We start from the raw sequence: 57671 nt of genomic DNA, 5'->3' as shown, positions 1-57671 counted from the left end.
TAATGGTGCAGTATATCCGATAAAGGGGAAAGTAACACAGGCAGATCGAGGCTTGTCTAACAATAGCGGAACGCTGACGTTAAAAGCTTCCTTCGCGAATCCTGATGGGATATTAATCCCAGGGATGTTTGCTAGAATTAAAATCCCTGGCATACCAGAGAAAAATGCAATACTGGTTCCTCAAAGGGCTGTGCAGCAGATTTTGGATAAATCCCTCGTCACGATCGTCAATGCCGAAAATATAGCAGAGCCGCGGTCGGTGATTCTGGGAGAAAAAGTGGGCAGTTATTACCTTGTAAAAGAAGGGTTAACCGCAAATGACACAGTTGTTGTCGAAGGACTGACAAAGGTTCAGGAGGGAATGGCACTTGACGTGACTATTGTCACTCCCGATGAATTGGAGCTATCAATTAACTCCTAGGAGGTGTACATAATCGTGGCAAGATTTTTTATTGAGCGTCCAATTTTTGCAATTGTTCTTTCCATTATGATTGTGGTAGCAGGAATGATTGCCGGGCTGAATCTTCCCATCGCTCAGTACCCGCAAATTCAGCCGCCGACAGTATCCGTGTCGGCAGCCTATATTGGTGCAAACGCTGAGGTCGTGAATCAGACGGTAGCCCAAGTGCTGGAAGAGCAGGTGAATGGTGTTCAGGGCATGAACTACATGAGCTCAAATTCCGATGATTCGGGTGCCTATAGTCTGGAAGTTGTATTTGATCTAGGTATCGATGGAGACATCGCTGCCGTAAAGGTACAGAACAGTGTCGCCCAGGCCAATGCCAATTTGCCGGCAGAAGTAACCGCGGCTGGCATTACCACCAGAAAAGCATCTTCTGACATGGCTATGATGCTGAGTTTTTATTCTCCCAAGGGAACCTATGACAGTGTATTTTTAACTAATTATTTTAATGTCTACTTAAAAGATGCTGTTAAACGGGTCAATGGTGTAGGCGATGTGATGATTCTAGGAGCAGATTTTTCCCGGCGTATCTGGATTAACCCGGATCGCATGGCGGAACTGGAGTTAACAGTCTCTGATGTGATTGAGGCTATCAAGGAACAGAATGTCCAGGCGCCAGCCGGTACAATTGGTGCCATGCCTGTACCGAAAAAGCAGGAATTTCAATATACAGCGAAAGTGCAAGGGCGCTTGGCAAGTATTGCTGATTTTGAAAATATTATCGTGAAGGCTCAGCCGAATGGCTCCTTTGTGTATCTGAAGGATATTGCACGAGTCGAGAATGCCGGAAAAGAATTGAATTACTCCTCAAAACAGGATGGGACCAATGCGGTTGCCGTGGGCATTCAGCTTACCAGCGATGCGAATGCAATGAATACCATTGCAGGAGTAAAAAAAGCTGTGGCAGCAGCAGCAGAAAGTTTTCCGCCGGATATGAAATATAAACCTGTCTTTGATAATACGAATTTTATCTCTGAATCTATGCACGAAGTAGTTAAAACCTTCTTGGAAGCGATGACTCTCGTAATGATTATAGTATTTCTTTTTCTGCAAAGCTGGCGGGCAACGCTCATTCCTATGCTGGCAGTTCCTGTATCTTTGATTGGTACATTTGGTGCCTTTGTGCTCCTTGGATTTTCGATTAATACCTTGACGCTGTTTGCTATGGTATTAGCGATAGGACTGGTTGTCGACGATGCTATTGTCGTTATTGAAGCCGTGGAGCATCACATCCGCTATAATAGGCTGACACCAGTGGAGGCCACAAAACGAGCAATGGACGAAGTGTCCGGACCCGTTATTGCCATTGCGTTTGTATTGGCGGCCGTATTTGTTCCGGTTGCCTTCATCGGCGGCATGGTGGGGATTCTCTATCGCCAGTTTGCCTTGACGATCGCGGTGTCGATGGCTTTGTCTGCTCTAGTCGCTTTATCCTTGACCCCGGCACTGTGTGCGCTTTTATTAAAACCTTACAAAGAACAGGCAAAGGATAATGCTCTCGGCAAATTTTTTGGAAAATTTAACGACTGGTTTGACCGAACCACCAGTGCGTATAGTGAGACGGTGAAATCATTAATTTCCAAGGCGAAATATTGTTGTATCTTCTTGTTAATCATTGTAGTGGGGACGGTATACCTATATAAAATTGTCCCGACGACGTTTGTACCGGATGAAGATCAAGGTTTTTTTGCGGTATCAGTCAATTTGCCGGAAGGTGCGAGTATGAATAGGACACAGGTCATAACCGATCAGGTGGCTAAAGAAATTAGAGAACAAGCAGGTGTAGAACAGGTCATTGCGATTGTGGGTTTTGATCTTTTGTCAAATGCTGCTAAATCAAATACGGCAGTCCTATTTGTTGGGCTCGAACCGTGGAGTAGCCGAAAAAGCCCTGAAACCCAGATTGATTCTATCATTGGTCAGGTTCAGAGCAAAGCGGACCTGTTCCCGGAAGCTTCAATTATGGCCTTTAATATGCCTTCCTTGCCAGGGCTGGGTATGGTCGGCGGTTTCACTATGGTATTGCAGGATATGACTGGTCACAGCAAAGAAGAATTGGATGGGATTACGAAAGAATTTGTGCTTGCAGCCAATCAAATTCCGGAAGTGAGTGCAGTATACTCTACTTATAAAAGCGATTCTCCCGGATATGAATTTGAAGTTGACCGTGAAAAGATTAAAACTCTAGGAATTGCATTAAATGAGGTATTTACGGCGCTGCAGGTTAATTTTGGCGGTACCCAGGTGAATGATTTCAACCAATTTAACCGTACCTATAAAGTGGTTATGCAGGCCGATACAATGTTCCGCAATGAAGCGGACATGACGCGCTTTATTTATGTCCGATCTTCGAATGGCTCTATGATTCCGTTAAATACCTTGATAAAGCCGAAGCTAACTACCGGACCATCCATTATTTCCCGTTTCAATGCTGCCCGCAGCATTCAGATTAATGGCTCGGTAGGAGAAAACTATAGTTCAGGGCAAGCCCTTGCTGTCATGGAGAAACTGGCCAAAGAAAAACTGCCTTCCGGTTTTAGCGTGGAATGGTCAGGGCAAAGCCGGGAAGAAAAGAAAGCCGGCAGCACAACGATGCAGATTCTGGCATTGGCTTTAGTATTTGTCTTTTTATGCCTGGCAGCGCTGTATGAGAGCTGGAGCATTCCGTATGCTGTCATGCTTTCTGTGCCAACCGGAATTTTTGGGGCATTATTATCTCAATATGCTATGAATCTGCAAAACAGCGTGTATATGCAGATCGGAGTGATTATGCTAATTGGTTTAGCCGCTAAGAATGCGATTTTGATCGTTGAATTTGCGAAAGTCAGGGTAGATAAGGGGATGGACCCAGTGCAAGCTGCTATTGAAGCTGCGGCATTACGTCTCCGCCCGATCCTCATGACGTCTTTTGCCTTTATTATCGGGTGCCTGCCGCTGGCGGTGGCAAGTGGTGCCGGTGCCGGCGCGAGAAAGGCGATGGGAACTGCAGTTGTTGGCGGTATGACCGTTGCCACGGCTCTTGGTATTTTCCTTATTCCAGTCTTGTTTGTTGCTGTGGAATGGATTGTGGCTAAACTCCATGGGAAGAAAAAGCAAGTCTGTTAAGACATATATACTGTTTAAAGAGCAATGTCCTTGATCCTTCTTGTGAGGTATCAAGGACATTGCTTTGTATACAGTTCCAATACGTAGACACGGAAAAAATATGTTTTACCTAAAGGCACTGCATCACTGGTAGCTTTTATGCATCGCTTTGTGCCATGTTATAGCAAAATATATCAATTAGCAATGCAAATGTTACTAATAACTGATATATCTTATGTCTCTTTTCATTTTGTCGGCAAAACTGTTAGCTTCAACGTAGCAAAATCAAGAGATTGAAAAAAATTAAATAAAAGCCTAATCTTGGCATAAGATATGCATGTTTAATTGATATACACAACTTGTTGTGCTATAGAGGGACTTTTGCTAGAAAGGATGATGATTGCCAATGAGCTTGAGCACGACAAACAAAGCACCTATAGTAAATGACAGCGAAACAACCATCAAAAGCCTGTTATCTGGAGCTATCGAATTTCATGTTCATCCTGGTCCAGATGGAAAAACACTAAGAAAAATGGATATGTTTGAAGTGGTGCGAGCAGCAAGAATGGTAGGAATGCGCGCTGTAGTACTAAAAGATAAAAGCTGTGGTACAGGTGCGATTGCTCAATTAGTCAACAAATATGCAGGAGGTTGCTTGGCGATTGGCGCGATCACTTTGGATGTAAGTATAGGAGGGATAAATCCGGCGGCAGTAGAAATAGAGGCAGCGTTGGGATCTAAAGTTGTTTGGATGCCCACCTATTCTGCGAGAAACGATCCAAGTAAGAAGAAAACAGACAAAGATAGAAGACAGAATGATTTAGTAATTTTAAGGGATAATGGAGAATTACTACCTGAAGTAATTGAAATTATTGAAATCATAAAGCAGCATGAAATGGTTTTGGCAACGGGACATCTTTCTAGACAAGAGATTTTTACCTTAATTGGAATGGCGGCAGAAAAAGGTGTTAAGAAGATGGTAATAACACATCCTCTTAGTGAAAATGTAGGTACACGACTTAGTGTAAAAGACCAAATACAGTTAGCACAAATGGGGGCATATATAGAACATACATGGGTTGCTTCTTTACCTCGGCACGCAAATATTCCTATTAGTGATTTTGTAGAAGCGATACGAGCAGTTGGTGTTAAAAAATGCATTATGGCAACTGACTTTGGTCAGATGCACAATCCTGCTCCGATTGAAGGGTTTCGTATGATGCTAAAGGCATTATTAGCAGAAGGCTTTTCAGAAGAAGAGCTTGCCTATATGGTAAGAAAAAATCAAGTAGAGTTATTAGGTTTGGCATTATAAATTTAAATACATGGAGGAAATTGTCATGAAAAAAATTGCACTGATTGGACCCTATGATCCACAAATTAAAGAGTTACTATATAAAGGAATTCCAAATGATTTTACGATCAAGGAGATTACTGCAGAGAGCGAATACTCTGCACTACACGATGTCAATTATATTATTTTAAGAACCCTTACAATGAAAGACGCGATCATTAATTCGATCCCCAATTTAAAATTAATCCAACGCTGGGGCGTTGGATTTGATACCGTAGATATTGAAGCAGCAGCAAAAAGAAAGATTCCGGTAGCCATTACCTCGGGTATGAATGCCCCGTCCGTGTCGGAAATGGCTGTGTTGCTTATGCTGGCTGTTTATCGTAAACTACCACGCTTGCATAATAATGTTCTTGCGGGGAAGTGGCGGGGAGAAGCAGGGATTGCGAGTACATCGTATGTTATTGATGGCAAAACGGTTGGACTTATTGGCTTTGGTAGTATAGGCAAGCTGGTAGCTAAGAAAGTACAAGCTTTTGGGGCTAACGTACAGTATTATGATGCGTTTAGGCAACCTCTTGAAGAAGAAGAAAAATGGGGAGTAAACTATGTTGAATTGGAAGAATTATTAAAGACATCCGATATAATAAGTTTACATGTGCCTTTGATGGAAAATACCCGACATTTGATTTGTAAAGACACCATTGAGTTAATGAAACCAAATGCTATTATTATTAACACCGCGAGAGGTGCGATCATTAAAGAAGAGGATCTTGTAGAAGCACTGCAAAATAAGCAGATTTTAGGTGCTGGACTGGATGTGGTTGAGCATGAGCCACCTGATGCAAACGGTCCTTTGCTTGCACTCGATAATATTGTGCTAACTCCTCATATGGGAGGTAGTACGATGGATGTAAATTTCAGCATGGCTAAGCGTTGTATCGAAAATATCATAAAGATCAGTAAGGAAGAACCTCTTCTAAAAACAGATTTTGTTAACGCTAAGTATTTTTAAAAAAGGATAATATGGTGTTTGCTGCAATGCACAAAGGATCTAAAGCCTTGAGGGGCTTTAGATCCTTTGTGCATTCGCAACGTAAAGGATATTAGCGAATTGTAGCTATTTGCATCATCCTATAACAAAAAGATGTAGCAATTCAAAGTCGTTTTGCTTAAGTATTTTTTTTCTAATGAATGTATCTATGCTTAAAGTCAATGAATTTGCGCAATTCTACCGTTTTACATTTTTCTTGCAACAAGCTTCAGGGTTGGCATAGTTCGTGCAATATATGAAGGAATCACAATAATAGTGAGTAGGAAATATAAAAATAGGAGGAAGAAATATGTCAATCAAAGCAGATGCTCCGACAACAAATGATTGGGGAGCACGGATTGAAGAATTACGTTTAACTTGGGGAGTGCCATTAGCGATTGTTTGCATGATAGTAGTCTGGCTCGCACCCAATCCGGTTGCTCTTTCACTTGTTGGAAAAAAGGCGCTCATATTATTTTCTGGAATATTTGCTTTGTATTTAACGGAGGCTATGCCGCTGGCAATTACTAGTCTGGCAGTTGTACCTTTAGCAGTATTGTTAGGAGTAGTCAATTTAAAAGGTGCACTTGAGGGTTTTGCTTCTTCATCGGTCTATTTACTTGTAGGGGCTTTTATATTAGCGACAGCTATGGTTAAGACCAAATTGGCAGAGCGGATTACCTACGTTATTCTTTCGAAAATTGGCAGCAGTACTCGTAATATTACATTGGGAATTGTGTTAGTCAATATTTGCCTTGCTTTCTTAGTCCCATCAGCTACTGCGCGAACAGCTATTATGCTTCCCGTATGTTTAGGAATTATTGATTTGTTTCAGGTTCAGGGACGCTCTAATTTTGGTGTAGCACTGCTCTTAACATTAGCCTTTACCAATGCTACCATTAGTGCGGGAATTCTTACATCCACAGTTCCTAATCCTGTAACTGTAGATTTCATTATCAAGTCAGGCGGTCCTGCAATATCCTATACAAAATGGTTAATATATGGTCTGCCGCCAGCCTTTTTGATGACACTCTTCACTTGGTGGTACGTTTTTAGAACCTATAAGCCAGAACATCCTGAAATTCCTGGAGGTACGGAGTATATCCAGAAACGATTGCAAGAAGCTGGTCCAATGAGCGCAGAAGAGAAGCGTACTTTGGCTGTTTTTATTGGTGTTATCGTTTTTTGGATGACTGGAGAGTGGACAAAGATCGACGTTCTTGTGACCTGTTTAGTTGGGGTTGTTATGCTATTTTTACCGAGGTTTGGTGTTCTAAAATGGTCGGATGCACAAAAAGGAGTATCTTGGCAAATTGTTCTGGTTGCAGGCGGCGGCATAGCCATGGGAGATATTCTAATGAAGACTGGTGCTGCGAAGTGGTTGGCCGTAACCATATTTAGTGCATTAGGTCTGCATTCATTTTCTGTACTATTATTGTTAATTGTTGTTATGTTCGTCGTGCAATATTTGCATATTTTCTTTGTCGGCACTACAGCGATGGCTACGGCTCTTCTGCCTATCGTTTTAGCTTTAGCGGTCGAGGCAAATATTCCGCCAGTTGTTCTGGCATTGCCAGCGGGTATGATTATTGGCGGCTATCCAGTGCTGATGTTTTATAGCACGTTACCTAATATTTTGGTATATGGAACAGGTAAGCTGCGTATGGAAGATTACCCAAGGGTCGGTATTGTTATTTCAGCCATGGCTTGCCTCGTTTATGCTCTATGCGCAGCAACGTATTGGCGTTGGCTGGGACTATTTTGATTATTTGATTTTTTACACATAAGGAGGATTTTATGCAAGAAAAACAACAAGACTTACTGACCATTTGGGGCGATACGGTAGCGTTTAAAGACCTTTTAGTTGGTTTGTTGTTAGGCGGGGTACTAGGCTTTATAAGTTTAAAAGGTGGTTTATGGTATCTCCAGACTTTTCATGGGAGTCTAGAAAAGGGATTAGTGATGGGGTATGGATTAATTTTTGGTATTGCAGGGTGTATTGCTGCTGGAGCTATCGTTGCCAAAAGGAGTAAAGCAAAGCGCATTTTAATGGAAGAAGAGGGCGGTATTGATTTAGATTCTGTATTGGAAAGCTTTCAGATCAATCTTCAGAAAGAGGCAGAATATTTAAAAGAAGTGCCGTCCGATGTAATTGCGGAAATGCATCAGTTGAAACTATATGAATTATTTGCTGGTAATTTGCAGCACTCAAAAAAAGGAGGGGAGTAAATGGAAGCTGATATTTTATTTCAAATTGCATGGGGACTGGGTGGTGCCCTTTTGGGTGCCATAATATTTGTTGGGGTTGGTCTGATTGCTGGTACAACAGAGACTGCTACAATTGCACCAGCTACCTTGCTCCTTGTTTTTATCGGAGTTCCTCCAGTGGCTGTATTTACCTTTTGTATGGCAGCTGTGGTAGCCAAGCATTTGATTCACACGATACCGACGGCATTGTTAGGTGTCCCCGGTGATACACTGGCTGTGCCTATGATTGAGCCATGTTCTATATTACGGCGCTTAGGACTTCCCCACATTGCGCTGCAAAAAATGATTTCAGCTGGTGTGCTGGGAGCATTCATCTCGGTGCCCATTTCCATTGGGTTTGCCTTGGTTCTGGCACCCTTTGGAGATGTTGTCAAGGTATGGGCTGGTGCAATTTTCACGATAGTCGCTGTTGGTGTGGGATATACTTCCCCTGGCAAATGGGCTAGTATTGCTTTAATCATACCATTTACATTTTTTGTTCAAGGTTTAAATAAAATGGCGATTGCTGCCACGGGGGGAAGTGTTGTCATCTGCGTTTTCCTGGGTATTGCTATGGGACCATTATTTGCAGACTTGTTGGCAGCATTATCTCCTATTTCTCGCTCTCGGGTAGCAGTGGACTCACCTAAGACATTTTGGCTGGCACCTGACTTGAAAACGTGGTCTGGTTATTTTCCTAACCCTTTGAAAATATTATCAAGAAAACAAAAGTTATATACCTTTTATGCTGCGATTTTTTCAGCGATAACATTTACGGCCAGTGCCGTTGGCATGACGATTATTGTAGGAGAAGTTGTGCGTTCCAAGATAAAGAGCTTCTACGAAAAAGTGATAACAAGTGTTTCAGTCATGAATAGTGCTACAGAAAGTACTTATATGGCAGAAATTTTAATTCCTCTCGTTGCTTTTGGCCTGCCATTGAGCTCGGTGGCTATGGGAGCCGCATTTCCTTTATTCAATGCACCGCCAATGATGACCCCTCAACACAATTTGCATCACATGATGACAACAGCACAGTTCTTTTGGTATGCATTACTTGCCGTTGCCATTGCTTCTATCATTGCTTATCCTCTTGCAATGAATTATGCACGTCCTGCCAGTGTATGGGTCATGCGCAATATCAGCCAGGAAGCAGTTTTAACAATGTTTGCAGGGCTTACCGTTGTTTTATCTTATTTTGAAGCGCAAGGAGCAGGAATTGTAATTACTATTTTAATGGGAATTTTCAGTGGTGTACTCAATAAATATTTCGGATTTAATGTGGGTGTGCAATTTATGTCTTATTTTGCTGCTCCTTGGATCATCATGCAAGTATTTGCTTTTAAATAAATCTGGAAAAAGTAAGGGAACTGGATAGTAAAAAGAGTTGCAGGTTTAAAGGGCATTAATGAATAGCATGGAGGAGCTAACGTGGATGCTGAAAGAATAGTAAGAAAGGATTGCTTGCCTGTGAATACCTGTGTAACAGCACAATCGTCAGACGTTTTTAATGCGCCTAACTTTGCCTATGTGGGATGCTATACTTCTAGTGATCGTGACGGTCGCGGGGAAGGAATTGGCGTTTATCAAATTGAAGAATCGGGAGTTTGGCATCAGGTTCAACTTTATAAAAGTATAAATCCTTCCTGGCTGCTATTAGACCGTTATCAGCAATTTCTTTATGCTGCCCATGGCGATGGTGAGTTAATATCTTCTTTTGCCCTAGATAAAACCTCTGGGAAACTTACTTTGCTCAATGAACAGCCAACACACGGGAAAAATGGGGTTGCAAGCACGGTAGATCCAGATAACCGTTACATTATTGTGGCAAATTATTCTTCGGGTAATTTAGCCGTGCTTCCCAGGCAGGAGGATGGGTCGCTGGGGTCAGTGTGTACTTTAGTTCAATTGCCGGATGGACGAGGACCACATCCTATTCAGCAGACCTCTTCGCATCCTCATCATGTTCATTTTGATAGTACGGGAGAATTTATTATCGTGCCGGATAAAGGTCTAGACCGAATATTTGTTTATCGATTTGACAAAGAAAACGGCAGATTAATCGAAAATCATCCTTTTTTTGTAGCAGCACATCCAGGAGCAGGTCCGCGTCATTTGGCTTTTTATCCTTATAGACCGTATGTATATGTTGCTAATGAACTTGATTCTACTGTCTCTACGTATCAGTTTGATGCAGCAAGCGGTGAATTAAAGCCGATTCAGATCATAACTACATTGCCAGTAAATTTGAAAGATGCTAATGTTAGTGCTGAAATTGTGGTAGTCCCTTCTGGCAACTATGTATATGTTTCCAATCGCGGTCACGATAGTATTAGTATGTTCCATGTGAATCAAGACACTGGTATGTTAACTGCAATTGGCTGGCAGTCTACTCATGGGAAAACACCGAGATTTTTTACCATTGATCCTTTCTGTAATATGCTTTATGTAGCCAATCAAGATAGTGATTCCATTGTGGTATTTCATATTAAAAAGGATGGCATGCTTGAACCAACAGGGCAAGTAATAAAAAGTGCAAGCCCATCGAATATTGTATTTACTAGGGGGCGCTAAATGATATAATACCTACGGTCATTAAAAAATGTAGCAAGATATAGCTATTTGCGACTATAAGTTACATTGACTGCAACAACAGCGGAGAACTGAGTAGTGGTCTCGGTCTTTGACTGTATCATTGTGGTGTATAAAGTCAGTAAATTTGCGGAATTACAGCCTGTTATATATTTTTGTATAGTTTATATAAAAGTTGGCATGATTTGTGCAACACATAATAAAAGTTGATCTAATAATGATCAGTGCAACAACGATTCATGGTAGTAAACTAAAACCAATAAATAAGGAGTGAATGATTATGTCAAATGCAGGATTTCGAATTTATACCAAAGTAAATCGTCCAAGTAAGGAAGTAGTAGAGTTATTCAGAGGGCTTCCAGCTGCAAATATTGCTGATGTGATGAATCGGTTCTTTTGCGTAGATGCACGTATTAAGCCTTTAAATGATACACCACTATTAGGCACAGCCTTTACGGTGAGAGCGCGAATTGGTGATAATAGAATGTTTCATAAGGCAATTGATTTAGCACAGCCAGGAGATGTCATTGTTGTGGATGTGCAAGGAGATATAACAAATTCGGTAACAGGCGAAATTATGATGAGACAGGTCTTGAAAAAAGGACTTGCTGGCGTAGTCATTGATGGAGCAGTACGGGATGCTGATGCATTGAAGAAAATGGACTTGGCGATTTATGCAGCAGGGATTACACCGAAGGGACCTTATAAAGATGGTCCAGGGGAAATCAATGTTCCAGTAAGCTGTGGAGGAATGGTTGTAAACCCTGGTGATATTCTGGTCGGTGATGGAGACGGTATTGTTGTTATTTCTCCTAGAGATGCAGAGGTAATTGCGGCAAAGGCAAAAGCTAAGTCTGATGCAGAGCATAAAACATTTAAGGCTATTGAGGCAGGTACATTAGATCGGTCGGCTTATTCCGATGAAGCCTTTACAAAAAGCGGATGCGAAATTATTGATGATTGTTATTAATACAAAGAGTTAGTATAATTTAATAATAGCTATAATAAAGAAATGAGCCTTACTCTAAAGAGTAGGTCTCATTCTTTGTTATAGTAGCAATTGAAGGATATCAGTTTTGAGGTCATAGTCATATCGTTTAGTGGATTACATTGTAATTCAAAAAGAAGATACTATGAATTTAATATATTTAATTTACTGACTTTATGAATCTGAAGAATTATTTTTGGGGAAAACTAGATCAAGAAAATTCAAGCTGCTATAATTAGTGTGCTATTATGATATAAGTTGCTACAAAATTATGCGGAGTGATTTATTGTGTCTAAAATACTATTTCTAGTTTCGGATGAAGCCATGATTGCCCAAGCCAGAGATGTTTTGGGAGAAAGTCATATTGATATTGAGTTAAGTACAGCATTTTCCAATCAAGCTGTGAAAGTAGTTCAGGATTATATTGCCCAGGGTGTGGATGTGGTAGCTGCGCGGGCAGGAACAGCACTAACGATTAAGCAGGCAGAAGTAAATATTACGGTTGTAGAGATCCCAATTACAAGTATTGATATTATTCGTGCCATATGTGAAGAAGATCTTCGTGGCCAAACAATCGCTTTTATTACCTACTCAACAACCGTGTTTGGTTTAGATACGTTGGCCGATGTTTTAGGTGTAACCCTTTTTCAGCATGTCGTGCATTATGGAGATAACATAGAACAAGCTGTGAAAGAGGCAGCTTCTCGTGGTGCTAATGTGATGTTGGGGGGAGCTAGGGTTGTAGCAGCAGCTAAACATCATGGCATTCCTTATATTTTATTAAAACTCGGAAGGGAAAGTTTGCTGCAAGCTGCACGTGAAGCGGTACAAATTCAAAAAGCGTTAGAAATTGAAGCCGCTAAAAGTGGATTTTTTAGTACGATTATTGATTATGCTTATGATGGAATTGTCACGATTGATCAAGAACATAACATTACTGCGCTTAATCCTAAAGCGCAGCAGCTTGTAAGAATTGACAAGGTAAGTGCCTTTGGGCAAAATGCTGCTTCTGTTTTACCGCAATTTCACTTGAGTGAAACGGTGGATAGTGGTATAGAAAGCTTACATAATATTATTGATGTGAATGGTACAAAAGTTATCTGCAATAAAATACCGATTACTGTAAACGGCAGGCCTTATGGTGCTGTAGCAACTTTTCAAGATATCAGCAAAATTCAGCAGATGGAAGAAGTAATCCGTCGGAAAATATATGCGCGTGGACATGTGGCGAAAATTGGATTTTCAGATATTGTTGGGAAGAGTCCTATTATGATTGAGGCCATTGAAATGGCAAAAGATTTTGCAGTGACTAATTCTAATATATTAGTTCTAGGTGAGACTGGAACAGGCAAAGAGTATTTTGCTCAGAGTATTCACAATGCTAGTAAGCGGGCTGATGGTCCTTTTATTGCCATAAATTGCGCAGCATTGCCTGCACAGATCCTTGAAAGTGAACTATTTGGCTATGTAGGCGGCGCCTTCACAGGAGCTAACAAAGAAGGCAAACAAGGCCTATTTGAAGTAGCCCATGGAGGAACAATTTTTCTTGATGAAATTGCTGAAACAGATTATGTTAATCAAGGACGTCTATTGCGAGTACTTCAAGAAAAAACTGTAGTGCGTCTAGGAAGCCATAAGGTCATTCCCGTTGATGTACGTGTCATTGCAGCAACGAATAAGAATTTAGAAGAGTTGATTGATGAAAATAAATTCCGTGATGATTTGTATTATCGTTTAAATGTATTAACTTTAGAATTACCGCCGTTAAAGGAACGTAAAGCTGATATTCATTTATATGCGGAAACTTTTTTACGTGAACTTTCTGCAGATATGGGTAGAAGATTCCGATTAACAAAAGATGCTCTACAGTTGTTGGAAGATCATGCTTGGTTAGGTAATATTCGGGAACTTAAGAATGTCATGGAAAGAGTTGTGGCAACTTGTAAAAGTGATGTTATAAATAGTAAAGTATTATCAATGAATCTAAGAAAAAGAAGAATCAGCATCAATGCTCCTTCTTCCAAAGAAGATCGTGTAACACGCGAAATTATGTCTGCTCTTAAAGACGCTAAGGGTAATTATACAGCGGCTGCTCAAATACTAGGGATTCATCGTATGACATTGCGAAGAAGAATGCAAAAGTTGAATATAGAGTATTAAATTATTCGGTATTACATTCACATTAAGGTGGTTAATTTGGGGGGCTCTTATGATCAAAAAGAGGGGCTGTATTGAAGCGATTATTTCAATACAGCCTCTCTTTTTGATCATAGTCATATATCTATCTTTACAATGGATAAGCTTATTAATATTCTATTTTAAACTTTTGCATTCGCCGCCAGAGAGTTGTGCGGTTAATTCCCAGCAACTTGGAAGCAGCAGTCGTGTTTCCATTTGTATTTTGTAATGCCTGCTGAATTTCTTGAATAAGCCGTTTTTCTTTTTGGGATAAAGCAGAAAGACTTGATTTTTTTTTGTGAAAAATGCTTTCAAGAAACGTACTGCTAATAATTGATGTTTTTGCCGTTGCAACGATTCTCTCTACGATGTTTTTAAGTTCTCGTATGTTTCCAGGCCAGGGGTATTCTTCAAGAATACGTATTGTATCTGGGGTGAATTTTGGAATAACGCCTGAATTTGCAACAATTTCCTGGGCAAAATTTTCGACGTAAAATCGAATGTCGGATTTTCTAGTTCTTAGTGATGGTAGTTCTAAGTTTAGTACATTTAAACGATAATATAAGTCATTTCGAAATTTATTTTCTTGAATCAACACCTCTAAGTCTTTATTTGTAGCTGAAATAACACGTACATCGACAGGAATGACTTTATGGCTGCCTAATCTTACGATTGTTTTCTCCTGAAGTACGCGAAGGAGTCTGCCTTGGTTTACATAGTCCATTTCAGCGATTTCATCCAATAAAATAGTGCCACCATGAGCAACTTCAAACAAGCCAGGATTTCCTTCTTTGTTAGCTCCTGTAAAGGCTCCGCCAACATAGCCGAAAAGTTCACTTTCAAGAATCTGTGCAGGCAATGCGGCACAATTTATGGCAACAAAAGGACCTTTAGCTCGTTTGCTTGCATTATGAATGCTTTGTGCAAAAACTTCTTTTCCCGTACCGGTTTCACCTAAAATTAAAATGCTAGAATTAGTAGCTGCAAAGTTTTTTGCAATCTCGACTGTGCTTAAAATACTTGAGCTTTTCCCAAGAATATCTTCGAAATGGAATTTGGCAAGATGTCCGCGCGCATAGATTTGCTGACGGATTTTGCTTTCCATTTCTTGTATTTTTCCAATCTCTTGAAAGGTAGCAACAGCGCCATACAATTTCTTATTAACAGTTATTGGCACTTTGTTGCACATGATTTTTACCTTTCCGACTTCAACAATGCTATGCAAGTCTTCTTTGCCGAGATCAGCAACTTTCTCCAAATTAAATTGTGGTAAGATCGTTTCAATTGGCTGCCCTAGAGCTGCCAATTTACTGATGCGGGTAAATTTTTGGGCAAGTGGATTAAATGCTGTAATGCGATGGCTTTTATCAATTGTAATGATACCTTCATCAGAATAATCCAAAATAGTGCCGAAAACCCCTCGCTTAGCCGCTTCGTTGTCTAATGCTTCTTGAATATGTATGGCTTCATGAGCCGCTTGCAATAAGCTTTCTTTACCGAGACGAATTAGGGCACAAGGGATCTTATGGTGTTGGGCAGTCTTTACAACGGTGAAGCCGCCCAGGATTACTTCAGCACCATCCGCACAGGCTGCCAATATCTCTTTTTCATAATCTTTCTTATAGCTAACAGTATATTGACGAATCATGACTCCCAATGCATCGGAGAAGAAGTCAATCCCCCATATTTTTTCGGAGTAAGAAATGAAGGCCAATTTTTTCCCATGCAGATTAGCTTCATCAATTGTCCTGATAATGTCAAAACTGGTTCGAGGAATTTCTACCACTGCCACATTAAGGTCTGCCCGGCGAATAGCGGCAGCGGTTACCGCGCGGGCTGCTACCACTTCTAAACCAGAGGCTAGTTTTTCCTTGACAATGTCAACTCCCTGATCGGCAATTGCTGCTACTACTTCAATATCAGGGTAGATCGTAGTCAAAGTTTCTTTGGCAAAGGGCAGTAAGTCTTTATCGGGCAAGATTAATAGTATCTTAGACAAAATTCATCACCTCGCAACGGAATGCAACAATAGTTGTACTAATTATATCAAAACTAATAAATTGGCTCAACTGATCTTCTCTTCGCATCGTATTAAAAGAACCTACAAAGCCTATAAATAAAGGATTTTCTTATGTGAAATAAAATTTTTCTGATTTTTAAAAAATCTGGCATGGTTCATGCAATTAACTATGATGTGCGGTATTGATAACGGTAATAAGAGATATAGACTGTGGGATTCAAAAAGACAGTATTTTCATGTAAAACTAGTGAAATCTTGTACGATCATTATGTGGAGGGATTATGATGTAGCTTTGCTAGGCAAAAAAAAATCAAAGGAGTTATAGTTATGTTTAAGATTGGTTTTATTGGATTTGGAGAAGCTTCTTTTAATATTGCAGCTGGTTTAGCTGGAGAAGGAATTATACACATTCATGCTTATGATAAATTTTGGAATATCGAACCACAGTCGAAGATCGTCACTCAAAGGGCAAAAGATGCTGGTGTGAATCTTGTAAAAAGCATTTCAGAATTAATTGAAATATCGGATATTGTAATTTCTTCTGTCAGCGCGAATCTTGCCGTTGCACTAGCTGAAGAAAGTGCAATATATCTTAAATCAGGGCAACTATATGTGGACATTAATTCTGCAGGTCCTGATACTAAAGTTGCTGCAAATGAAATTGTATCAAAAACAAAAGCTCTGTTTGTAGATGTTGCAGTAATGGGGACTGTTCCAGGAAATGGACATAAAGTACCAATGCTGGCATCAGGAGCTGGAGCTAAAGAGTTCGCGGAAACGATGAACCGTTATGGAATGAACATTACATTGCTAGAGGGACCTGCAGGCAAGTCATCCGCATCCAAAATGTTTCGCAGCATATTTATGAAAGGCTTTGTTACTTTATTATTAGAAACCGTAATGGCAAGCCATCAGTACGGTATTGAAGATGATGTTCTGGCCTCTATAGAAGAGACGTTAACAGATGGCCCTTTCTTACCCATTATCAATGGTCTGTTGACTAGAGGCGTAATACATTCTGAACGACGCGAACATGAGATGGATGAAGTACTTACAACATTAAATAATCTACAGGTTGACAGCACCATGTCGAAAGCAACAAAAGCTAAGCTTAAATGGTGCACGGATCAGAAGTTTAAAGAGTTTTTTAAGGGTGTTCCCCCAAATGATTTTCATGAGATTTTTACTATGTTTGATAAATGAAATAGAAAACTTTACAATAACTGAGGAGTGAAAAAAATGAGTGAAAAGATTGTAGTAGCGGCTGAAAGGCTAGAAAAATTCTGTAATGCCATATTACAAAAAGCTGGTTTAAGTGGTCAAAACGCGGAAATTGTTACTGAATCCTTGTTATATGCAGATTTACGCGGGGTTAGCTCACATGGTGTTGCCCGCTTGACGACATATTTAGATCGAGTCAAGGCGGGGGCAATGGTACTGGATCCAACTATGGAATTGGAAAAAGATCTTTTGGCATCTGCTTTGTTAAATGCTCAGAATGGTTTTGGACAAATTGCTGGGACTAAGGCTATGACGTATGCCATTGAAAAAGCAAAAACAACAGGATCCTCTGTTGTAGCAGTTAAAAACTCAAATCATTTTGGCGTAGCTGCTTTTTATGCAATGCAGGCAGTCAAGAAGAATATGATTGGTTTAGTTATTACCAATTCATCGCCTGCAATGGCTGCTTATAATACCAAAAAACCACTTGTTGGTACCAATCCTTTAGCAATAGGGATACCAACTGCCAAAGAAAGACCCATTATATTAGATATGTCAACTTCAGTTGTGGCTCGCGGTAAAATTCGACGTGCCTCTTTAGCGGGTGAGAAAATTCCTTTTGGCTGGGCAAGGGATATGGATGGTAATCCAACGGATGATCCTAAGGCGGCTCTTAAAGGTTTTATGGAGCCAGTAGGTGGACCGAAGGGCGCTGGTTTGTCCCTGGTGATTGATTTATTATGCGGAGTGTTGACTGGCAGTGGAATTACTGGTGAAGTAAAAAATATCACTGATATCTCAGGCCCATCCAAGACTGGGCATCTGTTTATTGCTATTAATATAGAAAAGTTTATCAATCTTGATTTCTTTAAAACGAATGTTGACACAGTAATTAGAGGAATAAAAGATTCACCATCGGTGGATGGCTCACCTGTGTATCTGCCGGGAGAAATCGAATTCAACCTAGCCGATAAAAGGCAAGTCGAAGGTATTCCAGTACCAGAGGATGTTATAAAGGAATTAGCTGGACTTGCTGAAAGGTTTGCTATTCCTAAATTATAAGCCGGATCGAATTATTGACCCGAATGGTAATCCCTCTGTTTATATAAGACAAGGTTTAGCCGGGTCAACCCCTCTATTGGGGAGTTAGCCCAGGGGGCAGTATATTGATGATGTTGGGAACAGATTGAATATGGAAAAAATGTCTATCGCATAAATAAAGATAGAAAACTGGGGGGAATTTTGTGAATAGTAAAACATGTAAAATTGGCCTTTGTATTGTATTGCCTCTGGTGATTTTGTTATTTCCTGCACCAGAAGGCCTGTCCATAAAAGCCTGGCAGCTATTTGCCATGTATATGGCAGCAATTATTGGATTAATTCTCCGACCATTTGATGAAGCCGTGATTTTATTTGGAGTGATTGCTGCATCAGGATTATCTTTTGGTAATATTGGCGTTTTATTAAGTGGATATGCCAGCTCAACAGCCTGGCTGGTCTTTTCTGCATTTATGATTGGCACTGCATTTATTGCCACAGGACTTGGCAAGCGAATGGCATATATTCTAATTGGGAAATTTGGAAGTACTACTCTTAGGTTAGGCTATGTTGCGGCATTAACTGACCTAGTTGTAGCCCCAGCTACTCCCTCAAACACAGCTAGAACGGGAGGAATTATATATCCAATCTTTCAAAATATTGCAGTAGTACTTGGTTCAACTCCTGGTTCAACGGCCAGGCGGGTAGGGGCTTATTTAACAATGACTCTTTATTATATAAGTTTTACAACAGGGTATACCTTTCTTACAGCCATGGCACCGAATGCGCTGATCCTATCGTTTGCAGAGAGCATTCTCCATGTTAAGGTCGATTGGATGTTGTGGGCAAAGGCAGCTGTTGTTCCTGGGTTAGTTACTCTGCTGATTATTCCCTATGCGGTGTACAAGCTGTATCCGCCAGAGCTAAAAGAAATCGATAATAAGACCGTTGCTGAAAATGGTCTAGCGGAGCTCGGCGCAGTGTCAATTCGGGAAAAGATATTAGGAGTTTTATTTGTGCTAGCTATTTTGGGCTGGGCTTTAGGACCTTTTATTGGGATTGATGCAACTTCAGTCGCTATTGGCTTTGTGGCTGCCTGTTTGTGGACAGGTGTAATGACTTGGGAGAATATTCTCGCTACAAAAGGGGCCTGGAGCACTTTCATATGGTATGGTGGTATTATTGGATTAGCTGATGCTTTAGCTAAAGCTAAGTTCTTTGAATGGCTAGCAAAGTTAATCTCAGTTAATATTAATTTTACAGGTGTTAATGAGCTGATTATTTTAATACTGTTGGTTTTGTTTAGTGTGGTAGTCAGATATGTATTTGCATCAATGGCAGCATTCGTTGCGACCATGATTCCAGTCCTATTTACGCTTGGAATGGTAGCTAATCTGCCTGTTCTTCCCTATGTTTTTCTCATTGCGTTTGCTGGCGGATATGCTGGTATGTTAACTCATTACGGCGGTGCATTAAGCCCGGTTTTGTTTGGTTCGGGTTACGTTGACCAGAAAACCTGGTGGAAGCTTGGTGCGACAATGGCTTTCGTTAGTTTCGTCGTTAACTTTATCGTAAGTCTGCCGTATTGGAAAGTGATTGGTATTTGGTAAAACACTGGATTGGAGGAGTCGAAAGCAATGCCTAGACTTAAAGTTGATATACGTATAATGAATGGTACAATAATTGATCCTGAACAAGGAGTATCAGGCTCAGGTGAAGTGCTTATAAAGGGAAACCGAATTGTTGAATCTCAGCCAGGAGCCACAGTTGAAGCAGGGCAGACAATTGATGCACAAGGCTGCTTGGTAATGCCTGGACTCATTGATTTTCATGCACATCTATTTAATGGCGGTACGGATGCCGGGATCAATCCGGATGTATCATTGCTGCCGATGGGCGTCACAACTGCCGTTGATGCAGGCAGTTGTGGTGCTGCCAATTATGAAAGTTTTGTACAAGCTATTGTCAATCATAATCAGATGCGTTTATTTGGTCTGCTAAATGTTTCTTCAGGAGGCATCATAACGAATCGTTTTCATGAGGAACTTAATCCTGTCTGTTATGATGAAGCAAATATCAAGAGACTGTTGGAGCGATATTCGGGGCAGATCGTAGGTCTTAAAGTTAGACAGTCAACTGAAATTGTAGGTGAGCTTGGTATGAAACCTCTGGAAGCCACGATAAAAGTTGCTGAAGAACTAAACTGTCCGGTGGTGGTACATACCACGAATCCGCCTGGCCCAATAGAAGAAATAATAAATTACTTGAGACCTGGTGATGTTTTCTGTCATGTTCATCATGGAACAGGGCAAACTATTTTGTCTGAAGATGGTAAAGTAAAACCTTCCTTATTTAAGGCTCAGGATGCCGGTATTTTATTTGATGCAGCCAATGGCCGCAATAATTTTTCACTGAAGGTTGCGGCACAGGCAATAAAAGAAGGCTTTTTGCCGGATATTATAAGCAGTGATGTTACATCGGGCACATTATATGGAAATTTTGTATTTGGACTGCCATATGTTATGATGAAATATTTGAATCTTGGAATGAGCATAGAACAAATTGTAGCAGCTTGTACTATAGTGCCGGCTCGATTTGTAGGCATGCAGGGGCAAATTGGTACTTTAAAGCCCGGTGCATTAGCTGATGTAGCAATCTTTCGATTATCCCGTAAAGAGGTTATCATAAGTGATAAGTTTGGTGATTCCATTACTGCAGATCAATATCTGTTACCGCAGTTGACCATCTTAAATGGTAGAATCGTGTTCAAACAAATTGACTTTTGATCAGTTTTTTAACTTTCATAAAATGAGGAGTGATACATGTGATTCAGCAATTAATAAAAGTTATGCCCGAGTTTAATTGGATTAAAGATGATACGATCCGAGAAGCAACTATAAACTCTTATGTAGATGCTTTAACAATGTCTGGCTGGTGTGTTGATGATATGAATAAAATACCATTTACACTGCTGGTACCTGTAGGGTCCGTATCCTATCTGGTGCATGTACAGGCTGTGACCAGAATGTGTCATATGATCTGGGATGAATACCAGATTACGTATAAGGGGCATGATGCGCCTGTACTGGATTATGATACATTAATTGCTGGGGCATTGTTACACGATGTGGGTAAATTAGTAGAATATAAAAAAACAACAGACGGTAAATTTATTAAGTCGGAAATGGGCAAAGAATTGCGCCATCCATTCTCTGGAACCGTAATCGCCATGCGTAATGGGATTCCTTCTAATATTGCTCATACGATTGCTAATCACGCTAAAGAAGGGGATGGAACTTTGCGAACTCCAGAGGCGGTTATTATTAATAAGGTGGATGTAATGAATTTTGAAATGATTAAATCATTTCATGGAATCATTTAATCATCACATGTATAATTGGCAGTTAGCAAAACCATTAATTTTTGAGTAGGTAAAAAATACTGAGCTGAATGATAAAGCGGCTCAGTATTTTTAAAAGCAGATACAGAAGTACCAAATTGATTGTAAAAAAACATGAGATTGAGAAAGGGGTCCAAATGATAAGTATTCGAACCAAACTTACCGTTGTCATTCTTCTTATTATTTTGATTGCACTTGGAGCATTAGGCGGAATCAATTATTGGCAAGCGCGAAGTATTATATCAGAAAAAGTAAATGATGATATGGAACAACTAACGGCTAATTCCGCCAGCGACATTGGAGGTTGGCTTGAGGCTCGTAAATGTGAGTTGTCGATCATGGCTGTAGCACCGATGGTCCAAAGCGGCAACTTGTCAGTGATTGCTCCCTTTTTAGTCAATGCGGGAAAAGTAAATAAAGCATATGATGCGATTGGTTATGCTTACCCAAATGGAGCCTATATTAATTCTAATGGAGTGAAAGGTACGATTGCCGAGCGTGAGTATTTCCAGAGGGGAATGAGACAAGACATTTCATTTATTGATCCGGTTATTGGTAAAACTACAGGCAATGTCGTTACAGTAATCAGCATTCCGGTAAAGGAAAATAACAAGGTGACTGGAGTGTTGTATGGCTCAATAATCTTAGATAGCCTTACTCAGAAAGTATTAGCGATAAAGGTTGGACAAACAGGTTATGCATATGTAGTGCAGAACGACGGAACATTTATCATTCATCCTAATAAGGACATGGCAATGAAATACAACCCTCTTAAGGATGGTAAAGCTGAAGATAAATTTAAGAATGTTATTGGACGCATGGTGAAAGGTGAAACGGGAATTGATCAGTATCAATTAAATGGTCAAGATGAAATCGTTTGCTTCCAACCTATTCCAGGGACGACATGGTCACTGGCATTGACAGTGCCGGTTAGCGAGGTTACAGGAACGATTTCTGCTTTGGCTACGACTTCTTTAGTAAGCATATCGATTGTGCTGATGATTACAACTTTCCTCATTGCTTGGTTTGCTCGTTACATTACCCAGCCCATTCGAATGATGGATGAAGCAGCTAGCCGTATCGCTAGCGGTGATATTTCGAATACTAAGCTTGATATCACATCCAATGATGAAGTTGGTCGGCTGGGTAAAAGCTTTGACAAAATGGCGCAGAACTTGCGAGAACTTATTCAGAAAATTAGCGAGTCTACCGGTAAAGTATTGATTTCATCTGAAGTATTGACGGCTAGCTCCCAGCAAGCCATTCAGGCTGCCACTCATATCGCCGATTCGATCACCACTGTGGCTGCTAGTGCTGATGAACAAATGGAGGCTGCTGATAAAACGTCTATGGTGATAGAGCAGATGTCGAGCAATATCCAAAAGGTAGCTGCTAACTTTCAGCAAGTAGCTGCGCAGTCGGCGCAAGTAGCCGAAAAGGCAGAGGACGGTGACACAGCGGTAGTGAAAGCAGTGGACCGGATGGATCTGCTAGAAGAAACCGTCAATATTTCTGCTCATGTTGTGATGAAGTTAGGGGAGCGCTCTAAAGAAATTGGTCAGATTGTTGATACCATTTCAAATATTGCTGGACAAACAAATCTTCTGGCCTTAAATGCTGCAATTGAAGCTGCCCGTGCAGGAGAACAGGGGCGAGGCTTTGCTGTGGTAGCTGAGGAGGTACGCAAATTGGCTGAGCAGTCTGAAGCAGCAGCTAAAAAAATCGCTGAACTTATCGGCTCAATCCAAGGAGAAACCGACAAAGCAGTTGTTGCCATGGATGAAGGTACGAAAGAAGTGAAGATGGGGATAGAGGTAGTTAAGGTGGCAGGAGATGCTTTTAAGGAAATTGTCGGTCTTGTAAACGAGGTATCAGGACAGGTCAAAATGACGTCGGCCGCTATGATGCAGTTGGCTTCTGATAGTAAGACAATTGTGACTTCGATTAAAAGAATCGACGAGCTTAGTAAAAATTCAGCGGGAGAGTCACAGAGTGTGTCTGCGGCCACTGAAGAGCAATTAGCTTCCATGGAAGAAGTCGCCGATTCCAGTAAAGTACTTGAAGGAATGGCGCGAGACCTGCAAACTGCAGTAGCTAGATTCCAGGTTTAGAAAAATGGAAAGCATGATTGAAATCAAGTGTAAAGTGTTGAATACATAAAATCATCGGGACAGTTCTGTTCTTTGTACTATCGCGATAGAGTGAGACGTAAATGATTTGCTTGAATAAGCCGATTATCCAAATGAACTATTATGTATTAGGATAATCGGCTTATGATTTCCCACGGCTAAAACATTCTCACTAGACAAATTTATCCAAAACAACTTCAATCTAGTATTAAATGATCATTTAATACTAGATTGAAGTTGAAAAATATGGGGGAAAAAAGTGAAAAAGGAAATAATGACAGATAAGCCAGCAGTTCATAAAATAATGACTTCTGCAGCTCCTTTGTTCGCACAAAAAGGATTTGCTGCAGTATCTGTAAAAGAACTTGCAGAGGCTGCCGAAGTAAATATTGCTCTGATTTCATATTATTTTGGTGGAAAAGAAAAGCTTTATGCTGCTATACTGGACGCTCAGTTTGACTTAATAGATAATATAATAGGTTCAATTCGCAATGAAGAAAATTGTCCCATCGAAAAGATCAGACGTTTTTCGCAAAAATTTGTAAAGTTGCATAAATCCTATCCTTATAATCATCGTCTAATTTATGGAGAAATCATAAATTCTACCAATTGCTATGAAAGTATCGTAAAACCTGGCATTCTGCGACATCATGATTTCTTAACGGAGTGTATTCAAGAAGGAATCAATAATGGGCAAATACGTTCAGATGTTAAGCCTGATTGCGCTAATGTACTGTTAGGAAGTCTTTTACACTTTTATTTTATGACGAATCATCTTGCCGATGAATTTTTGGAGACAAAAAAGGATAAGGCTGAATACTACATAGCAGAAGCCGTGGAAATGTTTCTCAGAGGTGTTTTAAATAACCCTGTATAAAAAAAAGTCTTTTAATTAATTCTTTTTTTTGAGATTTTTAAATAAATATTTAATTTAAAATGATATTTAATAATGTTTGTATTTATATAAAGGAGTGAAAAGATGCAGAAGTTAAGTAAGAAGAAACTATATTATGGTTTGGCTGCGGGAGTGGTCTTGGCAGCCATCGCAGTAGGAATTACAGTCACAAAACATTCTAAATCTGCTGCAATTATGGAAGAGGCCGCTTTAGTCCGTACTGAGGTTGTTGGAAGGGCAGCAGCAGCTCAAGATTATACCTATTCAGGTGAAGTTAAAGGGCGCTTTGAAAGTCAGCTGGCGTTTCAAGTTGGCGGGAAAATAATAAAACGGCATGTGCAGCTAGGGAGTGTTGTAAATGCTGGAGATGTGCTTATGGAAATAGACGCCAAAGATGTTAAACAGACGGTCAACAGTAATGCGGCGCAAGTTTATTCCGCTGAGTCTCAAGTAAAGCTGGCGGAAAATAATCTTAATCGCTACCAAAAGTTATTCGAAGGGGGGGCGATTAGTGCAGCTCAACTTGATCAATACAAAAGTGCCTATGATGTAGCTGCTGCAAGCCTGCGTCAAGCTTCGGCGCAATATGCTCAAGGATCGAATCAATTGGATTATAGTGTTTTATATGCTGATAAAGCAGGCGTTATATCCAGCATAACAGCAGAAGCAGGGCAGGTTGTTACAGCAGGACAATCCGTAGTTAGTATCGTACAGGATGGAGAACGGGAAGTTGAAATTAGTGTTCCTGAAAATCGTATTGATGAATTTCGTAACATGGGACAGCTAAACGTTACTTTTTGGGCATTGCCTGGCATTAGTGTAGATGCTGCTGTTAGAGAAATTGCACCGATGGCGGATGCCGTATCTCGTACCTATAAAGTCAGGGTAAGTCTGGTGAATCCTCCTGCCGAAGTCAAATTGGGAATGACGTCTACGGTAACGGCAGCGAATAGAGGGAAGCAGCAAGATGCAGCTTATATTCCTCTAACCGCAATTTATCAAACTAGCGATGTTCCGGGAGTTTGGGTGCTAAATAATGAAATTGTAACATTGCGTCACATTAAAATTGGCGCCGTTGGCAACGGCAAGGTCCAGGTACTGGAAGGACTTCAAAATGATGATGTGATTGTTACAGCAGGAGTGCATAAATTAAAGGAAGGGCAGAAGGTGCGTATTGCCGGTGATACGTTATGAAAAATTTTAATCTTACGGAATGGTCTCTTCACCATAAGCAATTTATTTATTTCTTTATTGTCTTATTTTTTATTATGGGGATCGTCTCTTATAACAAATTAGGGCGTATGGAAGATCCTGATTTTACGATAAAACAGATGATTGTGCAAGTGAGTTGGCCAGGGGCTACTGCTCGTCAGATGGAGGAACAGGTTACTGATAAAATTGAAAAAAAACTGCAGGATTTACCTGGGCTTGACTATGTAAAAAGCTATTCAACTCCAGGGCAAACTATTACTTACGTCATTTTAAAGGACACCGTTCTTAAGAAAGATGTTCGACCCACATGGCTGGAAGCTCGTAATATGATTAATGATATGAAAAGCACCCTTCCTGAAGGTGCTTTGGATCCTACTTTTAATGATCGATTTGATGAAGTATATGGTGTAGTTTATACCCTTACAGGTGATGGATATTCCTATGAGGAAATGCGGGAAAAAGCGGAAAAAATTCGCCGCATGCTCCTGGATATTCCTAGTGTAAAAAAGATTGTACTCCTTGGAGTTCAAACTGAAAAAATATATATTGAGATAGAAAATAACAAACTATCTCAGCTGGGAATTGATCCAAGTACCATTACTTCTACTCTTCAAACGCAAAATGCTATGACGGCGTCGGGAATGTTTGAAACAGCTTCTGATAATGTTTATTTACGTGTTACAGGAATGTTTGAAGATGTAGAGTCTATCCGTAATGTACCGATTAAGGCTAATGGCAATACATTTCGCTTAGGAGATATAGCCAAGATCAGCCGCAGTTATGCAGAACCTTCTGATCCTAAAATGTTTTATAACGGGCAGCCTGCCATTGGAATTTCTTTGGCGATGGAGCCGGGAGGAAATATACTGACCCTAGGCAAAAATTTGGAAAATGCCATTGAACAAATCAAAAAAGAACTGCCAGTGGGATTAGAACTGAGTCAGACTGTAAATCAGCCGAAGATTGTAGAAACATCCATTGATGAATTTGTAAAATCATTAGGTGAAGCAGTTGTTATAGTATTAATTGTAAGTTTTCTTAGCTTGGGGGTGCGTTCAGGTGTTATTGTAGCTCTTTGTATTCCCTTAGTGATTGCAGCCGTTTTTACTTTTATGAATTTTATAGGAATTGATCTGCAGAAGATATCCCTGGGGGCTCTTATTATTGCTTTGGGACTTTTGGTTGATGATGCCATCATTACGATTGAAACAATGTCCGTAAAATTAGAGCAAGGCTGGACACGATTTAATGCCGCCTGCTATGCTTATACTGCAACAGCCTATCCGCGGTTAACGGGCGCGCTGGTTACTTGTGCCGGTTTCGTTCCTGTTGGTTTTGCAAGAGGAAGTGCTGCTGAGTACTGCGGCAGTATTTTCACAGTAGTGGTATTGGCATTGCTGCTATCTTGGGTTGCTGCCGGCACAGTAACACCTCTATTAGGCTATTTATTTATAAAGATAGACACGACTGATGGCGAAGGCAAGGAACACGATATTTATAATACTACATTTTATCGACACTTTAAGGAGATTCTAATTTGGTGTTTACATCATAGGAAACAGGTATTATTTGGAACCGTGGCGTGCTTTCTTGGTGCTGTGTTAGCTATGAGTCTAATTAAACAGGAGTTCTTTCCCGCATCTACCAGGCCTGAATTAATTGTTCAAATGAAGCTTCAGGAAGGAGCTTCATTGAAAGCTACAGAAAAAGTTGCTGAAGAATTTGCCAAGAGCATAGAAGGTGATCCTGCTATTGATTACTATACATATCATGTGGGTGAAGGCGCTCCTCGCTTTGTTTTAAGTTTTGAACCTACTTTTAATAAAACAAATTTCGCGGAGTTTATTATCGTTGCCAAAGATGCTAAGTCTCGGGAGGCATTATCCCAGAAGGTCAATACGATATTAAATGAAAAGATGACTAGCGTGCGAGGACATATGAAAGTAATTGCTAACGGCCCTTCGGCAGACTATCCTGTCATGATACGAGTTCGAGGATATGATCCCGAAAAAGTCAGAGTCATCGCCCAGAATATGCGCGATATCATGGCAGGTCATCCAGGCGTAAGGAATATAAACTTTAACTGGGATGAAAAAAGTAAAGTGATACACTTTGAGATTGATCAGGATAAGGCAAGAAAACTTGGAGTGGATACACAGTCATTAGCATCTTCGCTGCAGACACAATTATCCGGTGCATCCATTGCAGATTTTCGTGTAGAAGATAGAACCATTAGCATGGTATTTAAAGGTGCCTTGCAAGATAGAACTGATATTTCACGTATTAAAGACTTAAATGTTCATATCGGTAATGGGAAATATGTTCCGGTCGATCAAATTGCCAAGATAAGTTATGATGCGGAAGATGGACTCTTATGGAGACGAGGCTTAAAATCGATGGTTATCGTCCAGGCTGAGGTAAATCCAGGATTTATGGGAAATGATGTTACACAAGAGGTTTATGATGCTCTTAATGAGCTGCGAGCTGATTTACCTTTCGGTTACACGATTGAAGTAGATGGAGCTTTAGAGGATAGTATAAAAGCTGCAAAATTCATTTCTGAACCCGTACCTATGATGGTGGGAGCAATCATGATCCTCTTAATGATTCAGCTGCAAAATATACCTAAAATGATACTGACATTATTAACAGCGCCTCTTGGCATCATTGGTGTAGTTATGGGGCTTTTACTTACGGGCCATCCAATTGGTTTTGTTGTTCAACTGGGGATTTTGTCCTTGTCCGGGATTATTATGCGTAATTCAGTAATCTTAATAGACCAAATTGAGCAATTGGTCTCAAATGGAGAATCTATGTGGGATGCAGTTATTGATGCGACGGTAATCCGATGCCGCCCTATCTTATTGACGGCAGCAGCAGCAATCTTAGCAATGATTCCTCTGTTCTCCAGTGTATTTTGGGGACCAATGGCAGTGGCGATTGCTGCTGGATTATTTGTTGCCACCATATTAACTTTGCTAGTATTGCCGACCATGTATGCAGCTTGGTATAAAGTGGATATGGGAATGCCGCAACATAAGGATCAAGACGTTGATTTTCAGAGCAAACCAGTTTGATCTTCTTAAATAGACGCCTGGTGTAAGTAGATATGGGAGGTGTAGTGTGGAAATGGAACATGTTGCTTTCACTCTTATCTTGCATGCAGGAAATGCACGCAGCTATTGTTTTGAGGCTTTAAGCTTAGCACGAATTGGAAAACAGGAAGAAGTTTTAGAATGCCTTAAAGAGTCAGCAAGGGAATTACAAGAAGCACATAGATTGCAAACGAATTTATTGCAGATGGAAGCAAAAGGTGAAAAGCAAGAAATCAACTTGTTAGCAGTGCATGCACAGGATCACTTAATGAATGCAGTATTAGCAAAGGATTTGATTAAAGAAATGATTGGAATAATGCAAGAAAGATCATCATAGTGGTAAGTATTGAAAATACTAATGTAATCTATAAGATATTCTGAATATACCTAGCGCTATTTTTGAAGTAAGATTTAGATAAAGAATTATGAGGTAGATACTTTTTAGTTACTAGTACAACTAATGATTAAAAAATAGCCAAGGAGGAATATTAAAATGAATAATGCTTATTTCCAAATTCCGTTTCCAAAGAATGAACCAGTAAAAGCGTATATGCCAGGATCTCCTGAAAAGGAAGCTTTACAGATGGAGCTCCAAAGACAATTAGCAAATCCAATTGAAATACCGATGATTATTGGTGGAAAAGAGGTTCGCTCCGAGAAGAAAGAAAAGATGATTTGTCCTCATGACCATAAAAAAGAGCTTGGTGAATATTACATTGCAGGTGAAAAAGAGCTGCTTATGGCAGTTGAAGCCGCTGAGGCAGCAAAAGAAGAATGGGAAAATATGCCTTGGGAGCATCGCGCTACAATTTTTCTAAAAGCAGCGGATTTGTTGACAGGAAAATATAGAGCAAAGATAGCAGCCTCTTGTATGCTTGTACAAAGTAAAAATGCTTATCAGTCAGAAATTGATATTATTTGCGAACTGGCGGATTTTCTCCGCTTTAATCCCTACTATGTACAGGAAATTTATAAACAACAACCTAACAGTACAGATGGGGTATGGAATCGTGTAGAATATCGTGCATTGGATGGCTTTGTGGCAGCAATCACTCCTTTCAATTTCACTTCTATCGGTGGAAATCTTTCTACAGCTCCAGCTATGGTTGGCAATACGGTCTTATGGAAGCCATCTTCTACGGCGGTGTTATCTAACTATTACATTATGCAAATTCTTATGGAAGCGGGTTTACCTGCAGGTGTTATCAACTTTGTACCTTCTAGAGGGGTTGACTTTGGCAACGTTGTAATTAGTCATCCTAAGATGGCGGGCGTCCACTTTACGGGATCTACAAACGTATTTAACGGGATTTGGAAGCAAGTTGGTGAAAATCTTAATAAATATGTTACGTACCCTCGTCTTGTAGGTGAAACAGGAGGAAAAGATTTCATTTTTGCTCATGAATCTGCAGATGTTGAAGCTCTTGCATGCGCTATCGTTTTAGGAGCTTTTGAATATCAAGGGCAAAAATGCTCAGCAGCATCTCGTGCTTATATTCCCGAAAGTCTTTGGAGTAAATTAAAAGGACGTCTTGAGGAGGAAATTGGGAAGATTAAGATGGGTGATGTTTGTGATTTCACCAATCTGATGAATGCTGTAATTGATCAAAAATCATTTAAGAATAGTCAGAGTTACATTAACTATGCCAAAGAATCTAAAGATGCCGAAATCATTATGGGCGGCGGAAGTGATGATAGTGTAGGATATTTTATAGAGCCTACTGTGATACTAGCAAAGACGCCTACATTCAAGACCATGGTAGAAGAAATCTTTGGGCCGATTATAACCATCTATGTATATCCCAATGATAAACTGGACGAAGCCTTAAAAGACTGCGATACTGCAACACCTTATGGATTGACAGGTGCTGTATTTGCACATGATAGAGCAGCAATTATCAAGATTGCAAAAGCATTGGATCATGCAGCAGGAAACTTTTATATCAATGACAAACCGACGGGTGCAGTGGTTGGTCAGCAGCCATTTGGCGGCAGCAGAGGATCAGGGACAAATGATAAAGCAGGCAGTGCCATTAACCTATATCGCTGGATGAGCCAGCGTGCAATTAAGGAGACATTGGTTCCCCGTACCGTAGTCAATTATCCTTATATGGTAAAAGAATAGTTTCCAAATAGTTTAAGACATTTTCAAGGCAATCAAATTAATAGTGAGACTAATCGGCTTGCTGTCTACAAGATGGAGGAGAAATCAAATGACAGAATTAGCTTTTATATAGTATAGTGAGTAGGATATAGATAGTCATAGTTGAGATTTGAATGTCATGGAGCGCGAAAGAATTGGAGCTTATAGCTGATGAAAAAATATAAAAAAGTATATGTAGAGATAACAAATGTTTGTAACCTAGCATGTGATTTTTGTCCTGAAACAAAAAGAAAACCTGAATATGTATCAAAAGCAGCATTTGAGGAAATTCTGGATCAGATTAAGCCTTTTACAGATTATATCTATTTGCACGTAATGGGAGAACCTTTATTGCATCCTAAATTAGAGAATCTTCTCGATATAAGCTGTGAAAAAGGTTTTAAAGTAAACCTGACAACAAACGGTACGTTAATAGCTGCTGCTGCAGAGATGCTAATTAAAAAAACTGCAGTAAGACAAATCAATTTTTCCCTTCATAGCTTTGATGGAAATCAGGCGAACATAGTAAAAGAAGAGTATATTGATAAGATTTTAAATTTTTCTAACAAGGCAGCAGCAGAGTCAAACATAATTATATCCTTGCGATTATGGAATTTAGATGAAGCAATGTTAACGGAAGATCAAAGAAAAAGAAATGTAGATATCCTTCATAAAATAGAAAAGAATTTCAATTTATCTTATAAAATACAAGGAAATTTGTCTGAAGCCAAAGCGTTAAAATTAAGGAATCAAGTATATTTGAATCAAGATTATGAGTTTAAATGGCCCGATTTAAAAGAAGAAGAGGATATGAAGTCAGGCTCTTGTTTTGGGTTAAGAAATCAAGTTGCTATTTTAGTTGATGGAACAGTAGTGCCCTGCTGTCTTGATGGAGAAGGGATCATTAATTTAGGTAATATCCATGAAAAGCCGTTTTCCGATATTATCCATGCAAAAAGAGCAGAAGATATAAAGTTTGGTTTTTGCAATAAACATGTGGTGGAAGAACTGTGCAGAAAATGCGGGTACAGAAAAAGATTTAACAAATAGAATTCTTCCTGTCCTATCATTTCAGAGTGTTTTCTTACCTTTGCCCGTGTATCTCTGTCATTGCGAGCGTCAGCCAAGCAATTTCCCTGTTTGCAATGAGAGATTGCTTCACTAAAGCCTGTAGATTAGAACGAATTTGTAGGAAGATTTGTCAATCTTAGTAAACTATGATAGTATATTTGCGTATAAGAAGATTGTGATGTTTTCATAAATTTACAAACTCTTATATCAAACATGAGCAATAATGAATGGAGAAATGATGATGATGGATTTGCCAAATTGCCCAAAATGTAAATCGGAGTATACTTATGAAGATGGAAGTCTTTTAATCTGTCCAGAATGCAGTCATGAGTGGACTGTAGATGGAGACAATAGTGAAGAAAAAAAGAGTATAAAAGATGCAAATGGAAATGTCTTAAGCGATGGTGATTCTATAACAATTATTAAGGATCTAAAAGTAAAAGGAAGCTCATCGGCTTTAAAAATAGGTACGAAAGTAAAGAATATACGTCTAGTTGATGGTGATCATAATATTGATTGTCATATTGAAGGTTTTGGAGCCATGAAATTAAAATCTGAATTTGTTAAAAAGCTATAGAAACATGAATCTATAGGTAAGATGTATAAAGAAACGAGCATAGAAAAATCCCACTATAATGAGAAGGCATAGCTCTTCATTATAGTGGGATTTTTCCTATGGAAAGTATCAGCGGAGGTCTATTATTTTGACATCCTTAACTTGCGAGCCAAGATCAAATACTGTTTCAATCAGTAAAGATAAATTACCATTTTTCATGTTCGTTGTCAGCTCTGGATAGGTTGTTAACAAAGCTTCTTGTACGGAATCTTTTTGAGGAGTGCCTTCTACTGTAATTGTCAATTTATCATTAAGATTTTCTTTGCCTACTGTTAGTAGTACCCTGCCAGTAGTAGCAGAAACAGTACTTACAGCATCTGCTATGACTCGCCCATATAAATTCATGTCGCCGACGACAATCATGTCGTCAGTTCTTCCTTTAATCTTAACTGCCTGCAGCGGCAGCCAGCAGCTGCATTTTGCCCAGCGTGCTCTGTCACCTGACCGATAGCGAATCAATGGCATTCCTTCTCTGCGGATCGTGGTAAATACCAATTCGCCTTCATCAGCTGGTTTACCAGTAAACGGATTAATGATCTCTGTGATAAGATGCAGATCATTCAGATGAAAGGCGCTGCATTCTGGAAGAGAAATAGTTTGAGCGCCGCCAATTTCTGTTGAACCATAGCTATCAAAGATACCCGCGCCCCAGTAATCATTAAAGAATTGCTTATGTGCTAAAGTTAATATTTCACCTACCAAGATGATCTTATCAATGGAAGAGTGATACCCTAATTGCTGCGCTTCGCGGGTTAGGGCTGTCATATAAGAAGGGGAGGAGAAAATCACGTTGGGGGAAAAGAGTTTCATCCAGCGGATTGTTTCTTGAGGATTATCTGCACCGGCATTTAGTGGTAATCCGCCTGCACGCTCTACAGCGCGCTGTACACTAGAGCCGCCAATCCACAGCCCATGTCCAATGGGTAACGCAATTAGGGCAACTAGTCTTCCCGCATGAGCCATACGAAGTGCTGCACCATAAAGATTGGATAACATTTGTATTTCTTTATAGGTATAATACATTCTTTTAGGTTCACCTGTTGTACCGGATGTTGTAAAAACTGCCGACAATCTCTCTTCAGGGACACATAAGAAGTCCTGCCATTGTCGGATATCACTGGAAGTAGTGAATTCAAGCTGTTGCAAATCAGACGCTTTTCGTATATTCTCCGGGCGTATTGCACATTTTTTAAACAGCTGCTGGTAAAAAGGAGAATGTGCATATACATAATGTATCGTGTTACGTAGCCGTCGCTCTTGAACGGCAGTAATTAACTCCGGCTTCATCCCATATTCCATCATTCCGTGGAAAAAGGTGCTTGCTTTTTTGACAACTACAGGCTGGCAATTCCGTTCTTCAAAGCGCCGCAGTGTTCTATCAATCATTTCTGCAATCATAATTTCTCCTATAACGATAATAATGCTTTTTATCATTCTTTTTCATTATGTCCGCACAAATAACCCTTATGCATAGTAAAGGGAAAGTATATTCATTAAAATTTTTGCGGACACTGTTACTAGATTCTTTTATAGGAGACTATTCGATGAATGATATTCTTCTGATGAAATGTATTGTTATCGGTTTTATTCTCGCTGCTCCAATTGGGCCTGTCAATTTAATTTGTATACGATATACCTTAAGTGAAGGACGCATATCTGGTCTTATGGTAGGGATGGGAGCTGCGCTGGCTGATGCATTATATGGGGCGGGAGCAGCAGCCGGACTGAGCATACTTACAGTTTTTATTTCTGAATATGACACTGTCTTTCGATGGGGAGGGGGAGCATTTATTATTCTTCTTGGGATTGCAAGTTTTCGTGCACAACCAAGAAGTATATCCGATAACAAAGGTTCAAAGCATAGTTCTTATCGGCTTTGTACAGGAGTATTTCTTTTGACATTGACCAATCCAGTTACCATCTTTACCTTTATTGCGTTTTTTTCATCCTTTGGTATTGCCTTGTCAGTAAGAGATATGCCTACTACACTGTTAGCTTCTTTAGGTGTCTTTATTGGCTCAGCGCTTTGGTGGGGTGTCCTCACCAGTATTGTATGTCTTTTTCGCAGCAGAGTAACGCCACATGTTATTGTTCAGACTAATAAAATAGCAGGTATTATTATAATTTTGTTAGGTATGATCTCTATTGTGGGATTATAATTCTATCCATGTAATCCCACAATAGAGATCATAAAATATTCTCCCATTTTTATAGTTGAAAAGCAAAATAATAATAGAGTCGTATTTTTTTATTTTGATGAGAGTCTATAATGTGCTATGTAACCTTTAATAATGATCATACATAAAATAATATGGAGATAGTTATATTCAGTTAGAAAAAGGGAGAAAAATGATTCTCTAAAAATATGAAATAAATTTTATTGATCCCCGTTATAATTTCGCAAACGATAATGTGCAAAATAATAATCCTTAGGCCTAATTGCTTAAGGATTTGTTAGTTACAAGTATTCTCATTATGAATTGTAACACCATATTTATTGATAGATGAATCGTGGGATATACTAAATAATAAATAATTGAGCAGGAGAGATTTTATGGAGTATTTAGAATTTCTACAAGCTGATATCTTGTGCTTATTATATGATTATGGCGAAATGACTGCGGAAGAAATAAACTCAGTGTTGGGAAGTGACCATGAAGATGTAGAATCTGCTCTTTTTCAATTGGTGATTGAGGAAAAGGTTAGAGAAGTTGCCGAAGAAAAATATACTGCGGTAGATGAGTTAAAGGTAAAAAGATTAAAGAAAGACTATCCAATTGTATTTTAAGAGGATGAAGAAATGAATCGTCTTACCTTCGGGTGAGGCGATTTCAGTATTTACAGGCAATTCTAGCAATATGTAATATTTATAATTTACCAAATTGCGTTTTTTAATAGAATAAACTTTTTAATTGACAATAATTATTGATTAATATATATTTACATCAAGGACAATAAATGGTAAAAATAAAGGAGTGATAAACATGACAGTATTAAAGAAAATAGGTGCTTTTATTATTGAAGAATTGAAAAGACAGGGCGAAATCATGCAGAAAACAGGATTTCATGATTAAATGAATATAGTAATGTACAACAGTAAATCTTAAAACCATGCTTAGGAAAAATATCCTATGCATGGTTCATTTTTTTTGTGATTTATTATTCATATGTAAGATAAATTTTCACCTTATTGAGCTGCTGAGTGCAACAAGATGATCAACCTTCGTTCATAGCTTACATTTATATCTCAGAATCGTAAAGGAGTTGAGTCTTCTTGCATTAGACGTACTCTAGAATGTCTAATATAAGGGACTTATTTTTTATTCTATGAGACAGCTTTTATTTCTGTTCAGTAAAATTTGACAGAAAAAGAAATATTGGTATAATTGATAAAGATAATCAATATCAAAATATGTAAGAGCGAGGTTGTGTAGTGAGTAAACAAAAACAGAAGTTGTTATGTGCGCTGATTTGCAGTGCGATATCATTGACAGGTATGACGGATATTGCTGCAGCTGAAGAAGAGCAAAGCTTTGAGTTTGACGAATATGTTGTAACGGCCAATCGTATACCAGTAAAGAAAAGCGAAGTAGCTGCCAATGTTACGGTAATTGAGAATGAAATGATTGAGAAAAAGGCATATACGAAAGTATCGGATATCCTAAAAGACAATAATGTCAGTATCGGGACAAGTAATTTTGCCTCTTACCCAATTATCAACGGCGATGACCGCGTTATGGTGCTTGTCAACGGCAGAAAAATGAATTGGGGACATTTGATTGTTAGCGGTAACAGCCGGGCAGTCAATATTGACAATCTGGCTGTAAAAAATATTGAACGTATTGAAATTGTTCGTGGCCCTAACTCGGCCTTGTACGGCAGCAGCGCTATGGGAGGCGTTATTAATATCATCACCAAAAAAGCCAAGGAGGACCGGACAGTCGTTAGCACTGAATTCGGCACTTGGAATTCGGAGCGCTACAGTCTGGTTACCGAAGGTGTAGACAATGATATTAGCTATGTATTGACTATGGAAAAACAAAAGCGTGGTAATTTCGACTACAAAAGTCCTCGCAGCGGAAAGATCCTGGAGTTTAATTCGAGTGAAATTGATAGGGATTATGAAAGTTTGTATCTCGAAAAGCAGTTGGGAGACGACAGCTCGCTGGCACTGGAAGTTGAACGGATGGAGGAAAATAACGGTTATGGGTTGAATTTGAAAACACCAGCAACGGAAATTGTTACCTATCCTAACAGTCGCCGAAGTACTTCTGATTTAAATGTCGCTTTGACCTATTCTTGGAACAAAACAAAAGGAGCGCAGGATTATTTCCGAATTTATCAGAACAACGATGAAGCGACAGCGCACTATGGCAGCCCCTACTGGCATGATCTTAAAGCAACAGGTGCCGAATGGCAGCAAAGCTGGACCATAAATGATCGATATACACTGGTTGGTGGTGCGGAAACACGAAAAGAGCATTTTGATGAAATTAGCAGCAATACAACGACAAGCGGTGATGTGACAAGTACCTCTTTATTTGCAGAAAACCGCTGGAAGATGGGTGACCAGTGGTCCTTAACGTTGGGCAGCCGTCTTGATCATCAAAGTATCTTCGGTAATGACGTTACATCTCATATCTCGGTTAATAAAGAACTGTCAAACAATACTAATGTATATTTGTCCTGGGGACAAGGGGTGAAGAATCCAACTTTAAAGATGTTGTATGCAGATAATTCAAGTATGAAAGGGAATAAAGATTTAAAACAGGAACAAAGCGATACGGTCACGCTGGGAATCAATCGGCAAGTGGATCAGAATACCACATTGCAGGCCAGTGTTTACAGTACTCGCCTAAATAACGCAATTAAGTGGGTTCCTGGTGACTCTGGTGCTCCTGGCATATATGAAAATGTGAATCGTGAGAAGCGCCAAGGACTTGAAATCAGTGCAGCAAAAATACTATCGGATCAGTGGAACGTAAAGGTAGGGTATTCATATTCTAAAGGGAAGATATTAGACAAGGCGAAATCAACTAACTATCAATTAGATCCATTGAACGCGCGACCGAATGGCTATTTTGTGGGAGCAGATTATCATCAGGAGAAATGGGATGTTGGTTTAACCTTGCAGACTGCAACTGGACGAAGTACGAAAGCATATACCGATAACTCCTATTTAGCACTGGATTTGACAGCGGGCTATCAGGCTGATCAGAATACGCGCTTTTATCTCAAGGGTTACAACTTAACCAATGAAGCATATGAGCTTATTAGCCAAACTACTACACCAGGAAAGTTCCCAATGCCCAGCCGTTCGTTTACATTCGGTGTTGAACGACGTATATAATGTGCCCACGCTATAATTTAACATCTTAAACCCTTGGGCCTGGAAAAATGATGAAATTAAAGTTATCAACAGCTATTCACATGTTATTAACAGGCTTATCCACAAAGAGTCGTCTACCTCTGTATGAGGTTGACGACTCTTTCTATTAGCAAAATTTATCAATGAAATCATTTTTTTAAATTATGCAAGTCTAGGCAATGTGTTTGCCCCATGGGGCATGATATGAGTTTTAAGGTTACGTCCACGCTTTGCATAAACCAGTTCAAGTGCTTCATCTAGGGTTTTAACAATCGTAATGTTTGCTTTCTTTAAAAGATCAGGGTCTAAGGATGAAACTAATAGCAAATCAAATTTATCTGCCGACTCGCAGAAATAATAGCCAACATATTTTGAGATGCTATAATCAGCTCTTAAAGCATCTTCCCGCTCCAAAACGGTGTCATAACCTAAAATCATTTTCTGTACGTCTGCATTACCGCCAAGTCCTTCGGGGCTTTCAGTCAGAATAATCATCGTTCCGCCTGGCTTTGTCGCTTCGCGTGCATTAATCAGTGTTTTGATGGATTGATATAGATTTACGTCTTTCGGACTACCGCCTGCCGAAGCAATTACTAAGTCCGCTTTTTCCTGTATGGTTACACCATCAATGGCGTCTACAAGCTCCCTTCCTTTGTCATGAGCATCCTTGAAATGTCCTGCTACAGCGCCTGCGATTCTTCCTTCTGCAGTTACAACATTGAAAAGAAATGCTGGTTTGGCAAGGCTGGCCGCCTCCAACATATCCAAATGAATCAGATTGGTATCATCATTGCCGGAACGGACGTCCGGATGAGGTCCTAATCCTCTAATTGGATTAAGTGACAAGGCATGATTTTTCATAACCGTTTCATAGGAGGAAATACCAGGTAGCACATATTTCTTACCACCGGACCACCCGGCAAGGAAATGATAAACAATACCGCCAGTTAAAATAAGGTGATCACATTCCATTGCCTTTTTATTGAGCCGCACAGGTGTACCAAAAGAAGTGGTACCGCAATCAATCAGATTATCCTGATCCTGGCAGTTATGATCAATGACTTGAAATCGATCGGCCAATTTTGGCCCTAACAGTAGTCGGTGCTCTTCTTTTGTTTGTGGACGGTGAGTTCCCAATGCGCAGATAAAAAGAATATCTTCATCTCTTATTCCACCCCGATTTAGTTCCTCAACCACCAATGGCAGATATAAGTCTGTTTTCTGCCAGGCGCGGGTAATATCGGGGATAATAACGCAAACCCGTTCTCTTTCTCGTACTAGATTGGCAAGCCTCTCACTGCCAATGGGATTTTCCAGGGCTGTTTGTATAATCTCAAGTTCCGATTTATCAAAAACAATAGGATTACTTTTGATAACTTGCAGAATATTTTCTTCTGCAATAGTTAATACCATTTCTTCATTACCATACTTTAAGGCAATATTCTTTTCCATGGCAATATCCCTTCCTTTTCACTGGTATACTCTTTTTTATTCTGCCAGTACAATATCTTTATCTGTATTTTCTTCCCCTGGAGATCGATTTGACCAATAACTAGCTAGTATACTGCCGCTAATATACTGCCAAACAGCACCAACTGCAGCGGGCAAAGCCGCCATTGGATCAAGATGAGCCAAGGCAAGGGCGACAGCGAGACCTGAATTTTCCATGCCAATTTCAAATGTAATTGCCCGTGACTTCTTTGAAGACATACCAACTGATTTTGAAGAATAATAACCAAGGGTCAGCCCTAAGACATTTTGCAGTATTACGGCAAGGCATAGCACCAAAGCGACAGTTGCCATTTTTGCAGCATTCAGTGCGACAACAGAAGACAAAATGGTAATAATGAATACAACTGACACAGCAGGAACAATTTTAATAATCTTTTCCACCAGATTAGGAGCTGCCATATGGAGGGTAACACCTGCAGCCACAGGGATTAATACAATCTTGACGATGTCAACAAGGAGTACGGTAACGTCGATAGGAATCATTGAACCAGCCAATAGTAGGAAGATATATGGTGTCAAAACGGGAGCTAATATCGTATTCACACTGGAAACCGTGATAGAAAGGGCTGTATCCCCTTTGGCAATGTAAGTCATGACATTTGAACCTGTGCCGCTGGGAGCGGCTCCTAATAACACCATTCCTGCAGCTAAAGCTGGTGGCAGCCCTAATAATTTCGCTACACCAAAACCTGCCAACGGCATAATCAAATAACGAAAACTCACACCATAAAAAACATCTTTTGGTCTAGTCAGAACCAATCTAAAATCTTTCAAGGACATAGTGAGCCCCATTCCCAGCATAATCACACCTAGAAGATAGGAAATATATGGACCGACAATTTTGAAGGGAGCAGGGTTTACAAAAGCAATAGCTGAGGCAATTAACACCCAGGCCGTCATATACTTGCAAACCAGCGCAGCTAACTTTTCTAAAAACATAACCATGTAGAAAACCTCCTAATACATTATAGTTGGAATCATAACTAAATCATGCAATATTGCTATTGAAAAGTGGTCTACAATAAAAAAACTCTTGCCCTTCGAGTCTTTAATTGACTCAAAGGGGCAAGAGAAATTTCTCGCGATACCACCCTTTTTCATAGACCAATTGGTCTACATCTCATCAGGTCTAACAACCCTAGCAAGATAACGGTTGCACTCTTTTAAAGAGCTGAAACCGGCGCAGCTTACTTTTACATTTCAGCTTTGCTGTTCAGGAGTGATTTTTACATTCCCTTCGTTACCGGTTCACACCAACCACCAGCTCTCTGAAACGATTGTAGGATTGCAACATTCTCCCTCATTACATTTACAATAATATTAAATACAATTGATATTGCATTGCTTTTTGTTAATTATCTATCATTATACTCTTCCTTTTGTATCTGTCAAGTGGAATATTGAAGACGATTTGTCACTTCTATAAGAAAATGGAGTAGATCTTCGTGTTATTGAGGACATTATTTCAGTAGTGCGCTATTCTAATGGCTGATGGAGAAGAGGGAACGAGATCTTTCAGTATAAAAGGAAATCTTAGCTGAGTAGAAGGAGCTGATCGTTATAGGATTTTAAATGTGAAATTTACTGATAGCTTGCCGTAAATTCATTGCTAAATTGGCCAATGCTTGACTGGAGGACGCTATTTCCTGCATGGATGCTGATTGTTCTTGGGTCGCAGCCGATACGGTCTGAGCTTCACTCGATGTTTTTTTACTAAGTGTGTCGATCTGTTTTACAGATTCGACAATCCTTTGGCTGCCAACAGCCATTTGTTCTATCTCAGTAGATATTTCTTTTATTTGATTCGAGACTTTATAAATTAAATCAGCAATTTCCTGAAAGGCTTTTCCTGAAGCGTTCACTACTTCAGCTCCCACTTTTACTTCTCGGGTGCCATCATTCATGGCATTTACGGCTTTGTCGGTATCTCCTTGTATTTCTCCAATTAAACCTGCGATTTGTTTGGCTGCATCTTGTGATTGTTCCGCAAGTTTACGAACTTCTTCAGCAACTACAGCAAAGCCACGTCCTTGTTCTCCTGCACGTGCAGCTTCTATAGCAGCGTTTAGAGCGAGTAAATTAGTCTGTCCTGCAATACTGGAAATTGTATCAACAATTTGTCCAATTTCTTTGGAGCGTTCTCCTAATTTGGCAACTACTTGTGCAGAAGAGATGACCGTCTGCTCGATCGAGGTCATTTGATTTACGGCCTTGTCAACAGATTTATTACCTTCATTAGCCTTTTCAGCTGCTAAAGATGATTGCTCAGCTACTTGGTTTGTATTGGCTGAAACTTGTTGGATACTGGCTGACATATTTATGACAATCTCAGCGGTACCATTGGCTACATGTAACTGCTCATCCATTCCAGTGGCTACATCGGTAATGGCTTCGGCAACTTGGTTAGCAGCTTGAGATGATTGATCAGCACTAGCAGTCAGCTCTTCGGAAGAGGCGGCTACCTGCTCAGCTGAGTCGTTGACATGTTGCATCAGTGTTCGGATGCTGACACGTGTATTGGACAAAGCATCTGCTAATTGCCCAAATTCATCTTTACTGACAAATGCACGGGGCTTATCACTAAAATCCCCCGCAGATAATTCATTGCAAAACAATACCATAGTATGTAAGGGTTTTGTTATGACTTTGGTAATGTACCAGCCCAATAACCCTAATAGTAAAGAAGACATTAAAATGATACTAATCATAATCTGTGTTGCTTTTACAACCGATTCATGATTAGCAGCATTCATTTGCTCTGATACTGTAGTGTAATAATCCATAAGATTTCGTAAACTGCCTGTAAGGTCATTTGTCAAAGGTTCTACTTCGTTAACATATGCTGCGTAAGCCTCAACGCTTTTCTTTTCTTGTGTTAACCTAATAACCCGATCTCTTGCTAAAATTTGTTTTTCCAGAGAACTTTGTACTTTATCTAATAATTCTTTGCCTTGTGGATCTGTAGGAATTTTCTCGATTTCGGCAAGTGCATTCCTAATTAAGTTTGATCGATTATCGATATTACTTCTTAACTTTTGATTCTTCTTCTCATCTGTTGTAACCATCAGTTCTATTGTTGCTGCGATTGATCCTCTGACATTCGTAGCACTTTCATTTACCAGCTTAACTGGAATCAATCGATCTTTATACATTAAATTCATGTTAGCATCTGACTGCCTAAGGTAATGATACCCTGTGTATCCGACAACTGCCATACATAAAAAACCGATAAATACTAGTATTTTTAATTTAAATTGGACTTTCATATTCTCAATAAATTGCATGATTTTTTCTCCTTTTAAATTCTTAAGCTGCTTTAATCAATTGTTGTATCGAATGTCTAAATCATCAATATTTAAATTTTTAAGACCTCCTTATGAATAGACTTTAAATAATAATAAAAACGGTCAGAAGATTCCGACCGTCTACATGCATGACAAACATGGCGGCCTGGCAGTCTTGATCGCATAACGATTGTAGACCCATAGCTTTGCGTCCCTGCTTTTCAACAGGTTTGCCGAGTTATTTAAATATATTTAGTATAGTTGCATTTCATAATGTTATATTCTTTGCATTATGGTTAGATTTGTGTTATATATTTGTGGAAAAATTACCATTTTTTATGTTGCCATTGTATAATAAGGATGGAGATATAATCAAATACTTATTATTTTATATCTATTATAGTTTTTCTCTATATCAAAAACATCTATACGTATTGGCAAAGGCAAAAATCTGGTCAATTTCTTATATAAGGATGAATAGCGGTAGCACAAAAAAATTGTGGGTGAGTTTACAACCGGAAAAGGAAGATGAACAGCTGTGACAGAACGTGAATTATTATATGTTAAAATAATTGTGGAAGAGCGCAGCATTTCCAAGGCTGCAAAAAAACTATTCCTGACTCAGCCTTCCCTTAGCAATTGTATCCAAAAAATTGAAATGCAGCTTGGAACCAAATTATTTAAAAGGACAAATACGGGTTTGATTCCTACGTTTGCCGGTGAACGGTATTATCAAGTTGCTATAGATATCATGAAAATATATAATGACTTTGAAATTGAAGTGAGTGATATCAATAGCTTGAAAAAAGGTAGAATTGTGCTAGGCATTACCCTTTATCTTGCAACCTATATACTGCCGATTGTTTTGCCGAAATTTAAAAAGCAATGTTCCAATATAGAGGTATATATTGTGGAGCGAAATTCTACGGAGCTAAACAAGGCTTTAGCTTCAGGAGAAATCGACTTTGCGATTATGCATACATTTCCGTTTTGTAAGCATTCTCATAGTAAAAATGTGGATATTTATCCTTTGTTCAAAGAACCAATTCTTTTAGTAACTGCTAAGGATCATCCTTTGCGTCAATATGCCGTACATAACAACGATCGAGAATACCCCCAAATAGATCTTACTTTGTTTGCGGACGAGCCATTTATTTTATTAAACAAAGAACAAAAAATTAGGCACGTATCCGATTCTATTCTGCAAAAAGCCAATATTAATCCAATTATCATATTAACTACCAAAAGCTATGAAACTGCAAGACGGCTTTCCTGTGAAGGAGTTGGCATAACATTTGTTCCACTGCAGTATTTGCAAATCTTTCCGAGTGTTTATCATCCTGCCTACTATTATATGGATGAGAAATACGCGCCACATTGGACAATGTGCATAGCCGTTCAGAAAAATGCCTATGTTTCTAAAGCGGCACAACTATTTATTGAAATCGTGAATGAAAGGTTTAGATCAACAGTTGCTGAGTAGTGTCGCATATTTGATAGAATAATGCTTATATAGTAGAAATCGAATAAAGAAAAACTACCTATAATCAAGTTTGTTCCTCAATATCACTCAAGATGAGTACGATTCCCATAATGGTATTCCAATAGAGAGATTCGTTGAGAAAAATTACTCCTGACAATACTCCTATAATTGGAATCGCCAGTACTTTAGCAAAATTTAGTATTTGATAAGAGAAGACATCCATAATATCTATTTATTAGATATTATGGATGTCTTCTCTTTAGGCTAGATTAGGGTTGGCACCATTCCTAGTTTCTTATATGCAAGAGGAAGTTCAGTCGAAAAGAGTAGCATTAGTAGGGACAAATAACCTGTTCATATTAGAAGTTATGATTTACCATCTGCGAGAAATATACTCAATATTTAAAGCATCTATTTTTACAAAAAAAGAATGTATTTTTTGCAATACAAAATTTCTTTGGCAAATATCTTGTTGTATTTTTAAATTCATTATATTGCGTTGTGGAATTTGTAGCTCACTTACTTGAAAATTTTGAACTGACTTCTTCACAATTAACCTCCAAAGAATTACTTTATTCGCTATTTTATAATAGCAAACTTGCATTTAATATTTCTTTGAAATTACAAGCATAATCTGAGATTAACTCGGTGGAATCGTTGTTGTACTTTTTTTAGAATGAATCTTTTTTCTCGTCATTGCCTTGAACCAGTCCACGTGGAATATGAGATGAAACATAAGCAAAATAGTGAGAGCATAACTTGACCATTCATGCAGAGATTTGACGTTTATAGCCTTCAAGAATGACATTAAGGCAGGCGGCTTTATGGATATAGCAACTCCTGTGGCAATGCTCACGGCTCCAAATAATAGCAAAGCGATATCCAAACAATAGTTTTTTTCAGGTTTTGATAGCATACGTTGATCCTCCAGTTATTCTAAATTATTTTTAATTATACTTGATAGATGTGACAAAAATATTACGGTTTTTATGTAGAAGAAACAACTAGCTGAAGTTCTCAAAGAATCGTGCACTGCAGTTAATCCAGTCGGTGAAAATATAAAAAAAATATACAATTATGAATAAAAATTTCAGGTTTAATTGATCGCAGCAAAAAAAAAGGTGATATTTCCAGTCGCGTGGTAACAAAATCAACTGGAAATATCAGCCCAATCATTGACGATTTTACTTTCAGTGAAGAAACCAATGATAATATTACGATGAAGTATACATGATTTGAGCCAGCAAAGGAGAACAAACAGAACCCGTTGATTATCTGGCTTAATGGCATGAGTGAAGGAGGTGATTTTTCCTCTTTCTGGTTGCAGAGAATAAGATTTTCTGGGCATTAGATGGCTAAGAGCTAGTTATTTTGCCTGATATGTATTCCTTTGAAAGCATGGATAAATGCTTCTAGGGGAGTTAGGTTGTATGTCCCGGTTGAAAAAATGGTAGTGTCAACGACAGTGCTGGTGGTGACATCATATATAGCCTGAGTTACTGTTATATAATAAGTATTTTTTTCTTGTTTTACACGATAGCGCTTACCTCAGATATAATGGCCCATCGACAGCCGGAGGAGACAGCGGCTTCCCGCCATGCATTCGGGGATGCCTGTGTATCAGCGATAACAGCGTCTGGAAGTATTCTCCGGTACTCATCCTTTAATGCTTCATACATATACCAAAAATCTTCTGTCAAAACAGGCGGAAGGTTATTTTGGAGTGCGGCAATGTAGACGCGTCCGAGATCTATTTGTTTTGTAGCAGGCGCAGCGGGCAGTTCCATTCCGGCCTCCACGGCCTGGCTGCGCTTAGCATAATAGTTTTTTATTGCAGAATCGACGTAGTGACTAATTTATGGGGATCCCCCACGGTGTCCGGCGAGGTCCATTTAATTTCTCGGCCAAACTGCTGATAGCCACCAACTAAAGTTTGCAGGACGCCAGTTACTGGATCGCCTGCATTGACGATTCGCGTCAGGTGTAGAATCGGTTGGGATTTGGCGGCAAACGCGGCATTGCCTACAGCCGGTGCGCCGAAAGTAATCACTTCAATTTGTTCTGGATTTATTCCCATACTCAGGAGTCTTGCTCCGACCAATGTTGCCGCCGCGCCACCTAAGCTATGACCAGTAAGATACAGTTTAGCGTTTTTATCAGCCATGAGCAGATCAGGTAGTGAGAGACGAGAGTGCTGGGGATTACGCAAGACTGCAGACGGAATAGCTTGTATAAATTGATTAAATCCTTTATGAACCTTAGGTTCTGTGTTGGGTACATCTTTTTTATTGGCATTGACTGTGAATTCTTTAGTATTACTACCTGCAAAATAAATTTTATCAACCTGTAGGTCGGTTTTTATATCCTTATTGTTTTCTGTTCCAACAATGGCAATAAGATACTCAGAAGCATTTCCTGGATGTTCTTTTTTGGCAATAAGAAAGCGGGCACCGGTATGACCTTGTGCTTGGATGTAATGATCAATCTGCCAACCGCCTTGTGTTAAATAGCGCGTAGCCAACTCACCAATCCGGTCGCTATAAGCCGCTGCACTGCTCCCGGCTGCAATATATAGTTTATAAGCCTCTTCATAGTCTTCTCTTGGGCCAGCATGGACAAAAAAAGGATACCATAATTGCGTAAGACTGAAGACCAACACCGCTAGCTTCTTCATCATAAGCCTCCATGGGGCAGAATTTATTCAATATTATCGCCACACGGAGAATTCGTTTATAGTGCCGCATGCATACGATTTTGCTGCATAGCAAAGCAGACTAATGAGATTATTGCAGCGTATTGGTTATGATATTATAAGTTACAGAGTCTGCAGACCACTTCTTATCACCTTGAGTAATCTGTACGTTACCGTTAAACGTCCCTAGTTTGGTACGCCAGTTAAAGTCTGCTGTATCGGCGGATATGGTTAAGTCGGGTTGTTTAAATGTCACGCCTCCGTCAAGTACGGCCTTCTTCTGACTACCATATACGTAAACGCTGCCAGCAGTAAGAGAAATGTTATCTTGTGTAAGGGTTATGCCGTCTGAGCCCCAGACTTCCAGTGAATTGAGGCTGACTTTTGCCTGGCCCGCCGTTATGATGCGATTGGATACTTCAATATATACATTTCCTTTTAACATATAAAGCCCAGTGTTTACATCGTAGTAGGTGGTATCAGCGTTGATGATAGGCTTGGCTGCGGAAGCTATTGTAGTGCTCACCAAAAGACACGAAAGCAAGATGAGGGATAATAAAATTTTATGATTCATATTTGATTGACCTCCCGAACTGCTAAGATGCTGTTAGCAGGTTATTTTCTTGGCTCTTGATCATCCTGAAAAGATGCCATTTGCTTTGTTTTAAGTTTCTCTTATTCAATGGAATGGTTGTATGATTTTACTCTTTTAATGTTGCTTTCATGGGGACAAGTTGGATAAAAGGTTGTTCATAAGAGCGGACTTGCATCCATTGTCCATCACGTATAATCTCGATTTTTCCAAGTTTTTTGCCTTCCCAGGTCCAGGATTGAATGACTTCGTAAACCAGATTGTTGATTTCTTCCCCTGATAGGGAAGAATCAGATTCAACGAGTATGCCATGTATGATTGTATTACACATCTGCGATGCCTCCTTAGTTATAGCTTAATGATGCTTGTCAATGAGATCGTACAGCAAAAGCTGCTTTACCAATGTGTTCGTGGTGTTGATAGTAGCCTGCTCGAAACCAGTTAATCGATTTGAGTCAATTAATTGGCTAAAAAAACATCCACCTATTTATTGACTGAATAGCGTTTTTTATATTCATTGTTATAAATCATTGATAAAGATACGTATTGTGCCTTCCTGCATCCCTAATGCTTTTGCCATGAGTTCTTCTGCAAGCTTAAACTGGCAGGTGAGTAGGTCATCTGGTGATTTCTTATAAATTGCATCAATCAGGCAATCAAGGATGGCCAGAATCAAATTCAATGCTGCTTTTGGATGTGATACATCAAAATAGTGTTGTTGCTTTCCTTCTTCGATAAATTTTAGCAGAAAAGGTGCCACTAATTGTTTACCTTGACGAGATAATTTGTCTACGAGATGCAAAGTACGGTCATCATATAAAAAATCAAATAAGAGCCCTTCTTTGTAGTGAATGGTGCGGAATATGGACTGTATTACGAATTCAATTTTTTGGAGTGGGGCGATGCTGTCCGAATTAATGATCGGCTCAAATGCTGATGTGAACGTGGACATGTGGCGATTGATTAGTGCTTCTAATATTTCCTCTTTCGATTTAAAGTAATAATAGAGTGTTCCTTGAGCAACTCCCATTTTTTTTACAATGTCACTGATTGCTGTTTCATGATAGCCGTTGGCATAAAACAGCGGTTCAGCAGCATCTAATATTTCTGCTATTCGTATCTGGGGATCTTGTGGAGGGCGGGCCATATTCATCACCTCATTAATTGATTTCAGTCAAATTATAAACTTTGCTGGAATTTGATGTCAAGCTTTATTTAAAATACAGAGACTGTATCAAAATGTAAAATGATTGATCTTATCCAAGGCAGAGGGGATTTTGAGAAAATGTGTGGAATACAGAGAGTGTAAATTATCTGTATTTTTTGATAATTTCATTTTGCTTACAGCCACCGTTGACGATAGGGAATAAGGGGGAGGATCTATTGCCAAAGGATGATACATTTTATAGTTTAGAACATAAAATGCATAGAAAAGAGAGAGTCTATCTGCAATTAAAAATGCTCACTCAGGAGATTGAGTTTAGCAAGTATAAAGTGCTAGAAAAAATCGGTTTTGAAACCACTTTTTTATCTGAAAAGCTCAACATTGCCAGGAATAATGTTAGCACGGAATTAAATAACCTTATGGCTGAGGGAAAGGTTATTAAAATCTTAGGTAAGCCTGTACGTTATCTGGACCGTATCTGGTTAGAAGCAAATGCTCAGATCATGATAAAAGATCCAATTATTAAACAAGATACTGATTTTAGAAAGCTAATAATAGAAACATCGCTGATTTGTAATGAAAAAAAGAAATATTTTCTTGTAATAAAAATAAATCACACAATTTAGTAGAGAATCATACAAAAGCAAAAGATGATATCTTTGCGAATATAGTGGGTTCTAAAGATGATTTAAAAAATCAGGTAAAGCAGGCTAGGGCAGCAATTCTATACCCGCCTAAAGGATTACACACGTTATTAATCGGCTCGACTGGAATTGGAAAAACAACTTTTGCGGAAATTATGTATCGTTATGCAATTGAAATAGGACGATTCTCCGCTAATGCTCCTTATGTCATATTTAATTGTGCTGATTATGCCGATAATCTGCAGCTGTTAGTTTCACATCTTTTTGGTAATGTAAAAGGTGCTTTTACAGGTGCAGATATTGAAAAGAAAGGATTAGTGGATCAAGCAGATGGAGGGATTTTATTTTTGGATGAAGTTCATCGTCTGCAGCCGGAAGGACAGGAAATGCTCTTTTCTTTGATGGATCGGGGAAGTTATCGCCGATTAGGGGAATCGGAAAATACTCGTAAGGCTGACATACTGATCATTGCTGCTACGACTGAAGATCCCAAAGAAGTGATTCTCGCTACGCTGCTAAGAAGAATTCCGGTAATTACTATGCTTCCTAGTTTAGCAGAGCGGTCATTGAAAGGACGAATGACCCTTATCTGCCAGTTTTTTAGAGAAGAGTCAGTCAAGATTAAAATACCTGTAACAGTATCAAAAGAAGTTTTAAAAGTATTGTTGATTTACAAATGCCCAGGTAATATAGGACAATTAAAAAATGATATACAGCTTATGTGTGCCAATGCATTTGTAGAATATGTTACTGAGCAGCAAAGTGATGTCCATATAAAATTATCCCAGCTCTCACAGCGCTTAAAAGAAGGATTTTTCACCATTGATAATAAGAGACAGGAAATAGCAAAGGCCTTTAATTTAAACGATTTTGAATCGATCACATTTAACGGTGCAAAGGAAGACCTACATGCAAGTCTGAAAAACGTACTGTTATATGATGAGTATAAAACAGAAGAGGATTTTTATGATGTCATCCTTAAAAGTGCGCAAAATTTTCTAGAAAAGGGTCTTTCTATCAGTGAAATTAGAGAACGCATGAATCAGCAGATTCAAAATCGCTTTCACGATTCTTTTTCTGTAAGCCAAGATCGGAATCTTTTATTAGAAAAAGAAGTTCTGGCAAAAATCGTTACTCCGGAAATTGTCAAAATCATTGAAGAATCCTTAGCAGAATCAAAAGAGGCTATAGGGCTATTATTTGATAGTAACGTAATATACAGTCTAGCCTTACATATGGAGACTCTTGTGGAAAGGCTGCGTTTAGGGCAGATTTCTATCCATCCAAATATTAACAAGATATATGAAGAGCATCAGCAGGAATTTGCTGTTGCCGAAATGATTAAAAATAAGCTGGAAGAGAAGTTGAAAATCCATATCCCTGATGACGAAGTCGCTTTTACCGCTATGCTGCTATACTCCCTGCATATAAAAAAGAGTGAGGAAAATATTGAGGTATTGGTTATCACTCATGGGTATGCTACAGCTACCAATATGGTTCAAGTAGCCCAAACCCTTCTAGGTTATCAATGTATTCATGCAATAGACATGCCCTTGGAAGAAAAGGTAGAAGTAATTTTGGAAAAGGCAATTGAAAAGGTGAAGAAAATCAATAAAGGGCGAGGCGTACTGTTGTTAGTCGATATGGGTTCTCTTACTACTTTTTCTGAAATCATTTCAGAACGAACAGGTATACCCACAAAAGTCGTTAAAATGGTGAGCACTCCGATGGTGATCGAAGCAGCAAGAAAAGCAATGCTACCCAATATCAGTCTTGATATGCTGGTGGAAAGTGTCAATGGAATGAGTCCGTTAATTGGCGGCAGAATAAAAGTAGATAATTCGCCAGTTGAATTTGATTACTCGCCCTTTATCTATCAAGAGCGTGCTATTGCCATGCTAGAAGAAATTCTCACGTTCTTAAATGTAGGGAAAGCATCAAGATTGCTCAATGAAGTATTAGAAAAGGTTGCGGATAGCTACAATAAAGCTATTGATGAAAGTATCAGGATCAAATTCTTATTTCATTGTTCTTGCATGATTGAAAGAATCATAAGGAATGAACCCTTACCCTATACAAATTTCTTACATATTAAGGAGTCCAAGGAATCTCTTTTCAAGACGATTAAAGATGCGTTTATTATCGTGGAAGAGACATTTGGCATTGAAATTCCCAATACTGAATTAGCCTATGTCGTTGAAATGACAGATGCACATTTTAATGTCCTATCGAGCTAAAAGAATACAGTAAAGAAGCTTAAGAGAAAATGTAATGTGAACTCTTGAGCTTCTTTTCATTCCTGAAGAATACTTATTTATCTGTCGTTGCGAGCATTAGCAAATAATCTCCTCCTTGTTAGAAATTACTTCGCTATCACTCACCATGACAAAAGTGTGATGTAGTTCTCTGCATTTTACTGATGTGTCTTAAATTCTGAGACACATCTCATAAAAAATAACTAAGACACATTTTAAGACACATTTTAAATAGGGAAAATATCCAAATTAGAAATTCATTTTTTGGAGCAAATGAACCGTTAGATTCATAGATTATAGACGGTTTGTCATTAGACAGGCAGGTAATGAGACACATAGTTGGCATAGGAGTTGCATTACTATGTAGTACAAAGAAAGGAGGATTTTAATGATTGGAATTTTAGTAGTAACCCATGAAAATTTTGGCGAAGCAGCTTTACAAACTGCTCAATTAATTTTGGGGAAGCAGGAAAACGCATTGGCGCTGGGGTGTTATCGCGGAGATAGCATTGAAGCGTTTTGCGAGAAGGTCAATGCAGCCATCCAAGCATTAGATACAGGAATGGGGGTACTGGTATTTGCTGATTTATTTGGCGCAAGTCCCTATAATAACACCGCTAAGGTGAGCAGCACTATTACCAGTAATTTTCGGTGTATTGCTGGATTTAGTTTGCCAATGATTATTGAGGCTTTTAATATGAGAGAGTCCTACGGGTTAGATGAGTTAACGAATGTATGTATCCAGACCGGTATCATGGGAATCAGAGAACTTTTTAAAGAGATTAAAATATTTGATGAAACGAATAAGTAAGAAGAGGTGAATGTTATGTTACATATTGTTCTGACTCGAATTGATGATCGATTAATACATGGGCAGGTGATTACAGCCTGGACAAAAATCACCAAAGCAGATCGCATTATTGTCGTGGATGATGAGGTAGCTGAAGATTCTTTTATGGTAAAAGTGTTAAAGATGGCGGCACCATCTTCTATTAAAGTGGATATTTTTAATACTGAGGATGCCGCTGTAACACTGGCAGGAGAAGATATTGGTGAAAGAGTTATTATTTTAGTTAAGACGCCCAAAACGGTACTTGGTCTTATAAAGGCTGGGGTTAACATTGCGGACTTAAATCTAGGCGGTATGGGAGCAACACAGGGCAGAAAGCAGCTCTACAGAAACATTTCAATATCGGCAGAAGAAAAAGCGATTTTTAAAGAACTATTGACTCTTGGTGTGGATGTTTTTGTACAAATTGTTCCTGATGCAAATAAAATGCCAATGGCAGCGATGATTTAAACTTCTAAGCATGTGATGTTTGCAAAATAAAGGAGGAAAAAGTATGCACATCTCTTTTTTACAGGCTGCGTTAATCGGTATCTTTTATTATCTTTCATGGAGTCCCTGGTTTACCTATGTTGGTTTCTTTACCTTTAATCGACCGTTGGTAGCTGGATTTATTACTGGTATCATTTTAGGTCAGCCCTTAGAAGGGGCATTAATTGGTGCGGGCATCAATGTTATATACTTAGGCTTTATTTCAGCCGGTGGGGCCCAAATGGGTGACCCTTCCTTTGCAGGATATGTTGGAACGGCTCTTGCGTTAGTCTCAAATCTGGATGTGGCCACTGCCATGGCGATTTCAGTGCCATTAGGAACCATTGCAACAGTGCTTTGGATTGCTAAAATGACGGTAAATTCCTTTTTTGTTCATTGGGCGGATAGGGAGGTTGAAAAAGGCAATGTAAGGAGGTTAGCATTTATCAATGTCTTTCCCCCTCAGATTTTGCTATTCTTAGTTAGTTTTATTCCTGCCACCTTAGTGGTATTCTATGGACCGGATGCTGTATCAGGAATGCTGAGAGTGATGAGCCCTAGCGTATTGCATGTGTTTACGGTAATCGGTGCCATGCTGCCTGCTCTGGGCATCGCAATGAATTTGAAATTAATTGGCAATTCCTTTACTATGCCGTTTTTTGTCTTAGGTGTTATTTTATCTGTATATTTCAAGCAGGACATCTTGATTATTGCCATTATGGGTATTGTATTAGCCCTGACAGTAACTTCCCTGCGCTATTCCGGTAAAAAAGATGTCAATGTATAAAGATGAAGGAGGTAAGTTAGCGTGCAAACTACAAAGACATTAACAAAGAATGATGTGCTCAAATCATGGTTTCGATGGTACATGTTCGCCCAATCCAATTATAACTATGAAAGAATGCAAGCTACTGCATTTGCCCATTCCATGCTGCCCGTTATCGAAAAATTATATCCTGATAAAGAAGATGCCAAGGCAGCAGTACAGCGGCATTTATCCTTCTTCAATACAGAGCCTGTATGCGGCGCTGTGATTCATGGAATTACGATTGCCATGGAAGAAGAAAAGGCCAATGGCAAGCCTATTACTGATGGAGCTTTCAATGGAATTAAGACTGGTTTAATGGGACCTTTAGCGGGTATTGGGGATACATTAACCCAAGGGATTATTACTCCCATTATGCTTGCGATCTGCATTGGCATTACCAATAATCAAAATCTTGCAGGTCCCATAATCTTCTTAATTGCGCAATTTGCTATTATGACTTCCATTCAGCTTACTATGTGGATGAATGGCTATACTTATGGCAAGAAGGCAGTGGAGCAAATTTTAGAAGGCGGCATGATTAATAAGGTAATTGAAGGTGCATCGATTTTAGGAACTCTTGTCATGGGAGGGCTGGTAGGCCGGTTTATTCCTCTGCAAACTTTAATTAGTTTCGATGTAGGGCAAGTAAAATTTAACTTACAGACCGATCTGCTTGATAAACTCATGCCAGGATTGATCCCGCTGGCATTAACCTTAATTGTTCTTTCGATGGTCAAGAAGGGTGTTTCTCCTATTAAGTTAATGGGTATCTTAATCACCTTAGGCGCTGTTACAGGAATTTTAGGCATATTTTAAGAGGCTATAGTAATGTATCAACCACAAAGTTACAAATATAAATAGAATTCTTTGTGTACCTTGTGTCTTTGTGGTTCGATTCGTTTATAGGTTTTAAAAGGAAATTTGATGATAAGGAGCAGCAAGATGAATATAACACTCGATACGATTGAGCATTTAGAAATAGAAGATTTCTTAGGTAATGAAATACATTGCGAATGCAAAGAGACCCATCGCGTTGCGATTGATCGTATTCTAATCGAAAAGGATGGGATTGATAAACTGCCTGAATGTCTAAGCGAATTTCAATATAAAAGAGCATTAGTCATTGCCGATGTTCACACGAATGAAGTCGCTGGCAAGCAGGTAGAAGCAGCTTTAAGTAAAGCAAACTTTGCATACAAAAAATTTGTATTTCAAGGAGAAGAAGAACTGGTTCCTGACGAAGCAGCCGTAGGTACATTACTGATTCAAGTGGAAAAGGATACAGAGGTAATTGTTGCCATAGGTACAGGTACACTTAACGATTTAGCTAAATTTGTCAGTCACAAAACCAGCATCCCAACTATTATTGTAGCAACAGCCCCCTCCATGGATGGCTTTGCTTCCACCGGAGCCGCCTTAATTGTTGATAATCTTAAAACCTCTTTTGAATGTGTCTGCCCCAAAGCCATCATTGGAGATATTACAATATTAAAACAAGCACCTATGGATATGATTATCGCTGGTTTTGGAGATATTGTTGGAAAATATTCAGCTCTAACGGATTGGAAGTTAGGTAAGGTGATTAATGGTGAATACTACTGCGATGTTGTTGAAAAAATGGTTACACAATCCATGATGAAATGTATCAATAACATAGAAGGAATGAACTGCAGAGACGAAGGTGCCATTAAAAACTTAATGGAAGCCTTGGTAGTGACGGGGATTGCCATGAGCTTTGTCGGTAATTCCAGACCTGCTTCGGGTTCAGAGCATCACTTAGCCCATTATTGGGAGATGATGTTTTTATTTGAACAGAAGAAGGCCGTGCTCCATGGTACAAAAGTAGGGATCGCTGCTGTAATTACGGCAAGATTGAGCGAACTAGTAGCCCGATCAACAATTAATTTTGACGACGCTATTAACAAAGCCAATTCATTTGATCAAGAGCAATGGAAAAAAAGTGTTGAAAGGCTGTATCAAAAGGCTGCTCAGGAAATTATTCAAATCAATGAAAAAGAACAACGGAACTCTATAGACAAGAGAATTGCAAGGGTTCATATCATTCAAGAAAATATGAGTGAAATTATCGATATCGTTAAGAGTATACCTTCGGCAAGAGAAATTACAGCGATTCTTAAACATGCTGGAGGAGCGAGTCGTCCCAGGGAGGTTGGCATTGATGAGCAACATGTCATCAATGGTATCCTGATGGCGAAAGAAATTCGGACAAGATATACCATCCTTAATTTATTATCTGATCTTGGAATATTAGAAAAATTTGCCCATGAGGTTCATAATTACTTAATAAAGGAAGAAGTATAAATGAATGGAATGGTAGCGAAAGACAAAGTACAAGATATTTTACATAAGGTAAAATGCTTTATTTTAGATTTGGATGGAACGGTATATTTAGGTGGTAATTTAGTAGATGGTGCCATTGAATTCTTAGAGGCACTAGAAAAAAACAAGATTGCATTTAAATTTTTTACCAATAATTCATCCCAAAATGCAAAGTTCTATATCAATAAAATTCATCATATGGGCTATGATGTAAAAGAGAATGCGATGCTGCTTTCCAATCATGTCATTATTCGTCATCTGCAAGAGGCAAAGCCAGAGAAAAAAGTGTTTCTCTTGGGAAATGAATATTTAACAAGTGACTTTCAAAATTCTAATATACATTTAGTAGAAGAAGATCCGGATATAGTAGTTGTAGGTTTTGATACAACGTTAGCTTATGAGAAGGTATCCAAAGCTTGTAAGTTTATTCGTGCAGGGGCGATTTTTTTAGGGGTTCATCCTGATTTTAATTGTCCAACGGAGATGGCTTTATTCCCGATTGCGGATCTATATGCGCCATGATTACGGCTTCTACTGGGATTTTGCCAGAATACTTTGGTAAGCCGACAACTCATACCTTACAGTATATTTTGAAAAATACAGGCTTCAAAGCAGACGAAATTGCTGTGATTGGTGACCGATTATACACGGATATTGCACTTGGCAAAGGAAATGACTTGGTGACGATTTTGGTTTTATCAGGTGAAACTAAGTTAGGAGATTTGGAGAAGTCTGAGATACATCCAACTCTAATATTTGATTCACTAAAAGAATTAAAAGCCTATTTTGTGTAATAAGAAAAACACCCTGAAGGGTGCTTTTTCTTATTATTTTAATGTTTTTTATTCCCCTTCCGCAACCTCAGCGTCATCAATACAACCATTGCTTGGGCCAATAGCTGAAATTTCATCTAGATTGATTCTAACAATATCACCTTCTCTAAATAAATCAGGGTCGATAGTCTGTATTGTGGCATTATCTCTTATTAATGCAGGTTCGCAAGATAGTGACAGTACAATAAATTCAGGGTTACTTTCCAATTGGGCATTCACTTCTACTGTTGGCCATTCCTGCTTGCAGTAACGATCTTCAAATCTCTTTATTTGTCCCTGAAATATAATACGGTTATCTGTTACTATAGTTACGGAGCCGACACAGTTAACGAAGTCTTCTTTTCGAAATTTCATACATTTATCTCCTCGTATAATAAGTTTTGTAAGCAACAATCCGCCGTTGTTTACAAAACTTATTTTATTTTTTCAACACGTAAAGGAACCCCTTGATGCTAAAATATTTGTAAGAGAATTTAGCAAAGGTAACGTCTTATCCTCCTTGCGAAACCTTTTGGTTATTGCTTATAAAGCTTGACGCCTGCCTTATTCATCAAATACCGCTAACACAGATGTTGCGTCTCTGGGCGAAAGGTATCCAGCAAAATGACTTTCACAGATGAATGCTTATTATGCGAGGCTGCGGTCAGTGAATAAGATC

The 57671-nt window shown here is 39.1% G+C and carries 47 protein-coding genes, 1 pseudogene, 1 riboswitch and 1 other annotated feature (1 of these 50 running past the window's edge); of the genes and pseudogenes, 35 read left to right on the top strand and 13 right to left on the bottom strand.

What is annotated here, in order from left to right; genetic code table 11:
• The 10 genes from BMZ99_RS06930 to BMZ99_RS06885 all read left to right on the top strand — a co-directional run.
• Positions 1–421, top strand: partial view of an efflux RND transporter periplasmic adaptor subunit gene (locus BMZ99_RS06930; RefSeq protein ID WP_090934410.1) — the end only. 740 nt of this gene lie to the left of the window's left edge; only the last 421 of its 1161 coding nucleotides appear in the window; the start codon falls outside the window, past its left edge; it ends in the stop codon at positions 419–421.
• Between the two features lie 15 nt (positions 422–436).
• Positions 437–3568 carry an efflux RND transporter permease subunit gene (locus BMZ99_RS06925; protein ID WP_090934407.1) on the top strand — a complete coding sequence of 1044 codons (3132 nt, stop codon included), beginning with the start codon at positions 437–439 and terminating at the stop codon, positions 3566–3568.
• A gap of 385 nt (positions 3569–3953) precedes the next feature.
• On the top strand, positions 3954–4862 hold the full coding sequence (locus BMZ99_RS06920; protein ID WP_090934405.1) for a DUF6282 family protein: 909 nt from the start codon (positions 3954–3956) through the stop codon (positions 4860–4862).
• A gap of 25 nt (positions 4863–4887) precedes the next feature.
• Entirely contained in the window at positions 4888–5856 is a 969-nt protein-coding gene (locus BMZ99_RS06915) for a 2-hydroxyacid dehydrogenase (RefSeq protein ID WP_175490493.1), read from the top strand.
• Positions 5857–6184: 328 nt separating this feature from the next.
• Entirely contained in the window at positions 6185–7639 is a 1455-nt protein-coding gene (locus tag BMZ99_RS06910) for an SLC13 family permease (protein ID WP_090934399.1), read from the top strand.
• A gap of 32 nt (positions 7640–7671) precedes the next feature.
• On the top strand, positions 7672–8103 hold the full coding sequence (locus BMZ99_RS06905) for a hypothetical protein (protein WP_090934396.1): 432 nt from the start codon (positions 7672–7674) through the stop codon (positions 8101–8103).
• On the top strand, positions 8104–9471 hold the full coding sequence (locus tag BMZ99_RS06900) for a tripartite tricarboxylate transporter permease (protein WP_090934394.1): 1368 nt from the start codon (positions 8104–8106) through the stop codon (positions 9469–9471).
• An 81-nt stretch (positions 9472–9552) separates the two neighbouring features.
• Complete coding sequence (locus tag BMZ99_RS06895) at positions 9553–10695, top strand: lactonase family protein (protein WP_090934391.1); 1143 nt, start codon at positions 9553–9555, stop codon at positions 10693–10695.
• A 298-nt stretch (positions 10696–10993) separates the two neighbouring features.
• Positions 10994–11683, top strand: coding sequence for an RraA family protein (locus BMZ99_RS06890; RefSeq protein ID WP_090934388.1), 690 nt, complete (start codon positions 10994–10996; stop codon positions 11681–11683).
• A 306-nt stretch (positions 11684–11989) separates the two neighbouring features.
• Entirely contained in the window at positions 11990–13861 is a 1872-nt protein-coding gene (locus BMZ99_RS06885; protein WP_090934385.1) for a sigma-54-dependent Fis family transcriptional regulator, read from the top strand.
• A gap of 145 nt (positions 13862–14006) precedes the next feature.
• Here BMZ99_RS06885 and BMZ99_RS06880 read toward each other — a convergent pair whose 3' ends face one another.
• A complete protein-coding gene (locus BMZ99_RS06880; protein ID WP_090934381.1) occupies positions 14007–15878 on the bottom strand; it encodes a sigma 54-interacting transcriptional regulator in 1872 nt (623 codons plus the stop codon).
• Positions 15879–16226: 348 nt separating this feature from the next.
• Here BMZ99_RS06880 and BMZ99_RS06875 point away from each other — a divergent pair, with 348 nt between their 5' ends.
• The 13 genes from BMZ99_RS06875 (at position 16227) to BMZ99_RS06815 (ending at position 32680) form a co-directional block, all read left to right on the top strand.
• On the top strand, positions 16227–17102 hold the full coding sequence (locus tag BMZ99_RS06875; RefSeq protein ID WP_090934378.1) for an NAD(P)-dependent oxidoreductase: 876 nt from the start codon (positions 16227–16229) through the stop codon (positions 17100–17102).
• Positions 17103–17138: 36 nt separating this feature from the next.
• Positions 17139–18182 carry an Ldh family oxidoreductase gene (locus tag BMZ99_RS06870; RefSeq protein ID WP_090934375.1) on the top strand — a complete coding sequence of 348 codons (1044 nt, stop codon included), beginning with the start codon at positions 17139–17141 and terminating at the stop codon, positions 18180–18182.
• A 182-nt stretch (positions 18183–18364) separates the two neighbouring features.
• Positions 18365–19768 carry a DASS family sodium-coupled anion symporter gene (locus tag BMZ99_RS06865; RefSeq protein WP_090934372.1) on the top strand — a complete coding sequence of 468 codons (1404 nt, stop codon included), beginning with the start codon at positions 18365–18367 and terminating at the stop codon, positions 19766–19768.
• A 27-nt stretch (positions 19769–19795) separates the two neighbouring features.
• Positions 19796–20944 (top strand): metallo-dependent hydrolase, encoded by a 1149-nt coding sequence (locus tag BMZ99_RS06860; protein ID WP_090934369.1) that lies wholly within the window; start codon positions 19796–19798, stop codon positions 20942–20944.
• A 38-nt stretch (positions 20945–20982) separates the two neighbouring features.
• A complete protein-coding gene (locus BMZ99_RS06855; RefSeq protein WP_090934366.1) occupies positions 20983–21540 on the top strand; it encodes an HD domain-containing protein in 558 nt (185 codons plus the stop codon).
• Positions 21541–21695: 155 nt separating this feature from the next.
• Positions 21696–23669: a methyl-accepting chemotaxis protein gene (locus BMZ99_RS06850; RefSeq protein WP_175490492.1), complete on the top strand. Its 1974-nt coding sequence runs from the start codon at positions 21696–21698 to the stop codon at positions 23667–23669.
• A gap of 277 nt (positions 23670–23946) precedes the next feature.
• Positions 23947–24564, top strand: coding sequence for a TetR/AcrR family transcriptional regulator (locus tag BMZ99_RS06845; protein WP_090934360.1), 618 nt, complete (start codon positions 23947–23949; stop codon positions 24562–24564).
• A 102-nt stretch (positions 24565–24666) separates the two neighbouring features.
• Positions 24667–25776 (top strand): efflux RND transporter periplasmic adaptor subunit, encoded by a 1110-nt coding sequence (locus tag BMZ99_RS06840; RefSeq protein WP_090934357.1) that lies wholly within the window; start codon positions 24667–24669, stop codon positions 25774–25776.
• Positions 25773–28871, top strand: coding sequence for an efflux RND transporter permease subunit (locus BMZ99_RS06835; protein WP_090934354.1), 3099 nt, complete (start codon positions 25773–25775; stop codon positions 28869–28871). Before BMZ99_RS06840 ends, BMZ99_RS06835 begins: the two co-directional genes overlap by 4 nt.
• Positions 28872–28923: 52 nt before the next feature.
• Positions 28924–29226, top strand: coding sequence for a PTS lactose/cellobiose transporter subunit IIA (locus tag BMZ99_RS06830; RefSeq protein ID WP_090934612.1), 303 nt, complete (start codon positions 28924–28926; stop codon positions 29224–29226).
• A 156-nt stretch (positions 29227–29382) separates the two neighbouring features.
• Positions 29383–31014, top strand: a complete 1632-nt coding sequence (pruA, locus tag BMZ99_RS06825; protein WP_090934350.1) for an L-glutamate gamma-semialdehyde dehydrogenase — start codon at positions 29383–29385, stop codon at positions 31012–31014.
• 189 nt (positions 31015–31203) lie between these two features.
• Positions 31204–32082: a radical SAM/SPASM domain-containing protein gene (locus BMZ99_RS06820; RefSeq protein ID WP_090934347.1), complete on the top strand. Its 879-nt coding sequence runs from the start codon at positions 31204–31206 to the stop codon at positions 32080–32082.
• Between the two features lie 244 nt (positions 32083–32326).
• Positions 32327–32680: a zinc ribbon domain-containing protein YjdM gene (locus BMZ99_RS06815; RefSeq protein ID WP_456107086.1), complete on the top strand. Its 354-nt coding sequence runs from the start codon at positions 32327–32329 to the stop codon at positions 32678–32680.
• 108 nt (positions 32681–32788) lie between these two features.
• Here BMZ99_RS06815 and BMZ99_RS06810 read toward each other — a convergent pair whose 3' ends face one another.
• Complete coding sequence (locus BMZ99_RS06810) at positions 32789–34153, bottom strand: phenylacetate--CoA ligase family protein (protein ID WP_090934342.1); 1365 nt, start codon at positions 34151–34153, stop codon at positions 32789–32791.
• A 110-nt stretch (positions 34154–34263) separates the two neighbouring features.
• On the opposite strand from BMZ99_RS06810, the gene BMZ99_RS06805 reads away from it, so the two are divergent.
• From BMZ99_RS06805 to BMZ99_RS06795, 3 genes are all read left to right on the top strand, one after another.
• Positions 34264–34878: a LysE family translocator gene (locus BMZ99_RS06805; protein ID WP_175490490.1), complete on the top strand. Its 615-nt coding sequence runs from the start codon at positions 34264–34266 to the stop codon at positions 34876–34878.
• Positions 34879–35273: 395 nt separating this feature from the next.
• Positions 35274–35507 carry a hypothetical protein gene (locus BMZ99_RS06800; RefSeq protein WP_090934336.1) on the top strand — a complete coding sequence of 78 codons (234 nt, stop codon included), beginning with the start codon at positions 35274–35276 and terminating at the stop codon, positions 35505–35507.
• Between the two features lie 645 nt (positions 35508–36152).
• Entirely contained in the window at positions 36153–38069 is a 1917-nt protein-coding gene (locus tag BMZ99_RS06795; RefSeq protein WP_245754865.1) for a TonB-dependent receptor plug domain-containing protein, read from the top strand.
• Between the two features lie 180 nt (positions 38070–38249).
• Here BMZ99_RS06795 and BMZ99_RS06790 read toward each other — a convergent pair whose 3' ends face one another.
• From BMZ99_RS06790 to BMZ99_RS06780, 3 genes are all read right to left on the bottom strand, one after another.
• Positions 38250–39539, bottom strand: coding sequence for a lactate racemase domain-containing protein (locus BMZ99_RS06790; protein WP_090934333.1), 1290 nt, complete (start codon positions 39537–39539; stop codon positions 38250–38252).
• 36 nt (positions 39540–39575) lie between these two features.
• The gene (locus tag BMZ99_RS06785) at positions 39576–40544 is read right to left on the bottom strand and encodes a bile acid:sodium symporter family protein (RefSeq protein WP_090934330.1); all 969 of its coding nucleotides are present in this window, start codon (positions 40542–40544) and stop codon (positions 39576–39578) included.
• A 113-nt stretch (positions 40545–40657) separates the two neighbouring features.
• Positions 40658–40912, bottom strand: a binding site (T-box leader).
• A 255-nt stretch (positions 40913–41167) separates the two neighbouring features.
• Positions 41168–42883, bottom strand: coding sequence for a methyl-accepting chemotaxis protein (locus BMZ99_RS06780; protein WP_090934327.1), 1716 nt, complete (start codon positions 42881–42883; stop codon positions 41168–41170).
• A gap of 157 nt (positions 42884–43040) precedes the next feature.
• Positions 43041–43128: riboswitch (cyclic di-GMP riboswitch) on the bottom strand.
• 293 nt (positions 43129–43421) lie between these two features.
• On the opposite strand from BMZ99_RS06780, the gene BMZ99_RS06775 reads away from it, so the two are divergent.
• Positions 43422–44366, top strand: a complete 945-nt coding sequence (locus tag BMZ99_RS06775) for a LysR family transcriptional regulator (protein ID WP_090934323.1) — start codon at positions 43422–43424, stop codon at positions 44364–44366.
• Between the two features lie 373 nt (positions 44367–44739).
• Here the strand turns inward: BMZ99_RS06775 and BMZ99_RS26235 are convergent, their stop codons facing one another.
• The 7 genes from BMZ99_RS26235 to BMZ99_RS06750 form a co-directional block, all read right to left on the bottom strand.
• The gene (locus BMZ99_RS26235) at positions 44740–44916 is read right to left on the bottom strand and encodes a hypothetical protein (protein ID WP_175490489.1); all 177 of its coding nucleotides are present in this window, start codon (positions 44914–44916) and stop codon (positions 44740–44742) included.
• Positions 44917–45006: 90 nt separating this feature from the next.
• Positions 45007–45282 (bottom strand): DUF4405 domain-containing protein, encoded by a 276-nt coding sequence (locus BMZ99_RS06770; RefSeq protein ID WP_090934320.1) that lies wholly within the window; start codon positions 45280–45282, stop codon positions 45007–45009.
• A gap of 613 nt (positions 45283–45895) precedes the next feature.
• The gene (locus BMZ99_RS26965; RefSeq protein ID WP_245754864.1) at positions 45896–46153 is read right to left on the bottom strand and encodes a hypothetical protein; all 258 of its coding nucleotides are present in this window, start codon (positions 46151–46153) and stop codon (positions 45896–45898) included.
• Positions 46154–46194: 41 nt separating this feature from the next.
• Positions 46195–47043 (bottom strand): lipase family protein, encoded by an 849-nt coding sequence (locus tag BMZ99_RS26960; protein ID WP_245754863.1) that lies wholly within the window; start codon positions 47041–47043, stop codon positions 46195–46197.
• Positions 47044–47149: 106 nt separating this feature from the next.
• The gene (locus tag BMZ99_RS06760) at positions 47150–47584 is read right to left on the bottom strand and encodes an LptA/OstA family protein (RefSeq protein ID WP_245754862.1); all 435 of its coding nucleotides are present in this window, start codon (positions 47582–47584) and stop codon (positions 47150–47152) included.
• A 175-nt stretch (positions 47585–47759) separates the two neighbouring features.
• On the bottom strand, positions 47760–47981 hold the full coding sequence (locus BMZ99_RS06755; RefSeq protein WP_090934314.1) for a hypothetical protein: 222 nt from the start codon (positions 47979–47981) through the stop codon (positions 47760–47762).
• A gap of 189 nt (positions 47982–48170) precedes the next feature.
• Positions 48171–48797, bottom strand: coding sequence for a TetR/AcrR family transcriptional regulator (locus BMZ99_RS06750; protein ID WP_090934311.1), 627 nt, complete (start codon positions 48795–48797; stop codon positions 48171–48173).
• 236 nt (positions 48798–49033) lie between these two features.
• Here BMZ99_RS06750 and BMZ99_RS26955 point away from each other — a divergent pair, with 236 nt between their 5' ends.
• The 8 genes and pseudogenes from BMZ99_RS26955 to BMZ99_RS06715 all read left to right on the top strand — a co-directional run bounded on the left by BMZ99_RS26955 (position 49034) and on the right by BMZ99_RS06715 (position 56974).
• A complete protein-coding gene (locus BMZ99_RS26955) occupies positions 49034–49441 on the top strand; it encodes a hypothetical protein (RefSeq protein WP_245754861.1) in 408 nt (135 codons plus the stop codon).
• Positions 49442–49485: 44 nt separating this feature from the next.
• Positions 49486–51696, top strand: a complete 2211-nt coding sequence (locus BMZ99_RS06745; protein ID WP_245754860.1) for a sigma-54-dependent transcriptional regulator — start codon at positions 49486–49488, stop codon at positions 51694–51696.
• Between the two features lie 406 nt (positions 51697–52102).
• A complete protein-coding gene (locus BMZ99_RS06740) occupies positions 52103–52525 on the top strand; it encodes a PTS sugar transporter subunit IIA (protein ID WP_090934308.1) in 423 nt (140 codons plus the stop codon).
• Between the two features lie 15 nt (positions 52526–52540).
• Positions 52541–53014, top strand: a complete 474-nt coding sequence (locus tag BMZ99_RS06735; RefSeq protein ID WP_090934306.1) for a PTS system mannose/fructose/N-acetylgalactosamine-transporter subunit IIB — start codon at positions 52541–52543, stop codon at positions 53012–53014.
• A 43-nt stretch (positions 53015–53057) separates the two neighbouring features.
• Positions 53058–53819, top strand: coding sequence for a PTS mannose/fructose/sorbose/N-acetylgalactosamine transporter subunit IIC (locus BMZ99_RS06730; protein ID WP_090934303.1), 762 nt, complete (start codon positions 53058–53060; stop codon positions 53817–53819).
• A gap of 21 nt (positions 53820–53840) precedes the next feature.
• Positions 53841–54656, top strand: coding sequence for a PTS system mannose/fructose/sorbose family transporter subunit IID (locus tag BMZ99_RS06725; protein ID WP_090934301.1), 816 nt, complete (start codon positions 53841–53843; stop codon positions 54654–54656).
• A 126-nt stretch (positions 54657–54782) separates the two neighbouring features.
• Positions 54783–56162 (top strand): sn-glycerol-1-phosphate dehydrogenase, encoded by a 1380-nt coding sequence (locus BMZ99_RS06720; protein ID WP_090934299.1) that lies wholly within the window; start codon positions 54783–54785, stop codon positions 56160–56162.
• A pseudogene (locus BMZ99_RS06715) lies at positions 56163–56974 on the top strand (HAD-IIA family hydrolase).
• 48 nt (positions 56975–57022) lie between these two features.
• Here BMZ99_RS06715 and BMZ99_RS06710 read toward each other — a convergent pair.
• Entirely contained in the window at positions 57023–57367 is a 345-nt protein-coding gene (locus BMZ99_RS06710) for a hypothetical protein (protein ID WP_090934296.1), read from the bottom strand.
• Between the last annotated feature and the right edge of the window lie 304 nt (positions 57368–57671).

The sequence above is a fragment of the Pelosinus propionicus DSM 13327 genome (assembly GCF_900114615.1).
GTDB classification, from domain to species: Bacteria; Bacillota; Negativicutes; order DSM-13327; family DSM-13327; genus Pelosinus; species Pelosinus propionicus.
Note: the sequence above shows the minus strand (reverse complement) of the source record. Positions and strands in the feature narration are given on the sequence as shown.

Bases quoted from the DNA above. Each gene is read 5' to 3' on its own strand.
- BMZ99_RS06810 (WP_090934342.1), bottom strand. From the start codon at position 34,153: ATGATAAAAAGCATTATTATCGTTATAGGAGAAATTATGATTGCAGAA.
- BMZ99_RS06875 (WP_090934378.1), top strand. From the start codon at position 16,227: ATGTTTAAGATTGGTTTTATTGGATTTGGAGAAGCTTCTTTTAATATT.
- BMZ99_RS06920 (WP_090934405.1), top strand. From the start codon at position 3,954: ATGAGCTTGAGCACGACAAACAAAGCACCTATAGTAAATGACAGCGAA.
- BMZ99_RS06805 (WP_175490490.1), top strand. From the start codon at position 34,264: ATGAATGATATTCTTCTGATGAAATGTATTGTTATCGGTTTTATTCTC.
- BMZ99_RS06785 (WP_090934330.1), bottom strand. From the start codon at position 40,544: ATGGTTATGTTTTTAGAAAAGTTAGCTGCGCTGGTTTGCAAGTATATG.
- BMZ99_RS26965 (WP_245754864.1), bottom strand. From the start codon at position 46,153: ATGGAACTGCCCGCTGCGCCTGCTACAAAACAAATAGATCTCGGACGC.
- BMZ99_RS06850 (WP_175490492.1), top strand. From the start codon at position 21,696: ATGATAAGTATTCGAACCAAACTTACCGTTGTCATTCTTCTTATTATT.
- BMZ99_RS06735 (WP_090934306.1), top strand. From the start codon at position 52,541: ATGTTACATATTGTTCTGACTCGAATTGATGATCGATTAATACATGGG.
- pruA (WP_090934350.1), top strand. From the start codon at position 29,383: ATGAATAATGCTTATTTCCAAATTCCGTTTCCAAAGAATGAACCAGTA.
- BMZ99_RS06790 (WP_090934333.1), bottom strand. From the start codon at position 39,539: ATGGAAAAGAATATTGCCTTAAAGTATGGTAATGAAGAAATGGTATTA.
- BMZ99_RS06870 (WP_090934375.1), top strand. From the start codon at position 17,139: ATGAGTGAAAAGATTGTAGTAGCGGCTGAAAGGCTAGAAAAATTCTGT.
- BMZ99_RS06835 (WP_090934354.1), top strand. From the start codon at position 25,773: ATGAAAAATTTTAATCTTACGGAATGGTCTCTTCACCATAAGCAATTT.
- BMZ99_RS06800 (WP_090934336.1), top strand. From the start codon at position 35,274: ATGGAGTATTTAGAATTTCTACAAGCTGATATCTTGTGCTTATTATAT.
- BMZ99_RS06910 (WP_090934399.1), top strand. From the start codon at position 6,185: ATGTCAATCAAAGCAGATGCTCCGACAACAAATGATTGGGGAGCACGG.
- BMZ99_RS06750 (WP_090934311.1), bottom strand. From the start codon at position 48,797: ATGGCCCGCCCTCCACAAGATCCCCAGATACGAATAGCAGAAATATTA.
- BMZ99_RS06740 (WP_090934308.1), top strand. From the start codon at position 52,103: ATGATTGGAATTTTAGTAGTAACCCATGAAAATTTTGGCGAAGCAGCT.
- BMZ99_RS06905 (WP_090934396.1), top strand. From the start codon at position 7,672: ATGCAAGAAAAACAACAAGACTTACTGACCATTTGGGGCGATACGGTA.
- BMZ99_RS06770 (WP_090934320.1), bottom strand. From the start codon at position 45,282: ATGCTATCAAAACCTGAAAAAAACTATTGTTTGGATATCGCTTTGCTA.
- BMZ99_RS06755 (WP_090934314.1), bottom strand. From the start codon at position 47,981: ATGTGTAATACAATCATACATGGCATACTCGTTGAATCTGATTCTTCC.
- BMZ99_RS06720 (WP_090934299.1), top strand. From the start codon at position 54,783: ATGAATATAACACTCGATACGATTGAGCATTTAGAAATAGAAGATTTC.
- BMZ99_RS06900 (WP_090934394.1), top strand. From the start codon at position 8,104: ATGGAAGCTGATATTTTATTTCAAATTGCATGGGGACTGGGTGGTGCC.
- BMZ99_RS06815 (WP_456107086.1), top strand. From the start codon at position 32,327: ATGAATGGAGAAATGATGATGATGGATTTGCCAAATTGCCCAAAATGT.
- BMZ99_RS06820 (WP_090934347.1), top strand. From the start codon at position 31,204: ATGAAAAAATATAAAAAAGTATATGTAGAGATAACAAATGTTTGTAAC.
- BMZ99_RS06710 (WP_090934296.1), bottom strand. From the start codon at position 57,367: ATGAAATTTCGAAAAGAAGACTTCGTTAACTGTGTCGGCTCCGTAACT.
- BMZ99_RS06840 (WP_090934357.1), top strand. From the start codon at position 24,667: ATGCAGAAGTTAAGTAAGAAGAAACTATATTATGGTTTGGCTGCGGGA.
- BMZ99_RS06730 (WP_090934303.1), top strand. From the start codon at position 53,058: ATGCACATCTCTTTTTTACAGGCTGCGTTAATCGGTATCTTTTATTAT.
- BMZ99_RS06780 (WP_090934327.1), bottom strand. From the start codon at position 42,883: ATGCAATTTATTGAGAATATGAAAGTCCAATTTAAATTAAAAATACTA.
- BMZ99_RS06915 (WP_175490493.1), top strand. From the start codon at position 4,888: ATGAAAAAAATTGCACTGATTGGACCCTATGATCCACAAATTAAAGAG.
- BMZ99_RS06860 (WP_090934369.1), top strand. From the start codon at position 19,796: ATGCCTAGACTTAAAGTTGATATACGTATAATGAATGGTACAATAATT.
- BMZ99_RS26960 (WP_245754863.1), bottom strand. From the start codon at position 47,043: ATGATGAAGAAGCTAGCGGTGTTGGTCTTCAGTCTTACGCAATTATGG.
- BMZ99_RS06890 (WP_090934388.1), top strand. From the start codon at position 10,994: ATGTCAAATGCAGGATTTCGAATTTATACCAAAGTAAATCGTCCAAGT.
- BMZ99_RS06830 (WP_090934612.1), top strand. From the start codon at position 28,924: ATGGAACATGTTGCTTTCACTCTTATCTTGCATGCAGGAAATGCACGC.